This window comes from Rhizobium aureum (assembly GCF_030182495.1).
Taxonomy (GTDB): Bacteria; Pseudomonadota; Alphaproteobacteria; order Rhizobiales; family Rhizobiaceae; genus Rhizobium; species Rhizobium tropici_C.
Genome location: NZ_JAQJCI010000018.1, coordinates 1 through 57,671 on the forward strand (window position 1 = coordinate 1; position 57,671 = coordinate 57,671).

The following is a 57,671-nucleotide window of genomic DNA, read 5'->3' on the forward strand; positions in this document are numbered from 1 at the left end:
AGCACTGGAGCGCTTCCTGACGGACGGCCGGATCGAAATCGACTCCAATGTCGTCGAGCGCGCGATCAGGCCCCAAACAATTACGAGAAAGAACAGTCTATTCGCCGGCAGCGAGGGTGGTGGACGCACCTGGGCGACGGTCGCCACCCTCTTGCAGACAGCCAAAATAAATGGCGTCGATCCGCTCGACTGGCTCTCCCAGACATTGACCCGCATCGCTCAAGGCTGGCCAGTATCCGAGCTCGAGGCGCTTATGCCATGGAACTTCAGGCCTGACGCCATCAGCTAACCGCTTACACTACAGCACACGCGACGCGAATCTTCAGATCGCTCCCTTCTCTCATTTTGGTCTGGATGATCTTCCGATGCTTCGCGAGCTGGTCGTGAAGATCAAGAAGGCCGCCAAGGCAGGGCAGCCGATCGAGACGCTCGTGAAGTCGTTTGCAGCCGGACATTCCGTTCAGGACGCTGAGCACTTGCATGATGTCGCGACCGGCCAAGGCGTGACGTGGGAGGTTGGCCGAGATCTGTATCTTGAGTGGTGTGGCCGGAACAGGAATCCCGACACCGCACGGGGCTATAAGTCGGCTCTTGGAGCGACACCTGGCTTGCACGACGACTTTGCGCCGATCCACGGAAAGCCCCTCGCGGCGATCCTTACACGAGATCTCGCACAGGTGCGCGACAACATTGTCGCTCGCTGCACCGAGAGAGCCATAGAGAAGCATGCCGGCAGCGGTAGCAAGAAGGATGTGGTCGCAGGTATCCGACAGGCTGACCTGACCGTGTCGGCTCTAAAAGCGGCATTCAAGCACTTCGTGAACAAGAAGCAGTTCAACCTCGACCGCAACCCTGCGGCTGACCTATCGAAGTGCCTGGAACGGCCGACCGAGATCGCTGGTCAGGACAAGTTCCGAGCCCTGTCGCAGCTCGAGATCGGCTCGCTCTGGGAAGCTATGGAAGCCTGCCCCAACGAGACCGTCCGCGGCGTATTGAAGCTGCAGCTTCTAACTGGACAGCGGCGGACGACACCCACCATTGCGCTTCAGTCGGCATTCCAGTTCGACTCCGGATCCTACGACTGCATTTGGGGGCTCGAGGACAAGAGCCATCACTGGAGAAAGCTCCCGCTGCCGCCTCTTGCCGCAAGCATCGTGAAGCATGCTCTCCGTATGGCGACCAACAACCCGGACTCAAAGCATCTGTTTCCGAAACAGCGACCGAAGAAACAGGGCGACACGATGGAAGGGCACATCAACGTCCGCACGGTATCCGACAAGATCGAGGAAATGAGGAAGCCCGGAGGCGTTTTCGAGATGATGCCATTCAATGTCTCAACGCATGATCTCCGTAAGGCGTTCGTCTCTATCGTCGGCCCCAAAATGTCGCAGTTCATCCTTCGCGGACGCCCGATGGACGCTGAAGAAGTCGAAATGATCACGCACAAGAACGAAGGCCGCGAGAGCGTTGCGCAGCTCGTTTACGACAAGAACAGCTATCTCGACGTGAAGCTTGAAATTCTGACCTGGTGGCAGGAATACGTGCTTGAGGGTCACCGGATGTACCTTGTGTCCCAAGAAATGAAGAAGGCGGCTTAGAGCCGCCTTTCATCAGTGCCGCGTTCCATCGTCCTGCGTCGCCGCGATCATCCGCGCGAATTCGGCACCTTTTTCGTCGTCATCGTCGTCGTCTTCGAGGCGCAGACCATATCCCGCATCAATGGCCGCCGACATCACTGCCGTTCTCGACATCTGCAGGAGTTCCATGACCTCTCGCATGTCAACCTCGCCGTGTGACCACATCCGCAGCAGCTCGTCTTTCATGACCGCCGGAAGGCCGTAGTCCGGCGGCAGCTTAATGAATCCATCGACATGCGCTTTCCAGAGATCGTTGATTTTCCCGTCATCCGGATGACGCTCGTCGACAAGATGCTCGTGATCTCGGCATAGTGTCAGTGCATACCGCTTGCCGAGCCTAAGATATCCTCCGCGACCGCAGACCTCGCACGTCTGACCGCTACGATGCCAAGCGATTTCTGACAGCGCGGTCGTTGCGTTGGCGGCCTCGACCTCGTCGCAATCGGTCGTCACGTAAATTCGCATCCGACCGCATGCACGCCATGCACGATGGAATCGGAATTTCCAGTGTTCCGGGTACGCGCTACCGACGACGATGAGATTGAGGACGATTGCCGCCCAGCCGTCACCGACCTCGACTTTAATGCTGCGTGTCATCGTCGTCCTCCCGCTTGCTATCGAGTAGGCCCTCAGCCTGCAGCTCCTGCATCATGTCAAGCCCGCCGCCGTAGTCCCGGACGAAATGGGTCATCGCCTCCTCGGCGGATTCAAAGAGGAACCCTACCGGATTCGCGGACCATTCAGCGGCATCAACGACACCTTCATGCGCCGCGCAGCGCACACGCGCCTCATCACCTGAACCGAATAGCTTGCCTCCCCGCCCGCAGCACTCGCAGGTGACCAAAGACTTCGCGCGAGCCGTCTCCCGGATCCGCAGGAATGCGCGGAACGGATGCGGCAGCTTGCGATCCGCGGGCAGATGGTCGTCGAGCGGGATATCGCCCGTGATATAAGTCGCCGAGAGCTTGAGGGCACCGTCGACGCGCTCGGCCGATACGATCTCGAACAACCATTCCTCCGGCAGCTTGCTCGCCTCTTCGACGGCTTCTGTGAGGATGTGCTGCCAGCCGTTCGCGACGGAAATATTCGACATTGTCCACCTTTTGGTCGGTAATTTCCGACATCATCCGTTGGTCTGTTTGTTCTTGACGCGCTCATACTCGGCGTCGATCAGGCTGCGCAGATAACCGCAAAGGAAAGTCTTGTCGTCGTCAGAGAGAGGCTGCACGCTCACCCAACTGCCAACTTCTTCGGCGACGTAGTGGTCCAAATATTCCGTCTTCACGACGCTTCCGTATGCCGCATGCTCGAGCGCACCACAGAACTCGAACAACAGCTCGTGCTCGCGGCCGCTCCTCGTCTCGAGATCGACTTCGATCTGACGCGCGATGAAGCCGCCGAAACTGTCCTCGTCGATCACGTGAAAGCTCGGCCGCGGCCTGACCGGATCCATGCCACGAAGCATGAACGCGCTCGCTGCCGGATATTCATCTTCGTTATGCCACTTCAACGGATCGGCATGCACACCGTCGTCGTCTCGAATACGACCAAGCATAGCCGAATGCTTGTCGCAGACCGTCTTCGCAACTGACGACAAGCGCAGCCGCCCCTGATTCCCGCACACCTCGCATGTCGCGAGCGATGCCAACCGTACTTCTTCGAGCATTCTGTCGACTTCAGCCCTGCAACCGCGCGCTCGGTAATCGCATCTTATGCTGAGCTGCATATAGCCGAACTTTTCTTTGCCGCCCGAGACCCTGCAGCGCCAAGACGACGGATGGGTTTCGATGCGATCGGCTGCGTGCTGAAGCAGATTTCTCCAGCCGATGTCCATCGCGAACGCGGCCTGCGGAGTGATCGTGCCAGGATTCAAATCTACGACCGCTTTATAGATATTCGTCCGAAGCTCGCCGCGAGCTTCCCTGAGTTTCTTCCATACCGTCAACCCAAAGATATCCCGCAACAGTTCTCGATCTTCGATGGACACGTCTCCGATCTTCGACATCATCCCTTCGAATGCAGCATCGAAAACGGAATCAACGAAATGGTACGCGCAGTCGGCGCTGTTGAGCTTGCAGATAGCCGCCGCCAGCGCCATCTCGCGACGGTATCGTTCGCTCAGAAAGCTTTCACGATTTTCTCGAATGATCTTCGCGACTTCGCGGACGGTTTCCTCTCGAAGATACGCGTGATCGTGCGAAGATAGCTCGTGGAGATAGTCGTATTCGTCCCGCAGCTCGTGAGCGACCTCGGGCTCGCTGAACTCCGACCGCCCCTTCGCGACCGTCATAGCGTATTCCCGAATGCGATCCATATACGCGCCGCGCAGCCATTCCTTACGCTTCTGATCAATCACGATGCAAACCTCCCGCCGAGTTTCATCCAACCACGATCGGTGAACGCCATCTTCCGGTCTCGATGTAGGTAAAGGAGCCGAAACCAATCCGTCGTGCACGGCCACTCGGGGTGGTATACGATGCCCGACAGCTGCCACTCGGCGGGACGCGCGCCGGACTGGAACAGCACGAGGCTCCACTGCTGGAGATACGGAGCGCGATACTGCTCTTCCGGTGTCGGGTCAGTCTGACGGGACAATCGGAATTCGAGGGGCGGCATGATGTACCCGTCCGGCGCCGCGAGTTCGAGAAGGCGACGGCCGAGCTGGAAGACGACGCCTTTATGCTTGACGATCATCCAGCCCACCCGGCGTGCCGTCTCGCGGTCAGCCTTCCAGTCGATGTCGAGCACTGCTTCAAGCTCCGGGCACCGATTGATCGCTTCGACGATTGCGGTCTCGATGTCCATAGACGCGATGCTAAGAGACCCCCATCTATGGCGGCGGAAAGCTCTCCGTGCTGCTGTCGATGTCAGTCCCATTCCGGAGCCTCAGATTCCACAAATGCATCGAGATCAGGATCGTATCGCCGCCAACTCTCTCCGCCACGCGCGCCGACGTAGAGGACCGCAGGCGGATCTAGCGGGATTGCCATCCGGCCTTCGTACAATGCGTGCTCGTCGCAGGTCGTCGTGTAGTAGCCCTGCCGATTCCGCAGAATGGCAGGCTGGCCGCACCACTCGCACGCGTAGTAAGAGCGCGCCTCGGCGAGTTCGCGGGCGTCAGCGATTGCCTTTGCAGTCTCCGGGGGGACATTCTTTAGGGCATCGTAAATGCGCAGCGTGCCCATTTTTTCCTTGATTTGTCGAACTTCGTAATTCGCTTCAGGCGGCAGCACGTGATCGACCACAGCGAAGTACGCATCAAGAATGTCAGCCCACCCCTCGCGGTGTTCAAACCAGGCTGCACGCAGCAGTCGGGGATATTTCAACTTCAGCGCCTCAAAAGTCATCATCTGCCCCATCCCTCCGGTGGATCACTCGGCACCATTTCGTCGGCTGCGGAATCGTATCGGTACCAGTCGCCGCCTCTCACCTGCATCATGCCCCCCATTCGGCCGGACGGCGAACGCGGCCACGAGCGCTGGTCTTCAGAGGCGTGCTCATCACACAGGCATTTCCACCACGCCCAGCGGCCGGGCGGCGGACGGCGGACAAATCCTTCCTCGCCGCAGGCCTCGCAAGTCAGTTCGGATTTAATCTGCGCTTTGCCCATTGCGAGACGCGCCTCGATCACCTCGGTGTCGCACCAGATGCGCATCCCACCGAATTTTTCTTTGACCTCGAAGACAGCGAGACTAGGGTCGTGACGCAGCGCTGCCGTCACGAATTCGGAGATGAGGGGCAGCCAGCCGATTCCGACATCGACATAGCGAGCGGAATCAAAAACTCCAGGATAGTCAGCCTGCAGGTCGGCGAGTTTGGTTCGCGGGTAATCGTCATGCATCGCAAGCCTCCTTTTCGTTTTCGCATTCGTCGCAGGTCACACGACGAGCGTCACCGCGATCACGGCCGGAACCCGAGCCGCAACACATGCACGTCGACAGCGATGCCGTAACGAAGCCCTGGATGCGGCGATTGAGGCAGAGCTGATCAGCGGGATCGAGGCTGCCATGATCGACACAAACGTGCAGCCAGCCGCGGTCGGCCGACAGCTCCGCCACTGACACGCCCGGGAAGTCGCGGTCGAGCGCGGCGCGGAGAGCAGATACGAGGTCGAACCAGCCGTCGGGGATTCTATTCGTCATCATTGTCGTGCATCCCCTTCGCGATCTATTCGAAGTACACTTCGAAACGCCAAAAAGTGATCGTGTGGCACAGCGCATCCAAGCTTGTCGGATCCACAATGTCGGTGAATTCGATGTCGATCCGGGTCTCGCCGCACGCACGTGCGAAGATTCCGGTGACGCGAACCTGCTGGTCGATGCCTTCCTCGCGCATGACGCGGAGCATTGAATCCAGTGCGGGCACCTGCAGATCGTGCAGCCGGATGCGGTCTCTCGGCGGAACGGCATCGCCGTGTGCGGCGACGAGGAAGGCGTATTCTTCGTCAGTCATGCACCCTCCAGGATTCGTAGCACTCACGACACAAGAAGCGGTCGCCGAGGATCGCCTCGGGATCAACAAGTAGTGCCTCCAGTCCGGTCTTCGCGATGATCTCACCGTATCGTCCGCAATGCTCGCACGCCTCGATGAGCCTTGCCCGCGCGCCTTCGAGCGCGAAATCAGCAGCATCTCGTTCGACACCGACAAGCTCAGGCTTGTTGCGAGCGTCGATGACCGCAAACCCGGCATTGCGCGTTTCGATGCTCATGATGTCGACATGCGGCAAGGCACGGAGATCGTTGAGCTGCGTGAAGAGATCGTAGACAATCGGCTGCAGGCCGCGGCGGAACTGAAGCCTCTCTAGCGGAGGGACGGCATCGCCGAAACGATCGACGAGGTCGCTGTACCAATCGGCGTCGGGGCGCAGAGGAAAGGTTTCAGGCATCCAGGGACTCCTTGATTTCGGCGAAAGTGAGCGGCGCGAGATTTGTATCCGGGCAGTCGATACCGACATCCCGGCTGCGGCCGAAAGGCGCCAGGTTTCCGTGTGAGTGGCCGAAGAGGTGGTAGGAACCATGGTGAGCGGCCGGCCACGTCCTGCATGCGTAATGATGGAGATGGATCCGGCAGTCTTCGTCGTGCGTCTCCAACGCCGCCGTCGGCGGGATATCCCACGGCAGATCGCGAACGATCTTCGAAACGCGTCCTTTCGAATCCAAGTCGTGGTTGCCGAGGATTAGGATCTTGCGGCCGTTAATCTCGTGGAACAGGTGCTTCACGTACTCGGCGTTGCCGCTGACAGCGAAGTCGCCCACGATGTAGAGGATATTGCCCGGCGCGACGCGCTCGTTGATGCGACGGACGATTGCGTCGTCCATTTCCTCGACAGTATCGAAGGGGCGCGTGTCGGGGCAGTGTCGGAGGATGCCGTGGTGGCCGAGGTGCAGGTCTGCGGTGAAGAATTTCTTCGTGAAGGACATTCGAGGACTCCTGAATAGACAAATGACAGCGGCTCCGCGCGGGGCGGATCAGGCGGCTATGCGTGCTATTCGGAGTACCTGCGTCATGAATGTTTCCTTCGTTCTCGACCCGGTCTTAGCAGGACCCGGGCAGGTTGAGAGCCCGTAGCCCGGAATAATGTCCCGGGAGAGTTAAAATTGCCCGATCGGATTACGGATAGGTCCGTGTATTTTTTAAATCTATATCGTCAAGGATATGAATTCGCTTGGATATATCATTTGCGATATTCCCGATCGCAAGAAGGGGTCCGGTGAGGATCCCTTCTCTGTTTTCAGTTGTATCCGCCGAGACGCAGCCAACGGACATCGAGTTCTTCATATACACAAGCGCTGACGTGTTCCCGCATCGGGCAATGGCTACGTCCGCAATGTTCAGAACGATCAGCGTCAGGAATGGCGGGAAACGGGGTCTACAGCGCGTTCGACCGTCTTTACCGTATCGACACTCGCCTGACCGTCTCCGATACGCTCAACGGGCTGTTTCTGTGCGTTTTCCTGCGTAGCCACCAAGGGGCACCCGGTTTCGGTCTTCGGATCAACCGCCTGTGCCGTCTCTTGGCGTGTCTCCGTGATGGGTTTCCGCTTGATCCGGTCGAATCTCCGCATGGTCTTCGATCCTTTCGTGTCTGTCGTCTTCTCCGTTTTCCGGGAGGACTTACGCGCACCCGCGCTATAACGATTCCGATTCTGAATCTCTTGTGGACTCCGTTTTGAATCTGAATCTGCCGCACCGGAGGAGGCAGGAGCGGGAAGGACGGAACAAGAAGAACCCATATGTAGGTCGGAGAACCACGAACGCTTTGAATCTTTTACAGAATCTAGGATGGGATGCGCCGTGTTCTCGACGACCTCTGCCATCGTGTCGATCAGCACCTGACGATCCTGTTCGCGGACGATGAACGAGTCGTGGATGCTGAGGGCCGGAATGCCCTTCTTCAGCGTCAGCGTATCGAGGATCTTCCGGCACATGGCCGCGTCGACGTTCTGCAGCTTCACGCCAAGATCCGAGTGGAAGAACTTGGCGATGGGAGCGTGACGAACCTTCAGGCGTGCGATGATGTCCTTGGCAATAGCGAAGTTTCCGCCGACATACTGTGCTGTCTTTCCAAGGGTCTCCGGGTAGTCCTTCGCATTGATCATGATGTTGAGCGCCCTCTTCACCGGGTCGCGCATCTCGTCGTGATATTTCTCGCCGATGTCGTATGCATCCCCGACGAGTGTCTCTCCGACCAAGTAGTAGAGAAACTTGGGGTGCTGGTTGCTGTAGTCCTCTTCGGTCGTGATCTGGCCGTCGAGCGTAATGAACTGCCGACGTTCGGCTTTAGGTACACTTTGCCACCAGGCACCGTAGAAGCGCCCTCCGAGGCTCATGGTGTCGTTGTAGACGCGGTACATGGACTGCTGTGACAGATCGACCGCGCTCCTCTCGAAATAGACGATGTCGCCGTCCTGACGGATCCCGCCGGAGAATCCGATATCCATGTCGCCGATCGCCTCGTTCATGCGCGCCATCCACTTCCATTCGCGGTCGATGGCCTCGTTCATCTTGTAGGGAATCAGCTCCTTCGTCTCGCGGTCGCGAATCCGGATCAGGGCGCCTTCCGGCTTCTTGAAGCGCGGGAGCCTGACTGACTGGAATTTCGATGCGTTCGGAATGAAGCGGCTCTGGATGCCGGTCCCTGCTGGGGTCGGACGCACACGCTCGTGCTCGGCGAGATATCCGGCTTCGTGCAGCGCGTCGATGACGGGGACAACGTTCCCGTATGTGTAGTCATCACCCCAGTAAATGCCCCTGCCGATGTAGTGGCTCTTGCTCCGGGAATACGAGATCCAGCCCTCCCTCTGCATGCGGACGTGATGATCCATTCCGGCGACGATAGCGGCTGCGGCGTTGCGCGCGCTCTTCGTCTTGAATGTTGGCAGGTCATCGAGCAGAGAGGCGACGCGCTCGTAGTCTGCGTTCGCGAAGAACGGCAGGGCGCGGTCTCTAGGTTTTTCGGCGGTGCAAGTGTCGTGCATTTCGCTGTCCTGGATCGTCTGAAAATCATCAATCTGGGTCTCTTGGTGGCCCCATGGACTCGATGGTTTGAGACGGCAGAGCGCACCGCAAGTCGATGCCGGCAGCCGAAACAACCAAGAAAGTTGACGCGGTTGAGCAATACGAGATCGCGTCAACAAACTTTTATTTTCAATAGTTTGCCTGATGCGCAGCCGGCAGGCAGGGTGAGATCACCTCCTCACGTAGTGAGGGCGGAAAAGATCACGTAGTGAGGAACGGAGGAGACGATGCCGAGGCCGAGGAACCCAGCGAAGGAAGCGCACAGGGCCGAGCAGGAGCGGTATCGCAAGCGGCTAAAGGAGGCGCGCAAGCCCGAGGCCCCGCAGGTCGACGGAGCGCTCGCAGCCGCATTCGCTGTTGTCCTCGGTCGCTTCCGATCGGCAGAGAAGTCTGACCCCGTCCTTGAGACGGTCATTGAGGCGTCGAAAGCGATCCTGATCGAGGCTGGTTTTGCCCCGAATGAAGCGGTCCGGAAGCTTATGGGACGGCTCCTATTCCGCGATGATTTGGACTCCCTGAATGTCATCACTAAGAAGCCGCCCAAGGGGGAAGCCTCCCCCCATTACTTCAGATTTGGGAAACGCCATTCTCAAGTTTCACTTAGTGAGGAAAATCGTGGAGATGGTGCATGAACACATACCGTCACAGATTCCGACCGCGTCCTCGCCCCGATCCTAGAGCAGACAAGCTCCGTGAGGCACTCCTCGTTCTGGCCGCAGTTGCGGCCGAGGATGCTGACTATGCAAAGTCTCGAAACGGCAGGGGCTTTTCCAAGTCCGACTCGAGCAAGGGCCATGCCTTGTCGAAAGTCTCTCTCACGTCAGCACTTCAGGATCGTAGCCTCGCCGCAGACATTCTCGGCACGGCTGCGCGTTATCGCCGTCAGGCCTCCCGCATCGCGCAAGGCACCCTCTTTTGACTTTCCCGCAACTTAAAACAAATTGCGTACATCCGATTCAGTTTTCGCCGGGGTCAGTCGATGAGCCGACTACGATCCGTCCTTCGAAAAGGAGGCGACCGTCACAGCTTCGGTGCAATGAGAGGATCTGCAGGAATTCTTGAGAGCCGAACGCTCCCGCGCCGGGCGAAAATTTAATCGCGGCGAAAATGCCAACGCGTTTACTTAGGCTCAATGGTCCGAGGCTATGAAACGGATATATCCGTTCCGAGGCGACGATGAGACCGTATATGAAAGCGATTGAGGTCTACGCTGGTGTCGGCGGCCTCGGCATAGGACTCGAGGCTGCTGGTATTCAGGTCGTGCACGGCCACGATATCGACGAGAAAGTCCATCGAGTCCGCACTGAAAACGGGTTCCCGGGATGGCGAGCGGATGCGGGAGACATCTCAAAAATCGGGCCGAGGATCACCGGATACGATATCGTGTGTGGGGGGCCGCCGTGCCAAGAATATTCGGTTGCCGGAAAGGGAATACTCGGCGAGCGCGCGGAGCTGACGGTCTCATACGCGCTGCTCATAGGAGCTACCCGGCCGGAGTGGTTCCTGTACGAGAACGTCCGACAGGCCGCCAAATCTCCGCAGTATCAGCAAGCTCGCAAACTCTGGAAGAAATACGGCTACGGCTTGACTGAGATCGTGCTCGACTGCTCCCTCTACGGAGTCCCCCAAAAGCGAAAGCGGTTCATAGTGATCGGCAGGCTACACGAGCGTGATGGATTCCTTGAATCGGCTATCAAGGCTGCCGCCGCAACGTCGCCGAAGGTGCTCTCGGAAATACTCGACCCTAAGGATCCGGACGACGCCGAACTGATCCGTATCGGCGGATATTTCACGCGTCCTTTCGGCGACGGCCGCGGTGTTCGGCGTCTCGATGAACCCGCACCGACGGTCTATCGGACATTCCGACAGGGGCCGTACGGCAAGCATCGCGAGACTCCCAACCCCCTCGATCACATTCCGGCAACCGAGGCGCACATACTGACGCAGCAGCAGATGTCCCGCATCCAGGGTTTTCCTAAGGATTTTGATTGGTACTCTGGCGGAGCGAAACCCGAGGAAATCGATCTGATGATCGCCAACGCGATCCCACCGTCACTCGGTTACTACCTCGGCCGCGTCATACGAGATAGGCATGCGGGGAAAAGCATGCCCACCATCGATCCGCGTTTCAGGAAATGGCTCGAGAAGCGAACATCGTCGAGGTCGAAAAAGAAGCTCTCTCCTGCAGTAGTCGCGAACATCACGTCTCGTCTCAATCGAGCCAGGAAGATCTTGGATGGTCGAACCTTTGACAATATCGACGCTGAAATCGCTGCGCTCGAAGCCTCGAAGAGCTTCAAGCCGCTCGACATTAAACAGAAGAGTGATCTCCGCAGCGCCCTGCGGCTGTATTCCGAGTGGCGCCAGAAGTTTCCGTTTAAGAGTTCCTATGACCGTCCTCCAAAGCCATGGCGGTCATTCAGACTATTCGGCCGCAGAGAAACTCCTTGGGAGCCGCAGTGGGTCGCCGAGCATGACATGGTTCCAGATCCGCCACCGAAGTCGATCACGCCAGCCAAACTTGGCATTCCAAGACTTAATCTGAACGCGCCAGCAAAGCACAGAAACAGAACCGAGGACTATCCCGACCGTTATGTGTCGAGACCGCTGACTCCGGAGGAAATCGAAGAAGTCTACGGCGACTGACTTGCATCACGCGCCGCCAGACGCGGCAGATGCGGGCGATATCGCACTCCGAGCAAGGCGGACGGTATCGGCCTCGGGCTCGATAAACGATGCGGAAGCGAGAGCCTTCCACGGGGCGAAATGCTTCTCGACGCTCCGCTCGCCAGTGCCCTGATTGTGAGACATCGCTATCCCTCCCAGTCACGCATTGACCTGGAAGGATGGTTTGCGGTCGGGATTCATGGCGCAAATGCGCCGGCAGAATCTCAGACGTAGCGTAGTTCCGGAGATAGTGCCCGACGAGGTCGTAGTCTTTGTCGCCGCGCTCGCGCGCCTTCGTCAGAAGCCGTGCCCGGTCGGGCGCGGGCGCGGACAGGTGGAGGGCGCATGGAATGCCTCGCCGACATCATCCTGCCCGGAGACGGATCATTGACGACGAGTTCGAACAGCGCGCGCTGGAGGACGCAACCCGGAATGGCTGCCCTTCAGACACCGGACGCCATTTCAACACCCATGGCAGATCTACGCCCGGCAGCCATTCGAGGTCATAGTCGCCCATTTCGGCGGCTGCGGCATCCGCTCGGGCTGTGCCAACTGGCGGAAGCCGTGGCTGTTCGCAGAAGTCCGTCCGTGAACGGTGGCCGACTGCATGCCTGTAACGTGAGCGACCGGGAGGCTGCGCAGAGAGCGGTCCATTCTGCCTGATCCGCATACGAGCCAACGAGCATTGCGTCTTCCGACGCTAGTGCTGTCGCAGGACGTGCTCGCATATACGGCCTGCACCATCGAACAGTAGAAAATTGCAGTCGGAACCCTGAGCAGCCATCTCATTTACTCAACGGACTTTTCCGTTAGTTACAAATTGCACGCATATGCCATATGCGTGCAATTTGTAACATAAGCATCTGATTATTCTTTGTTTTTTTAAATTTTCCCTCTTGCCAATCGACCCAAGGTCCGGTCTGCTTCAGCCACTGACACCAATGAAGGAGGCGCGTCAGATGTATCTAGTAGACATCCACAACGCAGGCGATGATCGATATCTCATCGTAACCGACACTCTGGCCCCAGCGGGCAATCGCATCGAAAAGGGGTCAGATGACCGTTTCCCCCAGCACCTTCAGAATGTCCTGGAAATGGAGATTCCATTGGGCGGCCTCGCGGAGGAGATCGCCCAATGAGCGTTGCCGACTATAAACTTCTGCGAGCCGCAAGCGACGACTTCCTGGGGTATCTTGTTAAACGTTATACTCCTGCCCGCCTCGATGAAGAGTTGCGCCCTGGCTTGATGCTCGCATGCTGTTACGATGCCTTAGGGTGGCAGGTCTGTTTACCAATCAATCCCGGAGGTGAGGATATCGTTGAAAGCCTGCGGCTTCAGGATGAAGGCGTTCGAACTCGCGGTGAGCTTATCGAATTCATGCGATCGACGGACTGGATTGAAACTATGCAGTGGATCACAGACGTAGGGCACGTTCGCATCATAGAATAGCAGGCGGAGCCTTTACTGGCGTCCAGAATTCCTTTCTGTGCCATCAAGTATATTTCCGCAACAGTAATCGAGGCACTCGCACTCTCCGACTAGGCCGGGCCACAATCCTAGCCAGTTGTCACATCCGCCACGCCGACAACCACGCTGCGCGCGTGATAGTGACCCGCTCGGCAAGCGCATCACCAAAAACAGGAAGAATATCATGACGAACTTCTACTTTGCCGTGGTCGATGACGCCGGCAACTACCTTGAGCGGGGCCTTGAATACCACCATGCGGCGCGAGTCTTGCTCGAGGTCGACGGTAATAGTTTCCGTTTTGCCACTCGTCCGGGTGAACTATGGGAACTGGAGTGGGGAAAATGGGGGGAGTGGCAACCGACAGGGATTCAGGCCCGCAGCCAATGGGACATCTTTTGGCAGGTTATAAACCGAGACGAGCCATGGGGTGGCCGGTACGCCGTCATGGAAGACTTAGAAGGCGATGAATGGTGGTGTATTGCCCAACCTGGCCGACCAGCGTTCTTTGGCTACGGCAGCGAAGGCGAAGCCCACTCTTTTTGCGGATACCTAAATGGAGGAAACCGCGAGGACAAAGGAGGCGCTTTTGAAGTTCGCAAACCGACCGCTGGAGATAAGTTCCATGGGGGCTACGGCTATGGCTCCGGGAATGCAAAACTGGCTGACGCACTTCGCGAGTGCCGCAGCGTCTTCGCCATCGACAATCAGGTGCCCGTGATCCTTCGCGACTTAACCTATCCTGATCGACTCTTCGAACTCACAAGCAAGATTTTCGTGCATCTTAATTGGGAAGAGAGCGACGACCTCCACTCGGACACGGGCTATCTGCGGATCCGGATTGATGAGAACTACATCCGTTGGTGCAAAGCTGATTGGCGTGCAGCTATCGAATCCGCGCTCCGCTCGGGTAGTGAGCCATCCGATATCCAATGCGGCCACCGAAATTCAACTGTGTCTCTCAAGGTGTCGCTTGAAACTACGAGCGGGCCGGACATTTTACTCTACCGGTGCGTGGGCGGTGTCGTCGACCAAGATTTGGACTTCGAATTGGATCGCCTGCGCGGGGAGATATACCACAAAATCGCGTCCGTCCCGGATTCAGGACGAACAGACTGTCTCCGTCAGGCCGCCCTCTCAAACGATGGTTCCCTGGAAATCAAATGCAAAAGGCGCGGCTTAGCATTGCTTTCACGTAGTCAACTTTCACAGCGATGACAGTACCCCAAACAGAACGACACCAGAACGAGAACAAAGCCATGGAACAAACTCGTATTTAACGGATTGCCCGTTTCTTTCCCTATGCATCCGATCCGTCGAACATCCACCTCACTGACGAGCTTGCTGGTCTTGAATGTGGGCAGGTCACCGAGGGAGGTCGCGATGCGCTCGTGTAGTCTGACGTCAAGAAGAACGGCAGGGCGCGGTCTCTTGTCTTTTCAGTGGTGTAAGTGTCGAGCATTTTTGCTGTCCCGAGTCGTCGTGAAAGTCATCGATCGGTCTCTTGGCGGCCCATGGACTCGGTGGTTTGAGACGGCGGAGCGAACTGCAAGCAGGTGCCGGCAACGGGAACAACACAGAAAGTTGACGTGGCGCGATGTTGGGAAGTCGCGTCAACAAACATTTATTTTCAGTGGCTTGTCTGATGCGTGGTCGGCAGGCCGCGTGAGGTCAGCGTAATCGAACTGGAGATCGGCGGGCGATCGTCAGGGTCGCATCCGGCGCGGATGCGGCCACGATTGCCGCCGTCATCCAAGCCGTGAAGGCACAGTCATGATCGGGCCGCCATTGATCGCCATTTTTAGGCCATTACGCGACCGAAACGTCCAATCAAGTCATCAGCCTCGGCGTTATGTCAGGACGAAAGTCCGCACTTTAGAAGGAGTTGACTGATATTCTTGAGCAGCGCCCGAAAGTCACCATCATCCTACTGGCAGTGGGAAAGGCCAGACGCTATGGAAGTGACGCGGACACGAAACTCCTCGCAAAGTTCGAGGGTGTCCCCCTGGTCAGGCGGAGTGCTTCTCGTGCCTGCAACAGCAAGGCCAATTCCGTTGTCGTGGTCGTCGGCTTTCGGGCCGCAGACATCGTGGCGGTTCTCGTCGATCTTCCAATCAGTATAGCCGATAACCGCAATTTTTCCCTGGGCATGGCGAGTTCGCTGATAGCTGGAACGACGACGCCGGTAGCTCAATCCGCAGATGGGGTGTTGGTCATGCTGGCCGACATGCCGACGATTTCAACGGTACATCTGAATGCGCTTGTTGACGCATTCGCTGCCTGCGACGGACAATCGGTTGTCGTCGCAGCACATCGAGGCGTTCGCGGAAACCCGGTGGTCATTCCAAGGTTGCTGTTTGGCGACCTGTTGTCTCTTGAAGGCGACGTTGGAGCGCGAAACATCATCCGACGTTCAGGACTTCCGATTGTCGAGGTTGAAATCGGAACGGCGGCGCTGCACGATGTCGACACGACTGAGGCAGTCATCGCTGCAGGCGGGAGCATTTAGCCGTTACAATAACAGTTGGACATCGCGCGTTCTTCAAGAATTTCAGAATTTAGAAGAACGCAATATATTCATCTCTTCATCGACGAGCCTTTTGGACTGCTCGTTGAACGCGAAGAACGAATAAAGGGGCCGAGGAACCTGAATCGATTCCGCGCGGCCCTCACAGGGATATTTCCAAGCGTCGATATCTGATCACGGTCACTGACCTGATGTCTTCGCGATTATGATGCCATCTGAAAAGAGTTTGATGTAGCGCCCCAGGCGATCTGATACGATGGCACACTCGCTGGAGTGCTGAGAGAGGCGGTTGTGTCGAAGCGCGGCCGTTCTGCTTGTCCAACGACGGCGGAGGTAACCCTTCTTGACCCTACCCTACAACTGGGAATTCAACCCGGATTACAATGCCGTTGTCGTTGAACTCCCGATCGATGCGCCCACCGAGACGATCCTCGATCAAGCGACGAAGAAGGACCGTTCCGTCGCTCGCGACTGGCGAGCCCGAACCACATGCCCCATGCTCGCGCCAACGAATTGATAACCAGTTGTCCAATTTCAGCCAATCGACCTCCACATGACCCGTTTGAACCGACAGCGCTCCATGCTTGAGGGCATTCGTAGCGAGCTCGTTCATCACAATTCCAAGAATCGTTGCATCAGAGCTGCAAAGAGAGATCTGCTCTCCCTCCATAGCAATCGGATTCCCTTGTGAGCGCTGATACGGAGCCAGCACCCGGGTTAGAACATCAACGAGATCCAACGGTTGCCCGGCTTCCTGATCGAGGAAGTCATGTACCGCCGACAGCGCCTTTAGGCGCGCTCCCAGAACACTGGCGGCGTCGCCATCCAATGTCAGCCTAGCGACACCAATTGCGCTGGCATATGCGTTCTTTAAACGGTGGGCGAGTTCGCGATGCGACAATTTGGAGGATTCGACGAGCTCTTTAAGCTCGATGACCTCCGCTCCTAATTTCAGCCGCCTGAGAGCAGCGCACCCGGCCATGTCGAGCGCAGACGCGACCCTCAACTCGAACTCAGTCGGCGTTCGACACGGATGCCAATATACCGCTAGCGCAAAACCCATCTCCTCAGGTGCAAGAAGCATTGTGAGCTTGTGCCGGGTTTCTGTGCTCGACACTGGAAACGCCGCCTCGGGTATCAAGCTTCCTCCGACGCTCCCACGTGGCGTGCCGTGTCCACGTTCAGATATATCGATTTTACTGCCAACCCAATGCGGTACCGACGCGTCTTCCGCAACGCAGTAGTAATCGTCTCCGCTTCTTCGGAGAATGACGATTCCCCTTGCGGACATCAGATCATTGGCGGCCGAGCGTATCGTGGTCAAAACCTCTTCCGCAGTCATCGCTGTCGACAGAAAGCCGATGGCCTCGACGAAACTGTAAAACTGCCGCTGGATCGGCGTGCCGAGTTCATGTGGAGCGAACATCTCGACCTCCGTTATCGAATACCCGATGATTAACGGACTCGCGCTTTTGAAAATTGGATGATTGCGCCGCGGCAAAAGCGCTACATTCGGCTATCGTCGACCAAAGCCCTTCCCTATTCAATCAGGTTTCGCCCAACAACCCGAACCGACAGCGGATTGGCTGGAGAGCAGGTTTGCGAAATTGGCGGGTCTCAGATTTCCCCACATGGGATACGCATCAGCCGAGACGTGAACCAGGCGACCCGGATCAGTTTCGGTTGTTATAGACATGTAGCCCAACATTTGAATCACACCTCAAGACCTGAGCGGTGATATTGGAAGCCTGCAACTAAAGCCGATGTATGGTCCGCCGACGTCCAAAGTAGCGGAACCATCAAACAAAGTGCATTCAACCATACACATGGGTAGTTGCGAAGGTGAATGACGCACCCATATTTTTGGTTGCTGTCGGAATTGCTGCCACTTCAGTAGTCTTGCTGAAGTGCTCTATTGATCAATAGGCTGCTGCGAACGTTGGCACCCGCGCCGGCGTTCCATTTTGAGGTGAATGTGACTATCTATCGGTTTGGCGAATTCGAACTGGATCCTGGCCAGCGCCGGTTGAGCAAGGGCGAAGCTGCCATTCGCATCGGCGCAAGAGCTTTCGATGTCCTGACGTGCCTTGTGGAGAAGGCGGGATCGGTCGTCACGAAAGAAGAGATTATCAAGACCGTCTGGCCAAGCACATATGTCGACGAGGCTTCGTTGCGCGTTCACATGGTGGCCCTTCGTAAGGCGATTTACGACGGCGAACAAACGCTCTGTATCGAAAGCATACCGGGTCTTGGATACAAGTTTACAAAGCCAGTTGCCACGGTCACCGATGCTTCCACTGCAGGTCCGGCGCTTACGAAACGCTACGGCCTGCCCGCTACGGTCTTGCGTCTGATCGGACGTGAAGAGTTCATCGCACAAACTGTCGAATTGATGCGCTCGCTGCGGTTGATGACCATCACCGGGCCAGGAGGCATCGGAAAAACCTCTGCAGCAATCGAAATCGCGCGTTCCCTCGCCGCAGAGAACGATAACGTCGTGTTTCTCGATCTCGCTGCCCTCTCCAATGGGGAACTGATAGGATCGCACCTGGCCTCGTCGCTTGGTCTGAGCGTGTTTTCGTCGGACCCAATGCCTGGCATCGTCCAGGCATTGGGAAATTCGCGCACCATTCTGGTGTTTGATAATTGCGAACATCTGATCGACAGATGTGCCGACATCGTCGACAGGCTTCTTCAACTTACGCCTTCCACCTCAGTAATCGCTACGAGCCGCGAACCCTTGAGGATCGCCTCGGAGAAGGTCCGGCTGCTGCCGAGTCTGGCCGTTCCGAAGAAGGATGACCTGCCGTCCGCCTGTAACGACTTTTCCGCCCTGGAACTCTTCAACGAACGTTTAATTTTCGCCACCGGCCAGAATGGGCTCACCGAAACAAAAGACATTTCAATTGCCGCCGATATTGTACGCAGGCTAGACGGAATCCCGCTGGCGATCGAGCTGGCAGCATCCCGCGTGGCTGGGCTCGGCCTTCAAAACACAGCTTCCTCCCTCAGTGATCCGATAAACACCCTCTGGCGTGGTCGAAGGACGGCCCCTCCCCGACAGCAGACGCTCAGGGCCACAATCGAGTGGAGCTACAATCTTCTCACGATTGAGGAGCGACTTCTACTCAACTATCTTTCGGTTTTCGCAGGACCGTTCACAAGCGAGGCGGCCTGGTCGATAGCCGAGGATTTCCTCGATAGAGAAAGGTTCTCCGACGCGCTTTCCGCACTGCGGTCGAAGTCGCTAGTCTCGACATCTCGCGGCGACGGACGCCTCCGGCTATTGGAAATGACCCGCGCTTTCGCTCGTAAGCAGCTTAACGCGAGTGAGTTCGGAGAATCCTGCGGCCTGTCACATGCTCGTTGGGTCTGCGCGGAACTCGAACACGCGAAAGCTGGGTGGCGAAATCTCGATAAGTTCGAGTGGCTCCAAGCGCACGGCGATCTCATAAATGATATCCGCGCCGCCCTCGACTGGTGTTTCGGCACGGATCAGCGAAAGTTGTGTTTCGAAATCGCTGCCGCATCCCACATCCTCTGGACACAACTCGGATTGATGGACGAGCAACTGAAGATCGTCGAGCGGGCTGTGGCGCTAATGGAAACGACCGCGGACGTTGACCCCCTGATTGAGACCCAGCTTCGTTCGACGCTCGGCCTCGTGCTCTTTCATGTGAGAGGGGTGCGCGCGGATGAACAAGCAATCCGGGAATTCGAAAAGGCGGCCGAGATCGCAGAGACGACCGGTGACCACGTAGAGATCGTCAGGGCTCATAGTGGGCGTTGCGCAATCATAACGACCCAGGGCAAATACGCGGAGGCCGCCGAGATCGCGCTCGGGCTGGAGTCTAAATTTGGCAAGCTCGCTCATGGCGCGAGTAGCAGAATTCTTGCCATGAACACCCACTTTCTCGGGCAGCATGAGAAGACCAATCATCTCTGCACCGTTGCCGTCGAAGCTTCCCTGGGGCCGATCGGCCGCACGCTGACGAGCGGTGCGGGATACGATCAAAAAACGGTCGCACTGATGTTGATGGCCAAAACCGCTTGGATCCAGGGATTTTCGCAACGCGCGATTTCTCTCGCGGAAGAAGCCGTTGCCGAGGCCCTGAACCTGGACGATGCGATCTCAATATGCCTTGCGATATACGTTTCCGCGTTTCCGGTGTATTTCGGTCTGGGCGAATTTCAGGCCGCGAGGCATCACCACACGCTTCTTCGAGAACTGTCGACGAAACACTCGATATTTAGATCGCAGCTTTGGGCCGACGCCTTCGAGCTACTGTTCCCGGAATCAAACGCCACGACGAGGCAATTCGAAACCGCGTTCGTTGGAGACACCAATGGAGCGCGGCTGGAGACCGTTATAGCGCTTGCAGGAGAGCGTTCGGGTCCTTATTTGGTTGATTGGGCGCTCGCGGGAAATGCGGGCTGGTGCCGTCCGGAACTCCTCAGAATTAAAGGTGACCTCGCTCGTCACAACGATCCGGCAGCCGCCCGCGATCTGTACTCCCGGGCGATCTCGGGTGCGATTGCGCAGAAGTCACCCTTGTGGCAACTGAGAGCCGCCAACAGTAACGCCGAATGGCTGCTGGATGACGAACACTCGACATCGAAGCGTTTGATCGAAGACGCGCTTAAAGCGTTTCCCGAGACGCCGCCGAGAATAGAGCTTCAAACAGCAGAGCGCCTCCTCGCCTCGTGACAGTTGGCCTGTCTCAGCGGGGATCTAGCCCACCAAGGTATGCACTGCATCGGAAATCGCGGAGGATTCTTCGCCGAGACCTATGCATGCAAACCCCTTGCCGTTGTGGGAAACACAGCACGCGCCACGCCCCGCGAAGTGCGCTGGCAACACTACACTGCCTCTATCAAATGCACGCTCAAGGACGCCCTTACGTGTCTTCGTGGCTTGATCAGCATCGAAACAGAACGCGCTGCTCCACTCAGGGTAATAGACCTGAATAGGATGATGAATAATGTCGCCAATAAACAGGCCTTCCCGGTCGTCATCCCGAAGTGCGAAAAGAAGATGGCCGGGAGAATGACCGGGAGAGTCTTCCGCAAAGAGGTTGTCGCCGATCTGAAAACCGCCATCGACAAGCATCTCCTGGCGATTTTCGACAACAGGAAGGATGCTGTCTTCAAATAAAAGAGAGCCCCAGGCTGCGAACGAACCGCCGCCCTCCACCGTGAGGGCATCGTAGTCGGTCTTCGACATCACGTATTTTGCGTTCGGGAACGTCGGAACCCAACGCCCGTTTGAAAGGCGGGTGTTCCATCCGACGTGGTCGGCATGGAGGTGAGTACAGAGGACGTAGTCTATTTCTTCCGGGCGGGCCCCGGTCGACGCAAACCGGTGCATGTAAGGGGTGTCCAGCATGTCGAACAAGGGAGTTCCGCCTGGCCGCTGCTTGTGATTGCCCGTGCAGGTGTCGATGAGAATCTTGTGATGCTCCGTCTCTACGAGCCAGCTGTGGCACGACATCACCAACCTTCCGGTTCCTCGGTCAAGATAACGCGGTTCGAGCCAATTGAGATGCGGAGCGACCGCGTCGACCGACCAATCCGGTAGCAGGTCTTGCGGCATGAAAGCTGGACCGCGATATTCCTCAATCCTTGTGATCTTAACAGAACCGATTTTCATGTTGGGCCCCCACTGTGAACAGGACAGCAAGCCAACAGGCTGCCGCGCAGGGGTATTGTATAATCGAGCACTTTTAAACGACCAGCGCCGGGTTTCTGTATTTGCGCATCAGACGGTGCCTGTGTAGCGTTTCGCCCTGCTGGCGGGAGCACTTCGCGAATCGGCAGGATACCGTCAATTTGCGGGCGACTTTGATGGGAAGCCGGCGGCTTCAATGCAGTCGTTGAGGTCGCAAATCCCCCCCAAATACTGCGATTTATGACCCCCGATCGACCGGGAAAGGAGACACAAATGCGTCCAACGACGAAGGAGAGGCTCGTCATTGCCGGGGCAGATCGTTTCCACGAACTGGGATACTCAGCTTGCAGCGTACAGGACATCGTGGATCAAGCAGGTGTCCCTAAAGGCAGTTTCTACAATCATTTCAAAACAAAGGAAGCCTTTGCAGTCGAGGTCGTCGCGAACTACGTCGCCTCGACTAGACGTGACATTCTGATGGATCGTAGCGCGACGCCCTTGAACCGGATCGCGCGGCACTTCCGTCACCTGTTGGAAGGCCATGAAAAAACGCAGTGCAATCGGGGTTGCCTGATCGTCAATCTTAGCGCGGAAACGTCCGATAGCATCCCACTGCTCCGAGAAACCTTGAATGCATCGCTGACGGACTGGATTGATTTGCTTTCTGAAACCATCCGGGAAGGCCAGTCTAGCGGAGAAATCACGAAGAGCCTTGAGCCGGATAAGTTCGCCCGCTTCTTAATCGATGCGTACGAGGGCGCGGTATTGAGGATGAAGGTCAGCAACGCCAATCACCCGCTCGAAAACTTCTATTCGATTTCGATGTCGCTGTTGACGACGAGCTAATCGGGCTGGCGCCTCCTTCGTTCTCCAGCAACAGTATCTTGTTGCTAGCATGGAACCTCTCGCTCGCAACGATTTCTCCGAAATCATCTACTTGCCCTGACGGCGCAATGCGGCCGGATGTGACAATATCCCCGCATCCGGTGCAGGTACTTTTACTCCATCAACTCTGACCGAGATGGAGTCTCCGGTGACAAACGATTTCAGCCTACCCCTTTCCCGTAGACAGACCCTTATGGCGGGCGCTGCCGCGTCGCTTGCGATGGCGGCACCCGGCCTCGCAGCACAGAAGCAATCTCAAACCACCCACAACGGAGAACTTTCGATGACCGATGGTTTCGTGAAAACCAAAGACGGCGTGAATATCTACTACAAGGATTGGGGTCCGAGGGATGCCCAGCCGATCGCGTTCCATCACGGCTGGCCGCTCTCGTCCGACGACTGGGATGCCCAGATGCTTTTCTTCCTCGCGCACGGCTATCGCGTTGTCGCCCACGACCGCCGCGGTCACGGCCGCTCCAGCCAGGTTGCCGACGGTCATGATCTCGACCACTATGCAGCTGACGCGGACGCCGTCTACAAGCACCTCGATCTCAAGAACGCCGTCCATATCGGTCACTCGACAGGCGGCGGCGAGGTGGCGCGGTACGTCGCGAAGTTCGGCGAGCCTCAGGGCCGTGTCGCAAAAGCAGTTCTGGTCAGCGCCATTCCCCCCTTGATGCTCAAGACCGCTTCCAATCCAGGTGGCCTGCCGATCGACGTCTTCGACGGGCTGCGAGCCGCGCTTGCAGCAAACCGCGCGCAGTTCTTCCTCGACCTGCCGACCGGCCCGTTCTACGGCTTCAATCGCAGCGGCGCGGCCGTATCCCAGGGAACCATCCAGAATTGGTGGCGTCAGGGAATGATGGGCGGAGCCAAGGCTCACTACGACGGCATCAAGGCTTTCTCAGAGACGGATCAAACCGAAGACCTGAAAAAGATCACGGTGCCGACGCTTGTCATGCATGGCGACGACGACCAGATCGTCCCGATCGACGACTCGGCCAAGCTGTCGGTCAAACTCCTCAAGAATGGCACGCTTAAGGTCTACGCGGGTTATCCGCACGGAATGCTGACGACACACGCTGACGTCATCAACCCTGACCTGCTGGCCTTCATCAAGGGCTGACGTTTCAGCCTGCTATCAATCCGCGGCGGACGAGATAGTCCGCCGCCCAAACACCGAAATCGAGCGCAAAGTGTACCCACGTGTGGCGTCGTCACTTAACCGCTCCCGTGCCCGGCGTGTCGCATTGCGCCAGTCGTACGGAGGTGCTCCATGCAATTTCAAAAATCCCCAAAGAACTTCGAGTTCTTCATCGTCGTCGGCCTGTACGGCATGAGCATAGTGTCGGTCCTCACGTACGCTGCCATTGATGTCGACAGTCACAAGGTCAAGGCAGACATATATGCCGCTCACGCGGCAACTCCCGAGGATGCCTCGTCGGTCACCGCTAATAAGACCAGTTTCTCGCGAGTGAACCCAAAAACGCCCCTGCCCCGTTGAGGGCACGATCTTGGGCAGGGCATTCTCCGCGGAATACGGTCACTGCAGTACAAGCGACTTTCGACCCGGAGGCAAATCACCACTGTCACAGTCGGGGTTCTTGGACAATCGGGCGGAAAATCGCCATCTCTGCCGCCATTCATGCGTGAGCGCGATCGTACAATTCACAAATCTGCAGGCGCAATAATCTGATCGTAGAGTTCGCTGTCGCCGCGTCATTGCGGCCACGGATTGCCGAACATCAAGGAGGCCAGCATGTCCACGACTCCAACCGCCGATCACAGGAAATTCGAGATCGGGAATTACAAAATTAACCGGCTCGGCTACGGTGCAATGCGGATCACAGGCCCGGGCGTGTGGGGACCTCCCACGGACCGCGTGGGCGTCCTGAACACACTGCGGCGTCTTCCGGAGCTGGGTGTCAACTTCGTTGATACGGCCGACTCTTACGGTCCCAACATTTCCGAGGAGCTTGTGAGAGAAGCATTGCACCCGTACCCGGGGATGCTGGTCGCAACCAAGGCGGGTCTCACTCGCGGTGGCCCGGGTCAGTGGGGCCAAAACGGACGCCCAGAGTATCTAGTAGCGCAAGCGCACGGTAGCTTGATAAGGCTCGGAGTGGAGCGTATCGGCCTCTGGCAATTGCATCGCATTGATGCGCGTGTCCCCGCTTCGGAACAGTTCGACACCATCAAGAAGCTGATCGACGCCGGCATCATCGAGAACGCGGGTCTGAGCGAGGTCTCAGTTGACCAGATCAAGCAAGCGTCGAAGTATTTCAAGGTTGCCACGGTGCAGAACCGCTACAATCTTATCGATCGCCAAAGCGAGGACGTCCTCGAATACTGCGAGCAAAACGGCATCGGCTTTATCCCTTGGTATCCGCTTGGATCGGGCGAGCTGACCCGCCGGGGCTCCGTCCTGGATGAGATCGCCCATTCGTACAAGGCGTCTCCCACACAGATCGCACTCGCCTGGATGCTGAGGCGGAGCCCCGTCATTCTTCCCATTCCGGGAACGTCGAAAGTGCATCACCTAGAAGAAAACGTCGCCTCGCGCGACATCACGCTTTCGGATCTCGACTACCAGACGCTGAACGGCATCGCTGCTACGGCGTAAAATTCTGGGACATGCGCATGCATCCAAGCATTGCGCAGTCCCTTCAGTGCGCACCACAAAGCACAGAAAACCGTTCCCGCAATGGCTGCGGTGGCCGCCGTTGCCGCAGAATTGGGCTGCTGACGATGAACATCGTGGCTCCGATTACTCCGATGAATGCAACTCCCATGACCGATCAAATTGCACCGACCCGGCCCGGTAGCTGCCGACTTTACGGCCGCTTTTAAGCGGCCGTCACGAAAACTCAATCGAACCCGGACGAAAAATCACGGGTTGTCGCCAGGACTGGCGCGACGAGGTTTCACTCCCTCGCCTCTCCCACATCCTTAGCCGTTACCTTGCCGCTCTTTCCGCTTAGCCGCCCGATCACGTAGTTCGCGAGCGCAGCGATTTCATCGTTGGAATAGATCGCGTGGAAGGCAGGCATCGTCTGGCCTGGTCGATGCGAGTCATTCGAAGAGCCCTGAAGGATCACTCTCACCAGATTACTGCCTTCGGGATCGTGCACAGCGTGCGAACCCTGAATTGATGCCCGGTCGTTAACAAGCCCGCTGCCATCCTTTCCGTGGCAGCTGGAGCAAGCGCTTGCGAAGATACGAGCGCCAAGTTCCTCGGACGGTGCGGCAGACGCATTCGGCGCAGATGGAACCACCTTCGTTTCGGGATCGGTTTTTACGGCCGGAACCGTTCGGAGATAGGCCACAATAGCTTCGATGTCGGAAGACGGAAGTTTGCTGAACGAAAGGTCGACCGCCTCTCGCATCGCGCCGCCGGCAGGACCATGGTCTTTCACATGCCCAGTTGCGAGGAACGCCTTCAGATCCTCATCGCTCCAGCTACCAATCCCGGTCTCGGAATCACTCGTAATGTTCCAAGCCTTCCATCCGTCTACGTCGCCACCCGACAAGGCTTGCCCTTGCTTTCTCTGAAACATGAGACCTCGAGGAGTATGACACTCGCCGCAGTGCGCCAAACCCTCGACAAGGTAAGCGCCCCGGTTCCACTGATCGTCCTTCGAAGGATCGATTTCCAAGGGATGCGAAGGCAGGAACAGGAGGTTCCAACCGCGCATCAGCCAGCGCTGGTTGAACGGAAATTCGAGCGAGTTCTCAGGTGCGGCCTCCGCAACAGCCGTGACCGTTTTCAGATAGGCACGAATGGCTAGGATATCGTCGGTCGAAAGCAGGGCGTACGATGCATAAGGAAACGCGGGATACAGGTTCTCGCCATGTTGGCCAACGCCATATCTCATTGCACGCACGAATTCCGCATCGCTCCAAGTGCCTATACCGTGTTCGTTGTCTGGAGTGATGTTGGAAGAATAGATTGTCCCGAACGGAAGCTTGAACGGCAACCCTCCTGCGAAAGGTTTACCGCCTTTCGTGCTGTGACAGGCGGCACAGTCGCCTGCGATCGTCAAATATTCGCCTCGGGCGATCAGCTCCCGCCCCGACGGCTGCCGTGTACTCGCGGCCACTTCGGGAAGCGAGTGGGGATAGAAAAAGAAAATCCCGGCTCCGACCGCCCCGACTGCAGCTAGGAGCACCAGACCCAATAGGATTTTCATGGAGTATTTCATTGTCCGGCTCCTAAGGCTCGTTCGTCTATTTCTAACTTTTCGGGAGGGTGGTCGCCGTCTAAGTCCGGCGGGCTCCAACCACGCCGGACCATGTCGTCGTACTTCTCGCGGCGGCCGAGCATGGCCTCTTGGATGACGCGCCCGATATCGTTGAAGCCCGCGACAAAGCGCTCGTTATCGGAAATGCGTGTCGTCGTTTCGTCGAGCAACGTGGCCATTCGCGCGAGGCCCGCGAGATCCTGTTGGACGAACACGCTCTTTCGCTTTTCGACCTCGTAGGGATGCATGCCCATTGTCCTGAGCGCGACCCCGCCCGCCTCTACCGAACTTCCAAACAGCTCGCGGACAATGTGATCCGCGCCCGCATCGACGAGCTGGTAGTGATGCAGCCGGTCATAAGCGCGAGCGATAATCGTGATCCGGGGGTTCGCTCGACGAGCCGCCTCGATGATTTGTACCGTGCGATCGGGATCGTCGATCGCGACAACAAGGAGATCCGCTTTGTCTACGCCGGCCGAATGAAGCAGGTCAGGTCGACCAGCATCGCCGAAGTATGATTTCACTCCGAACTTGCGCAGGTCATCGACCACATCCGCCCGATAATCGAGGACGACCGGCACAAAACCGTTGGCCAGCAACATCCGATTCACGATCTGGCCGAAACGGCCAAGCCCTGCGACAATGACCTTCCCGCTGCCTGGCCTCTCGGGCTCTGTTGACGGCGTTTTTCGTATCTCAATCCTTGCGGCCATTTGGTCGAAGAATATGAAAAGCCCCGGCGTGAGTATCATTCCCAACGCGATGACCAGCACCCCGACGGATGCCGCGGTCCCCGTTATCAGACCGATGCTTTGGCCGAGCGAAAGGAGGACAAATCCGAATTCGCCCGCCTGTGCAAGCCCAAGTGCGAAGAGCCATCCGGCAGCATCCCGCAATCGGAAGAGACGACCGAGCGGAAAAAGGACCGCAAATTTGATGATCACAAGCACCGCAGTTGCTGCGATCACGGAATCCCAATTGGCCACCATTACAGAAGGGTCGATCTTCGCGCCTATCGTCATGAAAAACAGGCCGAGAAGCAGACCCTTGAAAGGCTCGATATCGTTTTGAAGTTCGTGCTTGAATTCACTGTTCGCGAGGACGAGCCCGCCAAGAAAAGCGCCAAGCGCCGGAGACAGTCCAACCAATGACATCAGCAGAGCGATCGCCACCACCACTAAAAGAGCGAACGCCGTGAAGATGTCGCGAAGGCGGTCTCTAGCGATCGCACGCATGATTGGACGTGAGAGATAGTGGCCGCCGACAACAACTGCCGCCACGGCACCAAGCGTAACAAGCGCGGCCGCCCACCCCGGGAGAGCCGAAAGCCAGCCACCCCCATGGTCGATCCCAGACGTTTGATCGCCGGCGGCCATCAGTGGAAGGCACGCAAGCATCGGGATGACCGCCAGGTCCTGGAATAGGAGAACGGCAAAACTCGCCTGCCCCCCATCCGAGTCCAGCACCCCCCTCTCCTCTAGGGTTTGCAAAACGATCGCCGTCGATGAAAGAGCGGCCACGAAACCAAATAGAACCGCCTGCCGCCATTCAATATGAAGAAAGAAGCCAAAGATTGTGACGACCGCGACCGTCAACACTACCTGCAAACCGCCTAGTCCGATGAGCTTTGCACGCAGGCGCCAGACCATCTTGGGATCTATTTCGAGGCCGATTAGGAAGAGCATCATCACGATGCCCAATTCCGAGAGCTGTTCAAGATAGCCGCCACTGGCTTCCGAGAGTTGCAGAACCGGACTCATCAAAGCGCCGGCAACAATGTATCCGACGACGGAACCGAGACCCAGCCTGCGGGAGACGATGACGGCGAAGACCGAGGATGCGAGATAGGCAAAGGCAGGTATGAGAAAGCCGGACATCAGTTCGCCTCCCGACCGTCAGCGAGCTCGGCAAGATCCCTCGCCGTAACCTGGTCGTGTCGTCCGAGCGCGTCGATGTCCAACGACCCATCGCGGAGGCCTTCAAGGAGTATGGGATAGGTCTCGACATGAGTTTTCGCGGACGGGGAATCGACGTGGTTGGCCGCGTGCAGCACAAACGGGGGAAGAAAGGTCATTCCGCAAAGTTCAATAGTCTGCCGCAACGGCAGGATGAACATTGAAAACGGATGCTTGTTTCCGCCTTCATGCGAATAGTCACGAACACTGCCTCCGGTGGTTATGCAAGCGATTGCGAGCTTTCCCGCAAGCTTTTTCCCGTGCGGTCCGTGAGCAAAGCCGCACTCAAGAACCAGATCCTGCCATTGCTTTAAAAGCGCGGGCGTCGAGTACCAGAAAAGCGGAAACTGGAAGACGATCACGTCGTGGTCCAGCAATCGCCTCTGCTCACGTTCGATGTCTATGTCGAACCGAGGGTATTCGGCGTAGATATCCACAAACGTAACCCCCGCAACCTGCTGGGCGCGCCTTGCCATCGAGAGATTAATACTGGTCGGCCGTTGCGCTGGGTGCGCAAACAGGACGAGAACTCGCGCCAAAGGTTTTTCCTCTATTTTTTCGAAGCTGCTCGCGCGGTTCACTATCTGGAGGCGCGAATTATCCGGGCACAAGGATAGGGGCTCGCACCATCAAATCTTGGATGATCCGGTTTCGATAAGCCGAGCGGTAAGATCGGAGGATCGGATTTGACAATCTTCGCGGAGATGCGCGTGCTACGCGGGAACGTAGCGAAGGAGTGAAGGCTGCCTATTAGCCACTGGCGATCATGACCTTTTGTGACATCTTTCGATAAACCAGATCTTGTTGTCGTTGAGGGAGGACTGCATCAGAATTCTGGAGGACATTTAAGAGTTGGTGATCCCATGACCGTTCTGCATTTCGAAGGTTTCGAACTGGACGTTCAAAATCGTAAGCTGATGGAGGACGGTCAACCACTCAGACTTGGTGGTCGTGCCTTCGATCTTTTAACGGTCCTTGCTCAGCGTGCGGGTCAAGTGATCAGCAAGGATGAACTCCTGAGTGCGGTGTGGCCGACCACCGGCGTCGAAGAAGGCACCCTTCGGGTTTCACTGGTTTCGCTCCGCAAATCTCTCGGAGAACGCGCTCGTGGTTTCATAGATAATGTGCCCGGCAAGGGATATGTGTTCGTACCGCAGGTTCGCGTCGACGGTGCCGCGTCCGCCGCCACGAGGCCCAACCTGCCCTCCGCCGACCTTCCGCGCCTCGCGAACAAGGTCATCGGCCGCGATGAGTTCATCGATACAACGACCGATCTCTTACAACAGTCGCGCATCATAACGATCACCGGAACAGGAGGGATCGGCAAGACCTCTGTCGCGGTTGCGATTGCGGAACGGTTCGTAGGTCGGAGGAAAGTGTTGTTCCTCGATCTCGCATCCCTATCCGACAGTGACAACCTGATGCCATCGCTGGCCAGTCAGCTCGGCCTAAGCGTCTATGGTTCAGAACTACTGCAGGCTGTAGCCTCAGAACTCAGAAAAACTCCAACCCTTCTCGTTTTCGACAATTGTGAGCACATCATCGACGCGGCGGCCGAGGCAGCTGAATCAATCCTCCTCGAAGTTCCGACGTCGACGATTCTCGCGACGAGCAGAGAGCCGCTTCGAATACAACTCGAACGCATTCGTCGATTGCCTCCGTTAGCCGTCCCGCCGGAGGGTACAACCGCCGAGGAAGCGGTAAGTTACGCCGCTTTGGACCTATTTTACAAATTGGCGGGGCTGCTCAAGGACGAGCGCGATCTACGCCAACCCGAAGCCATCGCCTTGTCCGCGGACATCGTGCGAAAATTGGAGGGCATCCCGCTTGCCATTGAACTCGCCGCTTCGCGGACCCTCGATATGGATATCAGGGAACTGCATCGCTCCGTGGCGAGACCGCTAGCTGTTCTTCGCCGCGGCAGGCGAAACGCTCCTGCAAGGCAGCAAACCTTGCAGTCGGCCCTCGACTGGAGTTTCCAGACCTTGTCGTCGTTCGAAAAAGAACTCCTACTTCGCCTATCGACCTTCGCTGGGCTGTTCACCGCAGAGGATGCACGCACCGTCGCGGGCGGCCGACTTTCCGATGACGAATTCTACGAGGCGTTCGATGGCTTGTTTCTGAAATCCCTCCTGAACGTCGCCTCTGAGCGCGGAAGCTACAGACTTCTCGTAACAACACACCATTATGCTTCCGCGAAACTCGCGTCCGCGCCTTTCAAGCGGGAGACCCAACTCGCACATGCGCGGTATTGCGCCGAGAGTTTGAAGGAGGCCGAGGCGGACTGGACTAAGCTTGAGACCGACGAGTGGCTGCGACTGCACGGGGCGCTCATTCACGATTTGCGCATCGCCCTGGCCTGGGCCTTCTCCTCCGATGGCGAGGACGCCCTCGGAATAGAGCTCACCGCTAACTCGAACATTATCTGGACGCAGCTGGGACTAATGACCGAACAGCTGGCGGTGATCGAGACCGCGCTTGCTCGCGCCTCCGCCACCAAGGCTCTGGAACCACGTCACGAGATGTACCTGCGGCTTTCGCACGCAGGCACGATGTATCACATCAAAAGCTCGGAGCGCGATCCACAAGCCCTCGCCGAATACTCGAGGGCAATCACGATCGCCAAAGACCTCGACGACCATATGGGCATCCTTCGTGCAAGTGGCGGCATTACCGCGATCCACACGATGAACGCGGACTATATTGAGGCAATAAAGGTTGCACGACAATTCGATGACCTTTGCGGCGCAAAACTGCCAAACGCCGTCAGCCGCATGCTCAGCCATAATCTTCACTATATCGGTGATTTCGACGGCGCTATGCGACATGCCAATATAGCTCTCGAAATGGCAAAGGCAGGCGTTCGCGGAACACTGAACAACGGTGCAAGCTACGATCAGAGGCTCAGCGCCCTCTCAACCGTCGTCAAAACCTTATGGGTTCAGGGTAAACTGAGAGAGGCGATGGATCGGCTCGATAGTGTGTTGGCCGAAGCAGTAAACCTGGATCACGCAATTTCGACCTGCCTTTATCTTGCGGTCTCGGCCTGCCCCACAGCTTTTGGAATGAGGGAGGTCGAAACTGGTCAACGCCTGCTCCATCTCCTCATAGAAAAATCCGGCAACAACTCCCTGCTGCGCTGGCAGGAATGGGCTTTCACGTTCGAGCAAGTGTCCACGGCCCTCGCATCCGATGACAAGGAGCGTTTCAACAAGGCTGTAGCAAACGCCAAGGGGGCACGGTTCGAAAATTGTCTGATCGTAGGCGGCCACCTCGCGGACCGCGCGACCATTGATCGGGCTTTGTCGAAAAACGCTGGATGGTGCCGGGCAGAACTTTACCGACTAAAGGGTCTCCTGCTCCTTGATGAAGACGCGGACGCCGCCCGAAAGCTGGTCATGGAAGGATATCTACTTTCGTCTCAGCAAGGCGCCAGGTTCTGGGAGCTTCGCTGTGCCGCGAGTCTGGTCAAGTGTGCTCCGGTTGAGGGGCTCGTTGCCGCTAGAAGCCGCCTTGATCGAACGCTGGCAGGATTCGATGGGGAGCCCGCCACCGCGGATGTGGTGGAAGCAAGAACGCTCCTATAACGCCCGGGAGACGAGGCGGCGTCGATGCCGCGCGTTTCCTGTGACCTCTGCGGGTATTAGCATCTGAGCACCCGTGGCCGCTGGAGCTTCCGCGGCCACGCAGCATAGGCAGAAACCGCGATGAATGAAGCGAGAAACGCGCACCGTATCTTGGTTCCTGAAATATCGGAATTCGAAGGTATGAAAGGCGGTTTACGGACGCTCACGGACCTGATGGTTCTGGACAAACGACAAAATCACGTCGGCGCAATAGTGCGGTTCCTGATGGTGCGGTCCGTGGCCCGCCTGCGGCAGCGTGACCACGTGGAGCGACTTCCAGTCACGCACCAGTTCCAGCCAGTTTTCAATCGGGCAAGCGATGTCGTGGTCGCCGGAAATCACCAATAGCGGCACCTCGCCAGCCGCTAGCTTCTTCATGTGAATGCCCTCGGGATCCGGGTAGATGGTCGACCTGTCCTTAGCCTCGCTGAGCAGTTTCATGAAGGTTGCTTCCGGGATAACAGGAGATCTGCCCATCTGGCGTTCGGCGATCCGATCATGGGAGCGCTTTGCGGCCGCCTTGCTGCCCTCAGACGCAGGCTCGAAGAACAGGATATACTCGTCATCCAGGGTATTCACCGGATTCATGGCGGTTTTGACGAAAAGTGGCTCGGCGCTGACTTTCGGATGTCCGGGAGGCGCCGTTCCGATCAGGACTGCCTGCGAAACCTTGTCGGGATAGGTCGCTGCGAAAACCTGTGCGACCACCCCACCCAAGGACCATCCCCCCATTACAACTTTGTCAAAGCCAAGGAAATCGATCAAATCCCTCGCATCCTTCGCCAGCGAGGCACGATCGTATGTAGGTGTCCCGGTCGATCCACCGAGCCCGGTGTAGTCGAAGATCACCACCGTAAAATTCTTGGCGAGCTCGTCGAGGAACAGCGGGTCCCAGGAATCCATTGTTCCTCTGAACCGGACGGCAAGAACGAGCGGCGGCCCCTTTCCGAACTTGCGGTAAGCAAGCGTGCGACCTTCAAGGTTCGCGTAACTGGTCTCGACTGTCGAAGCATTCGCTATGGTCATCATCTTATCTCCGAATTCTTCCTAGTTGCCTTTGGTCGGAGCGCCGACGTTCGCAAAGAGCATGTTGAGACCTTCAGCAATCGTAGGGTGGGCGAAAATCCCGTCACGCAATGCAGTGAAGGGCAGTCCACCTTGCATGGCCACCTGGACGACGCTCATCACGTCACCCGCGTTCACACCGAGCATATTGAAACCGAGTATCTTGTCGCTGTCGCGAGCGACGATGGCCTTCATGAATCCCTTGCGCAGCGAGAGGGTTCTCGCACGCGGAATGACATCCATGGGGAGCTTGGCAACCCGGTATTCAATACCCTCTTTTGCCATGTCGGTTTCATTCTTGCCGATCCTCGCGAACTCGGGATCGATGAACACGCAGTACGGGATTGTCCGATCTTTGGTGGTGCGGTCCCCGCCGCTCATGGCGCTTTTGACGATCCGATAGTCATCGAGCGAGGCATGCGTAAACATCGGCGAGCCGGCGACTTCGCCCATCGCCCAGACATCGGAGGCGCTGGTGCGCAGCCGTTCATCGACCTTGATGAAACCGCGTTCGTCGAGCTCGACCCCCGCAATATCCAGTCCGATGCCGGCGGTCCTCGGCTTTCGGCCCGTTGCAACCAGGATATGAGTACCTTCAAACGACCGGCCGTCGGCGCACCGAACTGTGACGCGATCGCCTGAGCGACCCGAAACGGTCAGGTCGTAGGCGCTGAGGGCCACTTCCACACCTTCCGAGTTGAGGATCTTGAGGATTGCTTCGCTGACATCGGCATCTTCCCGGGGAGCAAGCCGAGGTCCGCGTTCGATGATGGTCACCTCCGCGCCGAGACGGCGAAATGCCTGCCCCAGTTCCATTCCAATATAGCCGCCGCCAATAACGATGAGACGAGTAGGCAACTCTCCCAATTTCAAAGCGTCCACGTGGGTAATCGGATTCGCATTGGCGAGTCCTGGGACATCCGGAATGTCTGCAACGGTTCCGAGATTGATGAACACCTGGTCGCCCTTAAGCGTTCGCAAGCCATTTTCTGTTTCAACTTCGATGGTCTTAGGGGCGACAAAACGACCCCAGCCCAGGACCAGGTCAAATCCGCTCGCGTTGAAGCTCACCTGGTTCATCGCCACCATCTCGGCGACAACCCTCGACGTGCGATCTTTCACCAGATTGATACTGTGGCGAACGCCGTCGACGGCGATGCCGAACTCGGCTGTATTCTTGATCGCGTTTGCGACTTCGGCGCTGCGAATGAAGGTTTTGCTGGGGATGCAAGCGACGTTGATACACGAGCCGCCGATCATTCCGGCTTCTACAACCGCAACTTTTTTCCCTGCCTTCGCCTGCTCCATAGCCAGTGTCTTGCCTGCCTTACCGCCGCCAAAGATAAGGAAGTCGAATTTTTCAATGTCGTTCATCGCTGCCTCGCTTTTCGATTTGGCAGCATGGAACCACGCTCTGGCATCCCGATATTGTAAGATGCGGCCGGCCCGAAAGCCGACCGGGGAGCCGGATTGTAAAAGATCTGCCTGCTCTTCCAAGCCTATCCTGACGATTGATTTTGCCGAGGCGGCAACCGAACAGGAGACTATTTTGATGACCAACGGCTTAAACATGCCTGAGGCAACGGCATTCATATCTATCGACGGCATTAAGGTGCGAACTGTCAGCACCAAACATGTTCAAGGCATTCCCATCCTCCTTACGGCCCCATGGCCCGAAAGCATCTTCGCATTCAACCTCGTGTGGGAGCGCATCAGCAAGCTCGGACCATTGACTGCCGTTGATCTCCCGGGGTTTGGCATGTCTGAAGGCAAGGCTGACCTGATGTCGCCCGACGCCATGGGAGATTTCGTCATCCGCATCATGGACGCCTTCGATATCGAACGGGCGCATGTTGTAGCACCAGATGTCGGCACGCTCGCCGTGCTTTACGCCGCTAGTCGCCATGGGGAGCGCTTCGAAAGTGTTGTGGGCGGCAGCGGTGGAACCAGCGAACAGCTTTTTGGAGAGTCCCTGCGTCAGATCATGGCGTCGTCAAAGAGTGACTTCGCTGATTTCGATGGCGGTACGCGGGTCTATGAACTGATCAAAACCACGGCGCGCGTAGCGGTTCCCGAGGTAATCCTCCAGGACTATAAGAACTCGTCCGACGGCCAACGTTGGAACGAGGCTGCCGACTTTGTTCGAGCCTATAAGCAAGACCTTCCAATCCTTGCCGGACTCTTGCCGTCGATCCAGACACCTACGCTGGTCATCTCAGGCAAGGACGACCCGATCGTCCCGCCCGCCAATGGGCAGTTTCTTGCGGACCGACTTCCGCATTGCCGCGCCGAGGTCGTCGATGCCGGACATTTCGTCTGGGAAGATGCGGCAGTCACATATGCCGATTTGGTTTCAAAGTGGATTTCCGGCGACTACAAAATGGTTTGATACCTTCATCCGAGGATGCGCAGGCTAGCGAACTTGGATACGCTTGCCTGCGCCCTTAGCCCGATCACGCAGAGTCCCAGAGCTCCGGCATCCCTCCGTGACGGACTTGGGCTTCCCTCAACTGGGGCCTCGACGAAATTTCCTTGAGCAAGCCCCCGACGCCCATCCTGGCGATCGTCCCGCTGTCGACGCGGTCGCCCGCGAGCAGCCTGTCAAGCACCCAATCAAGACCGTTCAAAGACGGACTGCGCGCACAGCCCGGTGCTCCGATCACGGGAATGTCGCCAATCGCACCGATGACGACCAGGTTGCCTGGATCTACAGGCATCTCCACGCGTTCCACCTTTCCGCCCGCCTCACGGATCGCAGCAGGAATGATGTCGTTTGCGTCCGCTACCGCCGACGCGCCGAACACGATGACAAGATGGTTGGAACCCGCCCTTCGATCGGCTTCTTCCCTCAGGACCCCGGCCAGTGCGTCTACATTGTGTTCCGAATGTAGCTCAGACACGAGCGTCGAGCCGCGCTCCATGAGCCTATCTGCGGTTATTCGAGTGGTTTTCTCGATTATCTTCGCGCTAAGTGACGGTAGAGTGGTTGAGACGAGCGAAACGGTTCTGGATTCAAACGGTCGTACGTATATTGGCGGTCGGGCAGAAGCCACCAGCCTCGCCGTCTCGACCGTCCGATATGCGACTGCAAGCGGAATGATCTTGAGAGTGCCGACGAGGTCTCCCTCGGCGACCCTGCTGCGATCGTCCAGACAGGCGAACGTGACAGCTTGATTGATGCTGTTGAACGAGTTGATCAAGTCTCGCTCAGCGATAAACAGGCCATCGGCTTTAGCGTAGAAATTTACCCTTCCACCAACGGCTGACTTCGAATAGATGCCCTCTTTGGCAAAAGGAACGCCGAGGATGTCGGCGGCTGTGACCTCGTCGATCTCGTGCTCTTCGAACCGATGCGCAAGCACGTCGGAGATCCCGTGCGAGAGGAGGAATGCTACGTCTTGCAATGAAAGGGTATGCCCTTTCGCGAACACCTTTCCCGCGACAGTAAGTCGGTGTCCGAGCATCATCCCGGTGGCAAATTTTGTCTCAAACTTGCCGAACATGTTCGCTTTCCCGCGTCATATCTTAGATCGCCGATGGGCGATAATCTCGGCTAGGATGGCGACGGCGATTTCGCCTGGCTCCCGCGCGCCTATGTCGAGACCGATCGGACCCCGAATGCGCTCCAGAACAGACTGTTCGAAACCAGTCGCTCGGAGGCGCTCCATCCTCGCCACATGAGTTCTGGAGCTTCCGAGAGCACCTACGTAGAAGCTTCCGGCTCTAAGAGCTTTCTCGACAGCTGGATCGTCGATTTTCGGATCGTGGGTCAGGGCAACCATCGCGGTGTTCGCATCGACGGATATCTCTTCGAAAGCTTCATCGGGCCACGCTGGAAGCACGGCGACGCCGGGAAAGCGGTCTTCCGTTGCGAACGCCTCCCGCGGATCGATAACGATGGTCTCCATCCCGGCCCTGGCCGCCATAGGAGCCAACGACTGCGCGATATGGACTGCCCCGATGATCATGAGCCGGATCGCGGGAAGATGCACGTTCAGGAAATATGGAACACCGTCGATCTCCGTCCGGGAGGAAAAACCGCCCGTCAGGGCCTCGCGTGCTGCATCGGCGACCGCACTGCCGATGCAATCGGCAGCTGTTAAAAGTTCCTGGCTTCCGGTGGCGAGATTGATGATCTCAACCACCGGGATTCGGCGGGCTTTCGCCGAGTTGAGGGCGGTGACGAGACTGAGGTCCATCAGCTCAGCCTCGATACGAACACGGAGATAATACCGCCACACGAGAGCCCGACACGCCAAGCGGTTTCGTTCGCAACGCCGAATTCGATGAGCCTGGCTTCGCCGCTGTTGATCACATCCAGTGCTTCAGTGACCACCGCGCCCTCGACGCATCCACCTGAAACCGATCCTTCGAAATTACCTTGGTCGTCGACGACTAATCTGCTGCCCGCCGGTCGAGGCGACGAACCCCATGTGCTTACAACGGTTGCGATAGCCACCCCTTTCCCCGAACGGTGCCATGTTTCGGCGGTTTCCAGTGGATCCATTTGACTATTCCTCATTCGAAAACCGTAATCATGGAAGGTCTTCAGGCCGACGCTGAGTAGATTGCTTCACGGATCCTGACGTATGTGCCGCATCTGCAGATGTTGCCCGCCATGGCCTCATCTATCTCAGCGTCGGTCGGCTTCGGGTTGGCGGTGAGCAGGGACGTCGCCGACATTATCTGTCCAGATTGACAGTATCCGCACTGAACGACCTCCTTCTCGAGCCAGGCGGCCTGGACCTTTGCACCAATTTCCGTTTTGCCCACGCCTTCGATCGTTGTGATCTTCTGATTGTCAATCATGTCCATGGTCGTCTGACACGCGCGCACGGCCATGCCATCGACATGCACCGTACAAGCGCCACACTGGGCAATACCGCACCCGTATTTGGTGCCCGTCATGCCGAGGATGTCGCGAAGCACCCAAAGAAGTGGCATGTCATCCGGGGCATCGACCTGGTGGGTTTCGCCATTAATAACGAGGCTTTTCATGTTTCCGCTCCTCTAGTGCCGGATCAGTGGACAGTGAGTGTTTTCAGGTAGGCAATGACATCCGCGCGATCCTGGTCCTTCGGGATCGACACGCTCATTCGAGTGCCCTTTACGACGCCCGACGGCGACTTTAGGAATGCGTCCAAGGAACCCACGTCCCAAGTCAGGCCCGATGACTTCAGCGCGGCCGAATAGCTGTAGCCTTCGGCGGTTCCAGCAGACCGTCCGACGACACCAAGGAGCCCAGGGCCAACTTTGTTCTGTTCGGTCGTAGCGTGGCAGGCGCTGCAACGCGCGAAGAGCTTTTGGCCCTTCAAAGGATCGCCATCGGCCCACGCACTTGAGTCCGAGGACGCGATCGCCACCCAGCCGAGAGTCAAAAGACAGAGATATTTCCTCACGGTATCCTCCGTTAAAAATGCGGTGACCCGGCGGGGCTGGATTGCTCCACCGGGTGGTTACGAACGCAATCGATCGTGCTGCGTGCATAAAATTGGAAACTTGGCGATGCGCAGGGTAGCGGCCGCGTACGCCACCCTCGCCCCTTTTGAACTGGCGCGTCGCACATCATGCTCCTACAGATTGCCATTCCCCTATACCGCCATCGCGGATTCGGACGACTGTGCGAGCCTCGACCAAGATTGGGGGACAGTCGCGACAGCCGATCCGCTTGCGTGGCATCGCCGCCAATTCAACGGAGTTAGCCCGACCAGCCGCTTGAACACCTTTGAAAGATGAGACTGATCGCTAAGACCGCATGCCTGCGCAATTTGACTTAGCGGTTCGTCCGTAGATGTGATGAGGAATTTGGCCGCTTCGATCCGTCGTGCGAGGACGTAGTCGTAGGGCGACTTGCCGAACGAAACTTTGAAGCCTTTGGAAAAACGGCTTGCGCTAAGCCGAACCTGCGCCCCGAGTTCCTGCACCCTGATGCAGCTTTCGATGTTATCGTCGATGTACCGCACAATCTTGTTTTTCTGCCATTCGGCCAGGCCTGCGACCGTCCTGCCGCGAGGAAACGTCGGTGTCCTGGCCGGAACTATTGCTGGTGTCGAAAAATGCGCCGTGAGGCCATGCGAATTCAAACTCCACACCACGGCCTGATTATTGATTGGACGCAGTTGAGCGGATGACATTTGGTTTTGCATGGGTGTAACTCGTTGCTTCGGATGCCAGGAACCTAGTCTCGGCATTCGGCGCTAAGCGAGTTAAGCGATGTTAAGTCTGATTAGCAGTGTTACGGTGTCTGTCGTGGGGTCCGCTGCCCAATCTTACAATACTGGTGTCGCCCGTTCGCATACTGTGGCTGATGGGCGGAGCTCGGAATAGGCTTCGTTGCCGTTGTTCTGAAGGAAATGCCAGTGCCAGAATTGCCCGACGACAACATACGCCCGCTTGCAGGCCGGGTGGCGCTTATAACAAACGCCGACAAGGGTGTCGGACGTGCAACCGCTAGACTGCTTGCCATAGCGGGAGCCGACCTGGCGCTGACAGTCGATGCCGACGAACTGTCTCCGGACTTTATCACCGAACTACAGCAGGTCGGCGGCCGGGTCATGACCTTCGCGTGGCCAAACGCTGGATCGGGAGTCGAGTGCACGCGCCTCGCGCGAAGCGTGATCTCTGCAATGGGTCGTATAGATGTTCTGATCGCCAACGCGCACCATCGAGCTCATTGGCAGGTCGATGACGTGGACATGGACGAGGACGCGCTTGAAGCACAGTATTCGGGCACCGTGATGGCTATGTCAGCTCTGGTTCGGGCTTCCGTGCGTTTTATGGAAAACGGAGGACGAATAATCGCACTCAGTGCCAGCCTCGCCGACCGGGTCGGAGCGCCCGGTTTGGCGGACTACGCAGCCACGAGAGCCGCGATTACGGCTTTCTGCCGCGGCGCGGCCCACGACCTCGGGCCTAGAGGGATCAACGTCAACGTGGTTCAGATCGGGTCGATCCAGGTCGAGCTCACCGAGGCATCGAGCGAAATGCTGGAAGCGGAGAAGCAATCAAACGTCCTTAAACGCTTGGGAACACCGGAAGAGGTCGCCCAGGCGATCCTTTTTCTAGCGGGCCCCAATTCCTCGTTCATCACCGGAAGCGTTCTAAACGTTGACGGTGGATACAACGCATAAGGACACCCTGACACCACGTGCGCCCAATGGATCGTTGCATAAAGTGACCGGTTGGTCTATTTCGCGATAAGACCAAACGCGAGCCTGACGTGGGACAAGACCGTTTACGAACTACTCCTGCACGTGCATTTCGCGCCGAGCCTTTGCTCGCGGCGCTATGCGGTTACGTTCGCGATCTGACTTGTCCACGCGAGTGTCGTTACAGCCTTAACACGGTCGGACGGCTCCAATGACCGTACTAAGGTTTGGACGGTTCGAGTTGGACACTGCCCAGCGGAAGCTGACGGAATCCGGCAACGCGCTGCAGCTCGGCGGAAAAGCTTTCGACATATTGGCCATCCTTGCGAAATCGGCGGGGGAAGTGGTCAGCAAGGAGACCTTGCTCGCGAAAGTATGGCCGGACACGACCGTAGAGGAAGGCGCGCTTCGTGTGCACCTGGTCACCCTCCGAAAACTTCTAGGTGACCGGACCAGCGGAAGATATATCGAGAACGTACCGGGTAGAGGTTATGTTTTCGTCATGCCCGTCGAGGGGTCCGGCGTCGGGTCTGTCAATCATGCGGCGGCCAGACCGGTTTTACAAAAGAGTTTTCCGCGACTCACCGAACGCCTCATCGGTCGAGACGAGTTCGTCGCAGAAACCGCGGCCTTGCTCTCGACCAATCGCCTGGTGACAATTTCGGGTGCAGGCGGCGTCGGCAAAACTTCTGTGGCGCTTGCTGCTGCCGAAATTGTAAGTGCGAGCCGCGAGGTCTTGTTCGTCGATATCGCCTCGTTGAGTGAAGAAAAGCAGATCGCGCCAACGATGGCCAGTCTTCTTGGCCTGAGTGTCGTCATAGACAACGCTGAGCACGCTGTCCTCGAGGCTCTGGCCGGACGCGACCTCCTTCTTTTGCTAGACAACTGCGAGCATGTCATTTCTAAAGTGGCTGTAATCGTCGAGGACATTTTGGCAATCGCGAGGAAGGTTAGCGTGCTCGCTACAAGCCGCGAGCCTCTGCGCATTGGCGGTGAAAGGATACGGCAGCTACCGTCCCTCCCCGTGCCTCCGGAAGACAGTCCCCAATCGTCGTTGCTGAAATACCCCGCAGTAGAACTTTTCGTCGACAGAGTAATGTTATCGTCGGAGCTGGAGGATTTTGACAATCCCGAAACGCTTGCGGCGGCCGCATCTATCGTCCGTCGCCTCGACGGCATTCCTCTTGCTATCGAACTGGCCGCGTCCGGCGTGGCCAACCTCGGGCTAACCCATCTCATTGGATCACTGAGCGATCCTCTCACCGTTCTAAGACGGGGACGGCGAACAGCGCCTCCAAGGCAGCAAACCCTGAGAGCGACGCTCGATTGGAGCTTTGATGGCTTGACCGATAAAGAGCGCCTTCTGTTCGAATATTGCGCGATGTTCGCAGGTGCGTTTTCGACCGAAGCCGCGCTGACGCTCTGTACGGGCGTTATGCCGGAGGAAGATTTCTACGAGGCTTTTGACGGCTTGTTCCTGAAGTCGCTGTTTTCGGTGAGCGGTGGAGACGGGAAATATCGACTTCTCCAGACGACAAGAAGCTACGCTCTGGACAAGGTTAAAAAAGGCACCCAAGCCAGCCTGCTTCACGCGGCCCATGCGGACTATTGCGAAAAGGCACTCGCCAATGCCGCCCGTGACTGGTCGACACTGGTGACCGCCGAGTGGATGCGGCTGTATTCAGATCTAATTCACGATATCCGAAGCGCGATCCATTGGTCATTCGAGTCAATTGAAGCGGCCGAATTGGGAATGCGTCTTGCCGCCAACTCCAAGATTCTCTGGATCCAACTCGGATTGATGAACGAGCAGATCCAGGTCCTTGACGAAGCCTTGAAACGCATCCCCGGGACAAGGTACGAGGGCACCGAAACCGAGCTTGACCTCCGTCTTTCCAAAGGAAGCGCACTGTACCACGTTCAGGGATACTCGAAAGACGGCGATGCCCTTTACGAAATTGACCGCGCGATCGAGATTGCGACGGCGACAGGCAATCTAAGCAAGTGCATCCAGGCGAACGCGGCAAGAACATCCCTCCTTTGCTCGCATGGCAGATACCGGGACGCGATCGATGCCGCGCTCGCGCTACGGGACGAGAACCCGCAAGTGTCATCGCATGTGTTTAGCGCCATGCTCGAGCACAATTACTTCTTCAACGGGGAACTCGCGCGCGCCCGCGCGGGACTCGAGGGTTCGTTGGACGACGGCAGCGGGTCCATCAGGCGAACAGCAAATGCTGGACTGGGTTTCGACCAGCGGATCTCTGGCCTAGCGGTCCTGGTGTTCGTAGAATTTCTCGAAGGCAACATGGTCACCGCCATGGATCGCCTCGAGAAGTCAGTACGGGAAGCGGAGGAACTGGGTTACTCGATCGCTTCGTGCCTTCTTCTCATGCTGAGTGCGTTTCCGATGGCTTCGCTTGCGGGACGACACAGCCAGGCAAGTGAATACCTCGACAAAGCAGAAGGCTTGGCGAAACAACAAAGACTTATTCGCTGGCAACAGTGGATTTCGTCCTATCGGAACGGGCTGTTCGGCGATGACAATCACGGCGGCCTCGAAAAGGAGCTTTCAGGCGCTGTGGGACTGCGGCTGGAGTACTTCGTGGTCATCGCCGGAGGCCTCGCTCGTAAAACCCACATCGAGCGCGCGCTCCAGGGTGATGCCGGATGGTGCCGTCCAGAGTTGCTCCGATTGTTGGCGATCGCGGAGTTTCCGACAGATCCAGAGCTTGCGAGGAGGATCGCCGGAGATGCGGTGGCACTCTCGCAAAAAATGGTGGCAACGTTCTGGGAACTGCGCTGTCTGATGACCAAGTACGAGCTCTCGTCGCGCGCCGAGCAACCCGGTATCGTCGATGATATCGAGGCGGCGATAAGAAGATTCGAACCGGGAAGCAAGACCGCCGATCTCGATCGGGCAATGGACTTGGTACGTGTGGCTCCTTGCCGTAATGGTCTGACGTTCGAGAGTGATTCCGCCTAACTCGATACGAACCGCTGTCTAGCAGCTATCGATAATCCAACTTAACACTGATTAACTCGCGTAACGGCACCTTAATCGGCACTTTCCTTCGCACCACAATGGACGCGATTTTAAGGAAAGGATGCACGATGTCCGTCAAACTCGAGGAAGCCGAGACAAGATATGTGGAGGCATACGGGGTTCGCTACGCGTATCGCCGGCTGGGAACTGCCACCGGAACTCCCCTGATTCTCCTGCAGCATTTCACCGGAACGATGGATTCTTGGGACCCGGCCGTAGTGAATGCTCTAGCCGCGGACCGCCCTGTTATCGCTTTCAACAACGCAGGGGTAGGAACATCCGGTGGCAAAACGCCCGATAGCGTCGATCAGATGACAACTGATGCCGAGAGCTTCATCGCAGCGCTCGGCTTTGACAAAGTCGATCTCCTCGGCTTTTCCCTTGGAGGTTTCATCGCACAGCTTATGGCTGTTCGCCCGGCCGTCAAGGTTCGCAAAATCATTCTCGCCGGCACCGCGCCCAAGGGTGGTGAGGAGCACTTGATGCAGATTGTCCAGGAAGCCTTCGCGCAAAATGCCGATGACGTTCGGCTTCCTCTCTTCTTCACTCCTTCGGCGGAAAGCCAAGCTGCGGGGCGGGCATTCATCGACCGCGCCACCGGCCGCACGGATCAGCGCGATCCGGAGAGCCAGGAATCCGTGAGCAATCCTCAAGCGGCCTCCATCATCGGATGGTGCGCGGACAAAGACCCCGGCCACAAATCGTTGAAGGCGATTAAGCAGCCGACCCTCATCGTACACGGCAGCGACGACACGATGTTCCCGTCCATCAACGCGTACGAAATGTTCAAAAACATGCCGAACGCCACGCTCGTTTTATACCCGGACTCCGGTCACGGCGCGCTTTTCCAATATCCCGAAACGTTCGTCGCCCACGTCCAGCACTTCCTGAACAGCTAAACGACACAAACCACGGAGACGAAAATGCCTTCCCTCGTCGAGAAAATTATTGCCGCCCACGGCGGCTTGGAGAATTGGAAGAAATACACACGCCTCACGGCTCATCTGAAGCAAGGCGGCGTCTTGTGGCCACTGAAAGGACATCCCGGCCAGCTCGATGAAACCAACGTGGCGGTCGGGCTAGGTGACGAGTGGGCTTCTCACGACCCTTTCACCGCCGAGGGCAAGGTGACGCGGTTTGAGCCGGGGCTGGTTCAGATCAAGGACGCACATGGAAAGGTCCTCGAAGAGCTCAAGGATCCCCGCTCGTCGTTCGCCGGTCACACGCTGGAAACTCCTTGGTCCGACCCGCAGCTCGCATATTTCGCGGGCATCGCTATGTGGACATACCTGAACATGCCATTTCTTCTGGCTACGCCTGGCGTCGAAACTGAAGAGATCGGCGCGTGGACTGAAAATGGAGAGACTTGGCAGCGTTTGAAGGTCACGTTCCCCGCCAGTATTGCTACGCACAGCACCGTTCAAACACTCTACGTCGATGACGCCGGCCTCCTCAAGCGGCATGACTACGACGTCGAGATTGCCGGAAACACTCCGGGTGCCCACTACATTGGAGGCTACAAGGAGGTTCAGGGGCTGATGTTCCCCACCGAGCGGCGTATTTTCCCCAGACAGCCAGACGGGAAGTCCATGGCCGAGCCGCTCGTCGTGTCGATCGATCTATCCGACATCCGTCTTTCGTGAAGTGGTAGGCGCGGGCAAACACCCGCGCCCTATGCCGTTCCTGGGCTCGTTGCCCGCTTCTAAGGCCAAACTCGTCTGAGGCCCCAGCCAAATAACCCGAACTGTAGACTGGTCGCGTCCATGAAAGAGTTCACGAAAAACGTGTTACCACATGTTCCCGCCTTTCGAAGGTTCGCAAGCGGGCACGCGATGGACATTGGGGCGGCCGATGCACTCGTGATGACCGTCTTGAAGATGCTGAGAGCGCGATGGATGCTCCTCGGCTTCAGCGACCTCAAGATCGAAGGCTACGGCCTGATCCATCGTCTTGCGGAAAACGATGTCGCGATCTTCGAAGAAGTCGTATGCCAAGCGATTCCGGAGTACGATACCGGGATCAGGTCCGCCCTGACGCGATTGACCGCACTCGACCGGAGCATGATCCTGCTCGCATCAGTCGAACGGCTCACTTTCCACGAGATCGGGAACGCCCTTAACGTACCCGCCACTTTCGTCATCAACGAACTGCCTCTCGCGAGAGAGCGATTGAGGGAGATCGTCGAGCTTCCGCTACGCACGGGCGCACACAAGGCTGCGCATCTCAGGAGGATCAAATAAAATGGCAGGCATCACCGAGACCGAGATCCAGCTGTATATCGACCACTCCCTTTCCGAGGAGCGCAAGTTGGCTGTCAAGAAACACCTGTTCGACGACCTGTCAGCAGCGCAGCGGGTCGGCGCGAACGAGCGCCATGCAGACGCACTAAGGAGAGCGCTCGGTCCTGTCGCTGAAATGCCTCTTCCCTCGATTTTCGAGCCCAGCAATCTTGAGACCGAGCTTTCCCTTCCGCCAACTATGACTCTGAACTCGATCACAGGAGCGCTATTCGCAATCTTGGTCATTTACGTCGCTTGGGGATGGGGAGGATTGCTCGAACATCAGATAGCGCATTATCTGTTGCGTTAGTGCGGGGCATTGAATGGACTGATTTGTTCGAGATTGCCTGCCCTGCGTCACGCAACATGAGCTCGCGCGACGGTCATGCGTCCTGTGGGGATCTGTTTGTCAATTCGAGTCCATATGCCCGTCGCGCCACCGCCTGCTCGACATCAATCCCTCGAACTGGCGGAAAAGCACGATACACTGCGTGCTCACCTTCCGACTGGCAGATTTCAGCGATTAGATCCACTTAGTTCGACCTGGGGCTAAGACATCACGTCGAGCAGCTTCAGCGCCTGGTGGATCTGGCTGACGACCGCAGCCCCTTCACCCACGGCCGCCGCCACCCTTTTGGTCGAGCCGGCACGAACGTCTCCGATCGCGAAGATGTTCGGTATGCTTGTTTCCAGAGCGAACGATTGTCTTCCGAGGGACGAAGCCACTTCTTGGTCGAACACCCGTCCCGTGAGCACGAAACCGTTGTTGTCCGTGGCTATTTTGCCGCCCGTCCAATTCGTGTTGGGGTCGGCTCCGGCGAACAGGAAGAGGTGACTGAAAGAACAGGCCCTCGTCTCCATCGACGTTTTATGCTGCAGGACACCCGAAACGTTCGACCCGTCGTCCCTGCTGACGGAAACCAATTCGCAACCCAGATGTATTTCGACATTGGGCAACGCCGCTATTCGTTCGATGAGATACGACGACATCGTCGCGGAAAGATCGCGACGCACGATCATGTGCAGCCGCTTGACGCGTGGGGCGAGGAACACCACGGCCTGGCCCGCTGAATTACCGCCTCCGATGAGGGCTACATCAGAGTTTTCGCAAAGCTTGGCCTCGAGCGCGGAGGCCCAAAAAGAAACGGTGGTATCCTGAATCTCCTGCAAGCCTTCGATCTCGGGCGTGCGATACCGGGCACCGGAGGCGATCACCAGCGCCTTCGCACGAATTGACTGCCCGTCGTCGAGCGTAAGCGATATGGGTGTCGACCTCGCGCGAGACGTCTCGGGAGCCATTAGTTCCCTGACCTTCAGCGGAAGCGCAACCTCAGCGCCGAACTTGAGCGCCTGGCTGAAGGCGCGTCCCGCAAGCGCCGCCCCGGAAATCCCGGTCGGAAAACCGAGGTAGTTCTCGATACGGGACGAACTTCCCGCCTGTCCACCGATCGCGCGTTCGTCGATAACTATAGACCGAAGGCCTTCGGAAGCCGCGTAGACAGAAGTCGCGAGACCTGCCGGCCCTGCACCCACGATCGCAACGTCATATAGGGCATCCGGATCGAGTTCGGGCGTGATCCCGAGACAAGTCGCCGCCTCTCCATCGGTTGGATTTCTGAGCACGGTGCCGCTTGGGCAGATCATTAGCGGCAGTTCGTCTGCCGATATTCCGAGACGCTCAACGAGGACGAGCCCCTCCTCGTCCGAGTTGGCATCAAGGACCGTGTGTGGATACCCGTTGCTGGATAGAAAGCCTTGAAGGCGCATCAGCGAAGGATCGCCCGATGTCCCGACCAGGATCGAGCCGCCTACGCCGGCCTCAAGGTAGGCGACGCGCCGAAGGATGTACGCGCGCATGACAGATTCGCCCACTTCCGCGGAGCCGATGATGAGTGCGCGAAGATGAGACGCATCGAAAGCGATTGCCACGCACCCGTCGGGTCCGCCTCTAAGTCCCGACAATGACGGGCGGCCGGATAGTTGGTTGATCTCGCCTGAGAACTGACCTGCCCTATGCGCGGTGACATCCTGGTCACGGCGAAAACCGTCATGCCGAAACGCATCGATCTGCCCTTCGAGAACCAGAAAGGCTGGCGCATTCCGCTCGCCGACAGGAAAAATCTCTTGACCAGGCTCGAACGAAAGCGGCCCCGCACCGGCGAACCTGCGGGCCGTTTCGACCTGCAAAGGCGTCAGCGTGGGAAATCTCTGATAGTCACGGGAACCGCCGTCCATAGTCCGTACCTTTTTCCATGGCTGGTCGGGGCTTGCACGGCGTGCCCGGCCTTCGAAACCGCTCGACCGAAATTTGAAGCTCGGGCTGCACCCTAACCGTTCGTCACTCCATCTTGCCCGACGCCGGAGGATCGCTCGCGGGGAAACTTTCCTGGAGTGCTTCATCGAGAAGTGCATCAGCGGGGGACGCAGGCGTGTCTGCGGTTTCGAGGTTGATATCCGACAACTCCGGCAGAGTTTCGATACCGTCCCGAACAGGCTCTTCGCTGATCTCAAGCTTCTTGTTCATCGTTCGCAACTCCCTTTACGTCGGAGCTTTTCTATCAATTCCCCAAGCATCGATATTGGACGATCGGGCTCCGCCGCGAAGCACCAATCTTACAATCGTTTCTCGACTACCCCCGGCATTTATTGCTAGCGCGTCACTATCAGCTTCGGGCTAGTCACACGCATTTCCGCAACACCACGGGGGCTTTGATGAGGTACCGTTCGATTCCATTTTCACTTTGGCTTCTCGCTTGCAGCGCTCCTTTGACCTCGGTCGGACTTGCTCAGGAAACAAATCCCGCGCCCCAGGTCGTCGTGGCCAAACCGGTGGTGCGCGACGTAGTTGACCGGGATGAATTCATCGGTCGCTTCCAAGCTGCGGAAGAAGTTCAGATTCGAGCGCGGGTCGGTGGATATCTGGAGGCGATCAACTTCAAGGATGGTCAGCTCGTTAAGGAGGGTGACCAGCTTTTCGAGATCGACCAGCGTCCGTTCTTGACGGCATTGAACCAAGCACGCGCAAACCTCGCGGTTGCGGCTGCGAGCCTTACCTACGCGCAAGCGCAATTCGATCGCGTCAACTCGCTGGTGAAATCCGGAAGCCAGACGATATCTACCCTGGACGACCGTCGCCGTGAGCTGGATTCGGCGGAGGCGAATGTTCAGGGCTCGCAGGCGACACTCGACCGCGCAGACCTCGACCTCACATACAGCCGCATCACCGCACCTCTTGGTGGACGCATTGACCGCCACCAGATTTCGGTGGGTAATCTCGTCCAGGCCGACCAGACGGTTCTGACGTCCATCGTCATGCTGGATCCGATCGATTTCTATTTTGACATCGATGAGCGTCGGCTCCTGAACTACGCCGAGACGGCCCGCAAGAACGGGGAAGTCCTACAGAGCGGTGGCGGCGGGCTGAAAGTCTCGGTCACCCTGGGCGACCGAGACCACACCAAATTCGAAGGAACACTGGACTTCGCCGAAAACCGGGTCGATCCCCAGACGGGCACCCTTCGCGCCCGCGCCCGGTTTGCGAATCCCAATTTCGCGCTCCAGCCGGGGCTGTTCGGCAGGGTCGAACTAGAGGGGTCGAATTCCTATCAGGCTGTTCTTATCCCAGATGAAGCTATCAGCTCGGACCAGGACGAGCGTGTCGTTTTCGTTGTCGGGAAGGACAATACCGTCAGCACGAAGGCCATCCGGCCCGGCCCTCGAATATTCGGCTACCGTGTCGTTCGCAGCGGGCTCGACGGTACCGAGTCCATTGTCGTGAGAGGCGTAGTGCGTGTGCGCCCGGGCATGAAGGTTGATCCCAAGGAGACAACTCTACCGAAGGAAAACAAGGATGCTGTCGCCTCTGCACCGGAGAGCGCCTCGGCATCGGAGGCAGGTCAATGAGGTTCGCACACTTCTTCATTTCCCGTCCGATCTTCGCCTGCGTCATCTCGCTTGTGCTGATGATCGTGGGAACGATCGCCTACTTCGAGCTTCCGGTCTCACAATATCCCGAGATCGCGCCTCCGACGATCGTGGTCAGAACGTCCTACCCGGGAGCCGACTCTCAAACGATCGCTGACACCGTATCAACGCCGATCGAGCAAGAGGTGAACGGCGTCGAGGACATGCTCTACATGTCATCCTATTCGAGCGCAGACGGCGCGATGACGCTAACGATCACATTCGCGCTGGGAACCGACCTCGATAAAGCTCAGGTTCTCGTACAGAACCGTGTCGCAGTCGCTCTTCCCCGATTGCCGCAGGAAGTACAACGCCTCGGTGTCACGACGACCAAAAGCTCGCCCGACCTCCTCATGGTCGTGCATTTGCTTTCGCCGAACGGCCGCTACGACCAGCTCTATACGTCCAACTACGCGCGAAACCGCGTCAGGGATGTACTCGTCCGCCTACAGGGCGTGGGTGACATCCAGATTTTCGGCGAGCGGCAATATTCAATGCGGATCTGGCTCGACCCGGAGAAGCTGTCTTCCTACGGAATGACCGCGACCGACGTCGTGAGCGCGCTGCGTGACCAGAACGTCCAGGTTTCCGGCGGCTCGATCGGAGCCCCTCCGACACCGAGAGAGAATCCGTTCCAATACACCGTCCGCACGGACGGTCGCTTTGAGGATGCCCGGCAGTTCCGCTACGTCATCGTGAAGTCAACCGCCGACGGCAGGCTCGTTAAACTCGAAGACGTTGCCAGGATCGAGCTCGGTGCGCGCGACTACGTGACGAACTCCTATGTCAACAATCAGCCGGCAGTCGGCATGGGTATCTTCGCGCGGCCCGGTACGAATGCACTGGAGACGGCTGCGCAGATCAAGTCCATCATGAAAGACCTCTCGGGCCAGTTCCCGCCCGGACTTGAGTACCGCATCATCTATGACACGACCGCTTTTGTGTCGGATTCAATCAGTGAGGTATACAGGACGATCGGCGAAGCGATCGTACTCGTTGCCGTGGTCGTGCTCATATTCCTTCAGTCCTGGAGAACCGCGATCGTTCCGATCGTCGCGATCCCGGTTTCGCTCGTCGGTACGTTCGCTTTCCTTGCTGCATTCGGCATGTCGCTGAACATGCTCACGCTCTTCGGGCTAGTACTTGCGATCGGGATCGTCGTGGACGATGCGATTGTCGTGGTCGAGAACGTGGAACGCAATCTCGCAAGCGGTATGTCGCCCCGGCGGGCAGCGCACGTCACAATGGATGAAGTGGGCACGGCGGTAATCGCCATCTCGCTAGTCCTTATCGCCGTATTCGTACCGACAGCCTTCATCCCCGGAATCTCCGGTCAGTTCTACAGACAATTTGCAGTGACGATCTCAATTGCGACTGCGATCTCGGCGCTGAACTCGCTGACGCTGTCTCCGGCCATTGCCGCGATCGTCCTGCGACCTCACAGTCCCTCGGAGACGAAGACGAACCCTGCGGCGAAGTTTGGGAAATGGTGCGCCGAAATCTTCAATTATTGCTTCGACAAGCTCAGCTCCGGCTACTCCTCGATCGTCCGGACCATTGTCAGTTCAAAAACAGGGCTCGGCTCCGCGCTTGCCGTCTTCGTCGCTCTCCTTGGAGCAACCTGGTTCCTTAACACCAAGGTGCCGAGCGGGTTCATTCCGATCATGGACCAAGGATATGCGATCGTGGTCGTCCAGCTTCCGGAAGGCGCGTCCCTCGACCGGACGGACGCGGTAATCAAGAAGGCTGGGGACATCGCGAAGAACACGCCCGGCGTCGCCAATGCGGTACAGTTTGCAGGTTTCAGCGGTGCGACCTTCACTAACGCTTCCAACGCCGGAGTGATTTTCACGCCGTTCAAACCTTTCGAGGAACGGCTAGCCACTGGGGATACCTCGGAAAAGATCATTCAGACGCTCTATAAAAACCTTCAAAGCGTCGACGAAGCGTTCATCATTGCCATCCCGCCTCCTCCGGTTCAGGGCATCGGCAATTCGGGCGGCTTCAAAATGCAGATCATGGACCAGGACAACTCGAACATGACCCGCGTTCTGGGGCTCGCTCGGCAGCTGATGGTCGAAGCCAACAGGACGCCGGGCCTCACCGGGGTCTTCACCACCTTCTCGGAATCGAGTCCAGAGTATTTCCTCGATATCGACAGAGACAAGGCGCAGTATCTGAACGTTCCGATCCCAAATATCTTCGATACCCTGTCGAGCAACCTGGGCGTCGCCTACGTGAACGACTTCAACGCCTTCGGGAGAGTCTATCAAGTCCGCGCCCAGGCAGATAAACAGTTCCGCCTCGAACGCGACGACATGCTTAATCTCAAGGTCAAATCCGCAACGGGTGCCCTCGTTCCGTTGGGAACACTTGCGGATATCAGAGAGACCAGCGGCCCTACTCTCGTCCAGCGATACAATATGTACGTCTCGGTTCCTCTCCAGGGCAACGCCGCTCCTGGCGTCTCGACGGGCGAGGCGATCGAAAAGATGCAGCAGCTCGCCGCGAAAACGCTTCCACCGGGTACCACGTACGAATGGACCGAACTGTCCTACCAGGAAACCCACGCCGGAGGCAGCGCCGTGTACATCTTCGCACTGTCGGTGATCTTCGTGTTCCTCGCGCTTTCCGCGCAGTACGAAAGCTGGGTTCTTCCAGCGGCCATCATCCTCATCGTGCCGCTGGCCGTCCTTGGTGCACTGTTTGGCGTCTACCTCAGGGGAATGGACAACAACATTCTGACCCAGATCGGCTTCGTCGTCCTGATCGGCTTGGCGGCGAAGAACGCCATCCTGATCGTGGAATTCGCGCGTCAGGCACAGGACGCGGGAAAGTCCGCGGTCGATGCAGCGATCGAGGCTTGCCATTTGCGCCTGCGCCCGATCCTGATGACGGCGCTTGCGTTCATCTTCGGCGTTCTTCCGCTTGCGATCGCCGAGGGTCCGGGAGCCGAAATGAGGCGATCGCTCGGTACCGCGGTGTTCAGCGGCATGATCGGCGTTACGCTGTTTGGCCTGTTCCTGACCCCGGTGTTTTACGTTCTGCTGCGATCTAGGTATGTGCCACGCACGCACAACGAGGACGAGTGGGAGCTGGAGACAAGACAGGCTGCGGAGTGATTGTTTCCATCGAAGTCATCGCGCGACAGAAGCCGCGCGATGGTAATCGCGACTTCGCCAGTCCATATTGAATTGCACTGCCGGCGTTTCCGAATGGAAGCAGCGCCGGCAGTGCCGCATTTAGCATCAATTTGAAATAGCAGGAGCAACGAGGCTATGCGCAGCGTCGGTTTCATTCTCGAAGACGGTTTCCAGGTCATGGGGCTGGCTGCACTGTCCGCGTTCGAGTTCGCAAACCAGGAAGTGGGCGAAGAAGCCTACAAGCTTACGGTAATGTCTGAGAATGGGGGCACGGTGCGGTCCTCCCTGAATATCGGCATCCAAACCGGAAAGCTCGAAGAATTCCCCGATACATTGATGATCGTGGGCGAACTGGTTCCGCGTGCCCCCTCTCCTGCTCTTCGGGAATACATCGTCAACGCCGCCACAGAATGCCGGCGCGTTGCCGGGGTCTGCACGGGCGCATTCCTCCTGGCCGAAGCAGGTCTCCTCGATGGCAGACTCGCCACGACCCACTGGGCCCACGCGCGCGATCTTCAGCGGAAGTTTCCGCAGGTCCATGTCGACGAGGACCGCATATTCGTGCACGACGAGAACATTTGGACTTCGGCGGGAATGAGCGCCGCAATCGATCTGACTTTGGCACTCATCGAGGACGACCACGGGGCGGCGCTCTCCAAGTCGATCGCTCGTAAGCTCGTCGTCTATCACAGGCGACCGGGTGGACAGTCGCAGTTTTCCGCTCTCCTCGAACTGGAACCGCGATCGGATCGTATCCGCAAGGCACTGATCTACGCAAAGGAACATCTCCGGAATCCGTTGAGCGTCGAAGAGCTTGCGGACAGCGCGAACCTGAGCCCGCGCCAATTTAGCAGGCTGTTCCGTGAGGAAACGGGACATTCCCCGGCGAAGGCTGTCGAACGCCTGCGGCTCGAGGCGGCCAGAGCGATGCTGGAAGATGGAACCCATCCAGTCGAAATCGTGGCACGCGACACTGGATTTGCGGACCGTGATCGCATGCGGCGCGCCTTCCTCCGTTCTTTCGGCCAACCGCCACAGATGATCCGCCGCACGTTGAAGATGATTGGCGGACCAGACCTGGAACGCGTGAATTCTTGAGATCCAAGGCAACGTGCCCCGACAAGCTTGCCTTTGGATGACCTCTTGCACTCTTCCTTCTCTCGTGCGCCGACGTGTCGGCTCCACGTGATGGCTCTGTAGACCAATACGCGTGCGCTCGGAGTGAAAACCTGAATGGCGCGGCTGTCTGCACCGTTGGCGCGTTAGCGGTCACCTTGTCCCAATGGGGATCGCAAGCCCGTCGACTTTATCAGTTTCCATTTCGCACGCTGCCGCCCGAATCCATGATCTCAGGCGAGGAATGTAAGCCGTACAGTGTGGCCAAGGCACTTCGACGGTTAAACCAATCTTCGTAACAACTCAATGTCCGAAAACGCCGTTTCCCTGACATTTGAGACGCCTGCATTTTGGGACATGATCCTCCAATCGGAACCGAGCCGACATGCCTACAAATGTCCGGCGTCTTAACGAACAGGAGCGATCCATGAGAACGACAGGTAACACCATCTTCATAACGGGCGGCACTTCCGGCATCGGCCGCGGCCTCGCGGAAGCCTTCCATAAGCTCGGAAACAAAGTCATCATCGCAGGTCGTCGCAAATCTCTGCTTGACGAGGTGTCGGCGGCAAACCCAGGCATCGATACCGTAGAACTCGACATTAGCGACGTCGACGACATCGATCGCGTGGCCAAGAAGCTCATCGCCGAGTATCCGAAGCTGAACGTCCTTATCAATAACGCAGGCATCATGCCGTTCGACGACGCTTCGGGGCTCGTTAATGACGAGGTATCGCGCCGCATCATCGACACGAACCTGCTTGGTCCAATCCGTATGGCATCAGCTCTCGTGGAGCATCTGAAGGCGCAGCCCGAGGCCACAATCATCAACAACACGTCGGTGCTCGCATTCGTGCCGCTCGCTTCGAACGCAGTCTACTCCGCAACCAAGGCAGCCCTTCATTCCTACTCGCTCTCACAGCGTTTCATGCTTCGGGAAACAAACGTGAAGGTCCAGGAAATCGCTCCGCCGTGGGTCGATACGGACCTGGTTAAGAAGAGCGGCGATCCCCGTGCCATGCCGCTGGATATCTTCATCGAAAAGACGATGAAGGGTCTCGAGACGGACGCCCCCGAAGTCTACGTGGAGGAAATCGCAGCCCTTCGCGACAACCCGGGGACCAACGAACATGCTTTCGTCCACGGGTTCAACGAATCCTTGGCGGCAAACCCGATCCCAGTCTAAGCCCTCGAAGTCGCGGCACTGCCTTCCGGCCGTAATCCGGGAGGCAGATCTCGCGAGGAATTCGTCATGTCAAATCGACTGAAAGTCAAAGACAACAAGTTGTCAGGTGCCCCCATCCCACACAACGCAGAAACGTCGGCACCGTCGCTAGTCCCAGCTTACTTCCTCGCCCTTGGTACCTTTGCCATCGGCACCGAAGGTTTCATGATCGCCCCTCTACTACCGACCATCGCCGAGGATTTGGGGATGACCATTTCGGCCACCGCGATGTTGGTCGTCGTATTCACACTTGTCCTCGCCATCAGCTCGCCGATCACGACGGTTGCCACTGGACGTTTGAACCGCCGCGACACGTTGATTGTGGCGATGACGTTGTTCACAGTTGGCAACCTCGCCGCCGCATTCTCTTCCACCTTCAGCACGCTGTTGGTAGCACGTATCCTGATGGCTGTTGCATCGGGCCTCTACGTCCCCAGCGCCAATGCACTCGCGGGTGCCATCGCAGGTCCGCATAGACGCGGTCGCGCCCTGGCAATCGTGAGTGGCGGGATGACCATTGCAATCGCCCTTGGTCTCCCGCTCGGCGCTGTTGTTGGCCATGCGTTCGGCTGGCGTGCCACGTTCCTCGCGGTCGCGGTGATGGGTGTTGTGGCTATCGTCGGAATCCAGGCGGGCATAAGACGTCAGGTGGGAGAAGGCATGGCCGTTGCCAGCCTCTCGGAGAGGCTCAGTGTCGTTCGCCAGTCCGCAATCCTGAAACTACTTGCCGTGACGTTGTTCTGGTCGCTGGGTGCCTACACCGCCTACCCTTACATCGCGCCTTATTTGAGCTCGGTGCTCGACTTCGGAGTAACGGGCGTTGCAGCAACCGTCTCCATGTGGGGAATCGCGGCTGCTGTCGGGGTTACCACTGGCGGAACACTCAACGACCGGTTCGGCTCCCGTAAGGTCGCGATGGTTTCGCTTACGCTGTTGGCTCTGTCATTCATTGCGCTTGCAGGCGTGACTAATCTGAGACCGACAGCCGCATCGGCGCCAGCGCTCGTTGCGATCGCCGTCTGGGGTTTCAGCGTTTGGTCCTTTTTTCCGGCTCAGATGGCACGCCTCATCCATGCCTCGTCGCCATCTCAAGCGTCGGTATCTCTCTCGCTGAACACATCGACAATGTATCTCGGCTTTTCCATCGGAAGCGCCATCGGAGCAGCCATCATTGGTGGCGGTGAGATCTGGCTCATCGGAGTAGCAGCCGGAGCGGCCGAAATTATCGCACTGCTCGTTGACCAGCGCTTCTCGCGCCAAGGAGTTTGAGCAGGGACACCACTCCTAAGCGCTCGGCGGCGATGCCTAATATCGCCGCCGATTTTCCTTTTTTCCCAATTACGGCGTGGGATCGGGATCGTCGATAACCACGAGCCCGCGCCCCTCAGCCTTGAGCGCGTCTCGGACCGATTGACGCTGCGATACAAGATTGAGCAAATTCCTCAGGCGCGGATACTCATCGGTCGAAATCCCGAAATGCCGTGTCCAGCTACCGATTACGAAAAGATAGGCATCGGCGGCTGTAAAAGTTTCGCCGGTCAGGAACGGGCCTATCAGGCCTTCGTCGAGGAAACCGAGACGGTTACGAACACGCCCTAAAACGAGCGCCCGCGTTTCGTCATCGATCGGCCAAAACATCGGCACGAAGCTTTTATGCAGTTCCGCGGCGACATAGCTCTGCCATTCCATGACTCGATAGCGCTGCATGGTTCCCGCTTCCGGCATTAGATCATGTCGCCCGGCGCGATCACAGATGTACTGGGCGATGACGAGGTTCTCCGTAAGCTTCTCTCCGGTGTCCAGCTCGAGGAGCGGCACCATTCCGCGTCGGGCGACGGTCCAGTAATCGGAGCCGTCTGCGCGAACCTTGGCAGTGACGTTGACCACTTCAAGGTCGAAAGGCAGGCGCGTCTCGCGCAACAGGATATGGACCGAGAGCGAGCTTGCTCCAGGGTGCGTGTAGAGTTTCATTGATGATCTCGAATGATGTTAGAGGTGAAATGCCAGCTTCAGGATTGAGTCGGCCGATTGCTTTTCACGAAGTCTGAAAGACGGCGCGGGTAACGGCGAAGCCTACTCCGTCTCTCAATTTCTCTTCCTAGCTCAAGGCCGCGTCCGCAAGTGGCAGTGAGCGGATGCGTTTTCTGGAAGCGGCGAAGATTGCGTTAGCAAGCGCTCCCGCTGCGGCTGCCGTTCCCGCCTCACCGACACCGCCCGGGTTCTCCAGGCTCTTGATTTGATAGATTTCGATCTTCGGGATTTCGTTGATGCGAAGTGCTCGGTACATGTCGAAGTTGGTCTGGTCGACTGCCCCGTCGGTGAACGTTACCTGATTGTACATCGCGCTGCTCAGACCGAAGATGACGCCTCCCTGCATCTGAGCTTCGACTGTATCCGGGTTGATGACGATGCCACAATCAACGGCGATGACCGATCGAAGAAGCTTCACCTCATCTTTCGTGATCTCGATATCCAGGACATGTGCCAGATAGCTTC

The 57,671-nt window shown here is 57.6% G+C and carries 53 protein-coding genes (1 of these 53 running past the window's edge); 24 read left to right on the forward strand and 29 right to left on the reverse strand.

The features are described from left to right. A partial coding sequence (locus PH552_RS27470; RefSeq protein ID WP_285165710.1) for a transposase domain-containing protein occupies positions 1–289 on the forward strand: 289 nt, incomplete at its 5' end. Between the two features lie 76 nt (positions 290–365). Next, positions 366–1,598: a site-specific integrase gene (locus PH552_RS27475; RefSeq protein WP_285166425.1), complete on the forward strand. Its 1,233-nt coding sequence runs from the start codon at positions 366–368 to the stop codon at positions 1,596–1,598. Between the two features lie 12 nt (positions 1,599–1,610). Here PH552_RS27475 and PH552_RS27480 read toward each other — a convergent pair whose 3' ends face one another. The 11 genes from PH552_RS27480 to PH552_RS27530 all read right to left on the reverse strand — a co-directional run bounded on the left by PH552_RS27480 (position 1,611) and on the right by PH552_RS27530 (position 9,115). After that, positions 1,611–2,234 (reverse strand): hypothetical protein, encoded by a 624-nt coding sequence (locus PH552_RS27480; protein ID WP_169645059.1) that lies wholly within the window; start codon positions 2,232–2,234, stop codon positions 1,611–1,613. Next, entirely contained in the window at positions 2,218–2,730 is a 513-nt protein-coding gene (locus PH552_RS27485) for a hypothetical protein (RefSeq protein WP_285166426.1), read from the reverse strand. Before PH552_RS27485 ends, PH552_RS27480 begins: the two co-directional genes overlap by 17 nt. Positions 2,731–2,760: 30 nt before the next feature. Then, a complete protein-coding gene (locus PH552_RS27490; protein ID WP_169645057.1) occupies positions 2,761–3,993 on the reverse strand; it encodes a hypothetical protein in 1,233 nt (410 codons plus the stop codon). After that, the gene (locus PH552_RS27495) at positions 3,990–4,442 is read right to left on the reverse strand and encodes a hypothetical protein (RefSeq protein WP_169645056.1); all 453 of its coding nucleotides are present in this window, start codon (positions 4,440–4,442) and stop codon (positions 3,990–3,992) included. The genes PH552_RS27490 and PH552_RS27495 overlap by 4 nt, the downstream gene beginning before the upstream one ends. A 62-nt stretch (positions 4,443–4,504) precedes the next feature. Continuing rightward, positions 4,505–4,987, reverse strand: coding sequence for a hypothetical protein (locus PH552_RS27500; protein WP_169645055.1), 483 nt, complete (start codon positions 4,985–4,987; stop codon positions 4,505–4,507). Then, positions 4,984–5,478: a hypothetical protein gene (locus tag PH552_RS27505; RefSeq protein WP_169645054.1), complete on the reverse strand. Its 495-nt coding sequence runs from the start codon at positions 5,476–5,478 to the stop codon at positions 4,984–4,986. Before PH552_RS27505 ends, PH552_RS27500 begins: the two co-directional genes overlap by 4 nt. Continuing rightward, positions 5,471–5,782 carry a hypothetical protein gene (locus PH552_RS27510; protein WP_285166428.1) on the reverse strand — a complete coding sequence of 104 codons (312 nt, stop codon included), beginning with the start codon at positions 5,780–5,782 and terminating at the stop codon, positions 5,471–5,473. Before PH552_RS27510 ends, PH552_RS27505 begins: the two co-directional genes overlap by 8 nt. Before the next feature lie 22 nt (positions 5,783–5,804). Next, positions 5,805–6,089: a hypothetical protein gene (locus tag PH552_RS27515; protein ID WP_285166429.1), complete on the reverse strand. Its 285-nt coding sequence runs from the start codon at positions 6,087–6,089 to the stop codon at positions 5,805–5,807. After that, positions 6,082–6,522 carry a hypothetical protein gene (locus PH552_RS27520; protein ID WP_169645051.1) on the reverse strand — a complete coding sequence of 147 codons (441 nt, stop codon included), beginning with the start codon at positions 6,520–6,522 and terminating at the stop codon, positions 6,082–6,084. The genes PH552_RS27515 and PH552_RS27520 overlap by 8 nt, the downstream gene beginning before the upstream one ends. Next, complete coding sequence (locus PH552_RS27525; protein WP_169645050.1) at positions 6,515–7,057, reverse strand: hypothetical protein; 543 nt, start codon at positions 7,055–7,057, stop codon at positions 6,515–6,517. The genes PH552_RS27520 and PH552_RS27525 overlap by 8 nt, the downstream gene beginning before the upstream one ends. A gap of 426 nt (positions 7,058–7,483) precedes the next feature. Then, positions 7,484–9,115: a hypothetical protein gene (locus PH552_RS27530; protein WP_285166431.1), complete on the reverse strand. Its 1,632-nt coding sequence runs from the start codon at positions 9,113–9,115 to the stop codon at positions 7,484–7,486. A gap of 1,228 nt (positions 9,116–10,343) precedes the next feature. Between PH552_RS27530 and PH552_RS27535 the strand changes: the two genes are divergently transcribed. Next, complete coding sequence (locus PH552_RS27535) at positions 10,344–11,801, forward strand: DNA cytosine methyltransferase (RefSeq protein WP_169645048.1); 1,458 nt, start codon at positions 10,344–10,346, stop codon at positions 11,799–11,801. A gap of 6 nt (positions 11,802–11,807) precedes the next feature. Here the strand turns inward: PH552_RS27535 and PH552_RS27540 are convergent, their stop codons facing one another. Beyond that, positions 11,808–11,966 (reverse strand): hypothetical protein, encoded by a 159-nt coding sequence (locus PH552_RS27540; protein WP_162736941.1) that lies wholly within the window; start codon positions 11,964–11,966, stop codon positions 11,808–11,810. 991 nt (positions 11,967–12,957) lie between these two features. Between PH552_RS27540 and PH552_RS27545 the strand changes: the two genes are divergently transcribed. The 3 genes from PH552_RS27545 (at position 12,958) to PH552_RS27555 (ending at position 15,797) form a co-directional block, all read left to right on the forward strand. Next, positions 12,958–13,272, forward strand: a complete 315-nt coding sequence (locus tag PH552_RS27545; RefSeq protein ID WP_113249288.1) for a hypothetical protein — start codon at positions 12,958–12,960, stop codon at positions 13,270–13,272. Between the two features lie 202 nt (positions 13,273–13,474). Continuing rightward, positions 13,475–14,506, forward strand: a complete 1,032-nt coding sequence (locus tag PH552_RS27550) for a hypothetical protein (protein WP_113249289.1) — start codon at positions 13,475–13,477, stop codon at positions 14,504–14,506. Between the two features lie 667 nt (positions 14,507–15,173). Further along, positions 15,174–15,797 (forward strand): nucleotidyltransferase family protein, encoded by a 624-nt coding sequence (locus tag PH552_RS27555; protein WP_285166433.1) that lies wholly within the window; start codon positions 15,174–15,176, stop codon positions 15,795–15,797. Positions 15,798–16,164: 367 nt separating this feature from the next. Here PH552_RS27555 and PH552_RS27560 read toward each other — a convergent pair whose 3' ends face one another. Next, entirely contained in the window at positions 16,165–17,241 is a 1,077-nt protein-coding gene (locus tag PH552_RS27560; protein WP_285166435.1) for a sensor histidine kinase, read from the reverse strand. Between the two features lie 489 nt (positions 17,242–17,730). Here PH552_RS27560 and PH552_RS27565 point away from each other — a divergent pair, with 489 nt between their 5' ends. Further along, complete coding sequence (locus PH552_RS27565; protein WP_112756725.1) at positions 17,731–20,523, forward strand: ATP-binding protein; 2,793 nt, start codon at positions 17,731–17,733, stop codon at positions 20,521–20,523. 24 nt (positions 20,524–20,547) lie between these two features. On the opposite strand, the gene PH552_RS27570 is transcribed toward PH552_RS27565, so the two are convergent. Beyond that, positions 20,548–21,465 (reverse strand): MBL fold metallo-hydrolase, encoded by a 918-nt coding sequence (locus tag PH552_RS27570; RefSeq protein ID WP_113249293.1) that lies wholly within the window; start codon positions 21,463–21,465, stop codon positions 20,548–20,550. A 291-nt stretch (positions 21,466–21,756) separates the two neighbouring features. Between PH552_RS27570 and PH552_RS27575 the strand changes: the two genes are divergently transcribed. The 4 genes from PH552_RS27575 to PH552_RS27590 all read left to right on the forward strand — a co-directional run bounded on the left by PH552_RS27575 (position 21,757) and on the right by PH552_RS27590 (position 24,991). Next, positions 21,757–22,329, forward strand: a complete 573-nt coding sequence (locus tag PH552_RS27575; protein WP_113249294.1) for a TetR/AcrR family transcriptional regulator — start codon at positions 21,757–21,759, stop codon at positions 22,327–22,329. 175 nt (positions 22,330–22,504) lie between these two features. After that, positions 22,505–23,494 (forward strand): alpha/beta fold hydrolase, encoded by a 990-nt coding sequence (locus tag PH552_RS27580; protein WP_113249295.1) that lies wholly within the window; start codon positions 22,505–22,507, stop codon positions 23,492–23,494. Between the two features lie 150 nt (positions 23,495–23,644). Next, on the forward strand, positions 23,645–23,872 hold the full coding sequence (locus PH552_RS27585) for a hypothetical protein (protein WP_113249296.1): 228 nt from the start codon (positions 23,645–23,647) through the stop codon (positions 23,870–23,872). Between the two features lie 255 nt (positions 23,873–24,127). Then, entirely contained in the window at positions 24,128–24,991 is an 864-nt protein-coding gene (locus PH552_RS27590) for an aldo/keto reductase (protein ID WP_113249297.1), read from the forward strand. A 301-nt stretch (positions 24,992–25,292) separates the two neighbouring features. On the opposite strand, the gene PH552_RS27595 is transcribed toward PH552_RS27590, so the two are convergent. Genes PH552_RS27595 through PH552_RS27605 form a run of 3 tightly spaced genes read right to left on the reverse strand, consistent with a single transcriptional unit; the run spans position 25,293 to position 29,103 of the window. Then, positions 25,293–26,570: a c-type cytochrome gene (locus tag PH552_RS27595; RefSeq protein WP_285166436.1), complete on the reverse strand. Its 1,278-nt coding sequence runs from the start codon at positions 26,568–26,570 to the stop codon at positions 25,293–25,295. Then, positions 26,567–28,486, reverse strand: a complete 1,920-nt coding sequence (locus PH552_RS27600; RefSeq protein ID WP_285166437.1) for a cation:proton antiporter domain-containing protein — start codon at positions 28,484–28,486, stop codon at positions 26,567–26,569. The genes PH552_RS27595 and PH552_RS27600 overlap by 4 nt, the downstream gene beginning before the upstream one ends. Beyond that, positions 28,486–29,103 (reverse strand): NAD(P)H-dependent oxidoreductase, encoded by a 618-nt coding sequence (locus PH552_RS27605; protein WP_285166438.1) that lies wholly within the window; start codon positions 29,101–29,103, stop codon positions 28,486–28,488. The genes PH552_RS27600 and PH552_RS27605 overlap by 1 nt, the downstream gene beginning before the upstream one ends. Before the next feature lie 324 nt (positions 29,104–29,427). On the opposite strand from PH552_RS27605, the gene PH552_RS27610 reads away from it, so the two are divergent. After that, positions 29,428–32,151: an ATP-binding protein gene (locus PH552_RS27610; protein WP_113249300.1), complete on the forward strand. Its 2,724-nt coding sequence runs from the start codon at positions 29,428–29,430 to the stop codon at positions 32,149–32,151. Positions 32,152–32,343: 192 nt separating this feature from the next. Here PH552_RS27610 and PH552_RS27615 read toward each other — a convergent pair whose 3' ends face one another. Beyond that, positions 32,344–33,216, reverse strand: coding sequence for an alpha/beta fold hydrolase (locus PH552_RS27615; RefSeq protein WP_113249430.1), 873 nt, complete (start codon positions 33,214–33,216; stop codon positions 32,344–32,346). 21 nt (positions 33,217–33,237) lie between these two features. Beyond that, positions 33,238–34,752 carry a dihydrolipoyl dehydrogenase family protein gene (locus PH552_RS27620; RefSeq protein ID WP_483315510.1) on the reverse strand — a complete coding sequence of 505 codons (1,515 nt, stop codon included), beginning with the start codon at positions 34,750–34,752 and terminating at the stop codon, positions 33,238–33,240. Positions 34,753–34,807: 55 nt separating this feature from the next. Between PH552_RS27620 and PH552_RS27625 the strand changes: the two genes are divergently transcribed. After that, entirely contained in the window at positions 34,808–35,644 is an 837-nt protein-coding gene (locus PH552_RS27625; protein ID WP_113249301.1) for an alpha/beta fold hydrolase, read from the forward strand. 64 nt (positions 35,645–35,708) lie between these two features. Here the strand turns inward: PH552_RS27625 and PH552_RS27630 are convergent, their stop codons facing one another. The 6 genes from PH552_RS27630 to PH552_RS27655 all read right to left on the reverse strand — a co-directional run bounded on the left by PH552_RS27630 (position 35,709) and on the right by PH552_RS27655 (position 39,401). After that, on the reverse strand, positions 35,709–36,758 hold the full coding sequence (locus PH552_RS27630; protein ID WP_285166439.1) for a molybdopterin-binding protein: 1,050 nt from the start codon (positions 36,756–36,758) through the stop codon (positions 35,709–35,711). A 15-nt stretch (positions 36,759–36,773) separates the two neighbouring features. After that, a complete protein-coding gene (locus PH552_RS27635; protein WP_113249302.1) occupies positions 36,774–37,454 on the reverse strand; it encodes an XdhC family protein in 681 nt (226 codons plus the stop codon). Beyond that, positions 37,454–37,762 (reverse strand): XdhC family protein, encoded by a 309-nt coding sequence (locus PH552_RS27640; protein ID WP_483315511.1) that lies wholly within the window; start codon positions 37,760–37,762, stop codon positions 37,454–37,456. The genes PH552_RS27635 and PH552_RS27640 overlap by 1 nt, the downstream gene beginning before the upstream one ends. A 41-nt stretch (positions 37,763–37,803) precedes the next feature. Beyond that, positions 37,804–38,253, reverse strand: coding sequence for a (2Fe-2S)-binding protein (locus PH552_RS27645; protein ID WP_113249303.1), 450 nt, complete (start codon positions 38,251–38,253; stop codon positions 37,804–37,806). Positions 38,254–38,276: 23 nt separating this feature from the next. Next, positions 38,277–38,654, reverse strand: coding sequence for a c-type cytochrome (locus tag PH552_RS27650; RefSeq protein ID WP_112756751.1), 378 nt, complete (start codon positions 38,652–38,654; stop codon positions 38,277–38,279). Positions 38,655–38,846: 192 nt separating this feature from the next. After that, positions 38,847–39,401 carry a helix-turn-helix domain-containing protein gene (locus tag PH552_RS27655; protein ID WP_285166440.1) on the reverse strand — a complete coding sequence of 185 codons (555 nt, stop codon included), beginning with the start codon at positions 39,399–39,401 and terminating at the stop codon, positions 38,847–38,849. 207 nt (positions 39,402–39,608) lie between these two features. Between PH552_RS27655 and PH552_RS27660 the strand changes: the two genes are divergently transcribed. The 6 genes from PH552_RS27660 to PH552_RS27685 all read left to right on the forward strand — a co-directional run bounded on the left by PH552_RS27660 (position 39,609) and on the right by PH552_RS27685 (position 46,038). Beyond that, a complete protein-coding gene (locus PH552_RS27660; protein ID WP_210260605.1) occupies positions 39,609–40,385 on the forward strand; it encodes an SDR family NAD(P)-dependent oxidoreductase in 777 nt (258 codons plus the stop codon). Between the two features lie 259 nt (positions 40,386–40,644). After that, on the forward strand, positions 40,645–43,389 hold the full coding sequence (locus PH552_RS27665) for an ATP-binding protein (protein ID WP_285166442.1): 2,745 nt from the start codon (positions 40,645–40,647) through the stop codon (positions 43,387–43,389). Positions 43,390–43,517: 128 nt separating this feature from the next. Then, complete coding sequence (locus tag PH552_RS27670; RefSeq protein WP_113249305.1) at positions 43,518–44,348, forward strand: alpha/beta fold hydrolase; 831 nt, start codon at positions 43,518–43,520, stop codon at positions 44,346–44,348. 24 nt (positions 44,349–44,372) lie between these two features. Next, positions 44,373–45,092 carry a hypothetical protein gene (locus PH552_RS27675; protein WP_113249306.1) on the forward strand — a complete coding sequence of 240 codons (720 nt, stop codon included), beginning with the start codon at positions 44,373–44,375 and terminating at the stop codon, positions 45,090–45,092. Positions 45,093–45,281: 189 nt separating this feature from the next. Then, positions 45,282–45,689 (forward strand): hypothetical protein, encoded by a 408-nt coding sequence (locus PH552_RS27680; RefSeq protein ID WP_113249307.1) that lies wholly within the window; start codon positions 45,282–45,284, stop codon positions 45,687–45,689. A 1-nt stretch (position 45,690) separates the two neighbouring features. Beyond that, positions 45,691–46,038: a hypothetical protein gene (locus tag PH552_RS27685; protein ID WP_113249308.1), complete on the forward strand. Its 348-nt coding sequence runs from the start codon at positions 45,691–45,693 to the stop codon at positions 46,036–46,038. Between the two features lie 239 nt (positions 46,039–46,277). Here the strand turns inward: PH552_RS27685 and PH552_RS27690 are convergent, their stop codons facing one another. Together PH552_RS27690 and PH552_RS27695 are read right to left on the reverse strand one after the other, a co-directional pair. Then, entirely contained in the window at positions 46,278–47,963 is a 1,686-nt protein-coding gene (locus tag PH552_RS27690) for an FAD-dependent oxidoreductase (protein ID WP_113249309.1), read from the reverse strand. Between the two features lie 103 nt (positions 47,964–48,066). Then, positions 48,067–48,252 carry a hypothetical protein gene (locus PH552_RS27695; RefSeq protein ID WP_113249310.1) on the reverse strand — a complete coding sequence of 62 codons (186 nt, stop codon included), beginning with the start codon at positions 48,250–48,252 and terminating at the stop codon, positions 48,067–48,069. Positions 48,253–48,440: 188 nt separating this feature from the next. On the opposite strand from PH552_RS27695, the gene PH552_RS27700 reads away from it, so the two are divergent. The 5 genes from PH552_RS27700 to PH552_RS27720 all read left to right on the forward strand — a co-directional run bounded on the left by PH552_RS27700 (position 48,441) and on the right by PH552_RS27720 (position 56,444). Then, positions 48,441–49,631, forward strand: coding sequence for an efflux RND transporter periplasmic adaptor subunit (locus PH552_RS27700; RefSeq protein ID WP_113249311.1), 1,191 nt, complete (start codon positions 48,441–48,443; stop codon positions 49,629–49,631). Beyond that, positions 49,628–52,813 (forward strand): efflux RND transporter permease subunit, encoded by a 3,186-nt coding sequence (locus PH552_RS27705; protein ID WP_113249312.1) that lies wholly within the window; start codon positions 49,628–49,630, stop codon positions 52,811–52,813. Before PH552_RS27700 ends, PH552_RS27705 begins: the two co-directional genes overlap by 4 nt. A gap of 156 nt (positions 52,814–52,969) precedes the next feature. After that, entirely contained in the window at positions 52,970–53,932 is a 963-nt protein-coding gene (locus tag PH552_RS27710; protein ID WP_113249313.1) for a GlxA family transcriptional regulator, read from the forward strand. A 445-nt stretch (positions 53,933–54,377) separates the two neighbouring features. After that, the gene (locus tag PH552_RS27715) at positions 54,378–55,136 is read left to right on the forward strand and encodes an SDR family oxidoreductase (protein WP_113249314.1); all 759 of its coding nucleotides are present in this window, start codon (positions 54,378–54,380) and stop codon (positions 55,134–55,136) included. 66 nt (positions 55,137–55,202) lie between these two features. After that, the gene (locus PH552_RS27720) at positions 55,203–56,444 is read left to right on the forward strand and encodes an MFS transporter (RefSeq protein WP_113249315.1); all 1,242 of its coding nucleotides are present in this window, start codon (positions 55,203–55,205) and stop codon (positions 56,442–56,444) included. Between the two features lie 69 nt (positions 56,445–56,513). Here the strand turns inward: PH552_RS27720 and PH552_RS27725 are convergent, their stop codons facing one another. After that, entirely contained in the window at positions 56,514–57,146 is a 633-nt protein-coding gene (locus PH552_RS27725) for a glutathione S-transferase N-terminal domain-containing protein (protein ID WP_113249316.1), read from the reverse strand. Positions 57,147–57,273: 127 nt separating this feature from the next. Continuing rightward, positions 57,274–57,671: the 3' portion of a molybdopterin cofactor-binding domain-containing protein gene (locus PH552_RS27730; RefSeq protein ID WP_113249317.1), read on the reverse strand. 1,753 nt of this gene lie beyond the right edge of the window; the window shows 398 of its 2,151 coding nt (coding positions 1,754–2,151); its start codon lies beyond the right edge, outside the window — the gene reads right to left on this strand; its stop codon occupies positions 57,274–57,276.

What these genes read in the sequence shown, in the direction of transcription:
- PH552_RS27545 (WP_113249288.1), top strand. Translation starts at nt 12,958, where the DNA reads ATGAGCGTTGCCGACTATAAACTTCTGCGAGCCGCAAGCGACGACTTC.
- PH552_RS27580 (WP_113249295.1), top strand. Translation starts at nt 22,505, where the DNA reads ATGGAGTCTCCGGTGACAAACGATTTCAGCCTACCCCTTTCCCGTAGA.
- PH552_RS27625 (WP_113249301.1), top strand. Translation starts at nt 34,808, where the DNA reads ATGACCAACGGCTTAAACATGCCTGAGGCAACGGCATTCATATCTATC.
- PH552_RS27715 (WP_113249314.1), top strand. Translation starts at nt 54,378, where the DNA reads ATGAGAACGACAGGTAACACCATCTTCATAACGGGCGGCACTTCCGGC.
- PH552_RS27595 (WP_285166436.1), bottom strand. Translation starts at nt 26,570, where the DNA reads ATGAAATACTCCATGAAAATCCTATTGGGTCTGGTGCTCCTAGCTGCA.
- PH552_RS27540 (WP_162736941.1), bottom strand. Translation starts at nt 11,966, where the DNA reads ATGTCTCACAATCAGGGCACTGGCGAGCGGAGCGTCGAGAAGCATTTC.
- PH552_RS27710 (WP_113249313.1), top strand. Translation starts at nt 52,970, where the DNA reads ATGCGCAGCGTCGGTTTCATTCTCGAAGACGGTTTCCAGGTCATGGGG.
- PH552_RS27695 (WP_113249310.1), bottom strand. Translation starts at nt 48,252, where the DNA reads ATGAACAAGAAGCTTGAGATCAGCGAAGAGCCTGTTCGGGACGGTATC.
- PH552_RS27570 (WP_113249293.1), bottom strand. Translation starts at nt 21,465, where the DNA reads ATGAAAATCGGTTCTGTTAAGATCACAAGGATTGAGGAATATCGCGGT.
- PH552_RS27530 (WP_285166431.1), bottom strand. Translation starts at nt 9,115, where the DNA reads ATGCACGACACTTGCACCGCCGAAAAACCTAGAGACCGCGCCCTGCCG.
- PH552_RS27670 (WP_113249305.1), top strand. Translation starts at nt 43,518, where the DNA reads ATGTCCGTCAAACTCGAGGAAGCCGAGACAAGATATGTGGAGGCATAC.
- PH552_RS27535 (WP_169645048.1), top strand. Translation starts at nt 10,344, where the DNA reads ATGAAAGCGATTGAGGTCTACGCTGGTGTCGGCGGCCTCGGCATAGGA.
- PH552_RS27520 (WP_169645051.1), bottom strand. Translation starts at nt 6,522, where the DNA reads ATGCCTGAAACCTTTCCTCTGCGCCCCGACGCCGATTGGTACAGCGAC.
- PH552_RS27690 (WP_113249309.1), bottom strand. Translation starts at nt 47,963, where the DNA reads ATGGACGGCGGTTCCCGTGACTATCAGAGATTTCCCACGCTGACGCCT.
- PH552_RS27675 (WP_113249306.1), top strand. Translation starts at nt 44,373, where the DNA reads ATGCCTTCCCTCGTCGAGAAAATTATTGCCGCCCACGGCGGCTTGGAG.
- PH552_RS27660 (WP_210260605.1), top strand. Translation starts at nt 39,609, where the DNA reads ATGCCAGTGCCAGAATTGCCCGACGACAACATACGCCCGCTTGCAGGC.
- PH552_RS27495 (WP_169645056.1), bottom strand. Translation starts at nt 4,442, where the DNA reads ATGGACATCGAGACCGCAATCGTCGAAGCGATCAATCGGTGCCCGGAG.
- PH552_RS27720 (WP_113249315.1), top strand. Translation starts at nt 55,203, where the DNA reads ATGTCAAATCGACTGAAAGTCAAAGACAACAAGTTGTCAGGTGCCCCC.
- PH552_RS27515 (WP_285166429.1), bottom strand. Translation starts at nt 6,089, where the DNA reads ATGACTGACGAAGAATACGCCTTCCTCGTCGCCGCACACGGCGATGCC.
- PH552_RS27615 (WP_113249430.1), bottom strand. Translation starts at nt 33,216, where the DNA reads ATGACCATAGCGAATGCTTCGACAGTCGAGACCAGTTACGCGAACCTT.
- PH552_RS27575 (WP_113249294.1), top strand. Translation starts at nt 21,757, where the DNA reads ATGCGTCCAACGACGAAGGAGAGGCTCGTCATTGCCGGGGCAGATCGT.
- PH552_RS27700 (WP_113249311.1), top strand. Translation starts at nt 48,441, where the DNA reads ATGAGGTACCGTTCGATTCCATTTTCACTTTGGCTTCTCGCTTGCAGC.
- PH552_RS27585 (WP_113249296.1), top strand. Translation starts at nt 23,645, where the DNA reads ATGCAATTTCAAAAATCCCCAAAGAACTTCGAGTTCTTCATCGTCGTC.
- PH552_RS27705 (WP_113249312.1), top strand. Translation starts at nt 49,628, where the DNA reads ATGAGGTTCGCACACTTCTTCATTTCCCGTCCGATCTTCGCCTGCGTC.
- PH552_RS27635 (WP_113249302.1), bottom strand. Translation starts at nt 37,454, where the DNA reads ATGGACCTCAGTCTCGTCACCGCCCTCAACTCGGCGAAAGCCCGCCGA.
- PH552_RS27610 (WP_113249300.1), top strand. Translation starts at nt 29,428, where the DNA reads ATGACCGTTCTGCATTTCGAAGGTTTCGAACTGGACGTTCAAAATCGT.
- PH552_RS27680 (WP_113249307.1), top strand. Translation starts at nt 45,282, where the DNA reads ATGGACATTGGGGCGGCCGATGCACTCGTGATGACCGTCTTGAAGATG.
- PH552_RS27475 (WP_285166425.1), top strand. Translation starts at nt 366, where the DNA reads ATGCTTCGCGAGCTGGTCGTGAAGATCAAGAAGGCCGCCAAGGCAGGG.
- PH552_RS27600 (WP_285166437.1), bottom strand. Translation starts at nt 28,486, where the DNA reads ATGTCCGGCTTTCTCATACCTGCCTTTGCCTATCTCGCATCCTCGGTC.
- PH552_RS27685 (WP_113249308.1), top strand. Translation starts at nt 45,691, where the DNA reads ATGGCAGGCATCACCGAGACCGAGATCCAGCTGTATATCGACCACTCC.
- PH552_RS27655 (WP_285166440.1), bottom strand. Translation starts at nt 39,401, where the DNA reads ATGCAAAACCAAATGTCATCCGCTCAACTGCGTCCAATCAATAATCAG.
- PH552_RS27725 (WP_113249316.1), bottom strand. Translation starts at nt 57,146, where the DNA reads ATGAAACTCTACACGCACCCTGGAGCAAGCTCGCTCTCGGTCCATATC.
- PH552_RS27550 (WP_113249289.1), top strand. Translation starts at nt 13,475, where the DNA reads ATGACGAACTTCTACTTTGCCGTGGTCGATGACGCCGGCAACTACCTT.
- PH552_RS27480 (WP_169645059.1), bottom strand. Translation starts at nt 2,234, where the DNA reads ATGACACGCAGCATTAAAGTCGAGGTCGGTGACGGCTGGGCGGCAATC.
- PH552_RS27560 (WP_285166435.1), bottom strand. Translation starts at nt 17,241, where the DNA reads ATGTTCGCTCCACATGAACTCGGCACGCCGATCCAGCGGCAGTTTTAC.
- PH552_RS27500 (WP_169645055.1), bottom strand. Translation starts at nt 4,987, where the DNA reads ATGATGACTTTTGAGGCGCTGAAGTTGAAATATCCCCGACTGCTGCGT.
- PH552_RS27630 (WP_285166439.1), bottom strand. Translation starts at nt 36,758, where the DNA reads ATGTTCGGCAAGTTTGAGACAAAATTTGCCACCGGGATGATGCTCGGA.
- PH552_RS27645 (WP_113249303.1), bottom strand. Translation starts at nt 38,253, where the DNA reads ATGAAAAGCCTCGTTATTAATGGCGAAACCCACCAGGTCGATGCCCCG.
- PH552_RS27590 (WP_113249297.1), top strand. Translation starts at nt 24,128, where the DNA reads ATGTCCACGACTCCAACCGCCGATCACAGGAAATTCGAGATCGGGAAT.
- PH552_RS27485 (WP_285166426.1), bottom strand. Translation starts at nt 2,730, where the DNA reads ATGTCGAATATTTCCGTCGCGAACGGCTGGCAGCACATCCTCACAGAA.
- PH552_RS27640 (WP_483315511.1), bottom strand. Translation starts at nt 37,762, where the DNA reads ATGGATCCACTGGAAACCGCCGAAACATGGCACCGTTCGGGGAAAGGG.
- PH552_RS27505 (WP_169645054.1), bottom strand. Translation starts at nt 5,478, where the DNA reads ATGCATGACGATTACCCGCGAACCAAACTCGCCGACCTGCAGGCTGAC.
- PH552_RS27510 (WP_285166428.1), bottom strand. Translation starts at nt 5,782, where the DNA reads ATGATGACGAATAGAATCCCCGACGGCTGGTTCGACCTCGTATCTGCT.
- PH552_RS27525 (WP_169645050.1), bottom strand. Translation starts at nt 7,057, where the DNA reads ATGTCCTTCACGAAGAAATTCTTCACCGCAGACCTGCACCTCGGCCAC.